52 protein-coding genes and 1 riboswitch (2 of these 53 only partly in view) are annotated in these 57,671 nt (G+C 39.6%); of the genes, 44 read left to right on the forward strand and 8 right to left on the reverse strand.

Annotation, left to right across the window (positions count from 1 at the left end):
* From FGL72_RS01940 to FGL72_RS02000, 13 genes are all read left to right on the forward strand, one after another.
* Positions 1-967: the 3' portion of an aspartate aminotransferase gene (locus FGL72_RS01940; RefSeq protein ID WP_146992460.1), read on the forward strand. The gene continues 95 nt to the left of window position 1, outside the view; the window shows 967 of its 1,062 coding nt (coding positions 96-1,062); its start codon lies off the left edge, out of view; it ends in the stop codon at positions 965-967.
* 10 nt (positions 968-977) lie between these two features.
* Positions 978-2,414 carry a cryptochrome/photolyase family protein gene (locus FGL72_RS01945; RefSeq protein ID WP_146992462.1) on the forward strand — a complete coding sequence of 479 codons (1,437 nt, stop codon included), beginning with the start codon at positions 978-980 and terminating at the stop codon, positions 2,412-2,414.
* A gap of 86 nt (positions 2,415-2,500) precedes the next feature.
* Positions 2,501-3,838: a threonine/serine exporter family protein gene (locus tag FGL72_RS01950; protein WP_004903296.1), complete on the forward strand. Its 1,338-nt coding sequence runs from the start codon at positions 2,501-2,503 to the stop codon at positions 3,836-3,838.
* Positions 3,839-4,098: 260 nt separating this feature from the next.
* Complete coding sequence (locus tag FGL72_RS01955; protein ID WP_146992464.1) at positions 4,099-5,190, forward strand: GntR family transcriptional regulator; 1,092 nt, start codon at positions 4,099-4,101, stop codon at positions 5,188-5,190.
* Between the two features lie 256 nt (positions 5,191-5,446).
* On the forward strand, positions 5,447-6,871 hold the full coding sequence (gene araA / locus FGL72_RS01960; protein ID WP_146992466.1) for an L-arabinose isomerase: 1,425 nt from the start codon (positions 5,447-5,449) through the stop codon (positions 6,869-6,871).
* A gap of 11 nt (positions 6,872-6,882) precedes the next feature.
* Entirely contained in the window at positions 6,883-8,262 is a 1,380-nt protein-coding gene (locus tag FGL72_RS01965; protein ID WP_146992957.1) for a sugar porter family MFS transporter, read from the forward strand.
* A 96-nt stretch (positions 8,263-8,358) separates the two neighbouring features.
* Positions 8,359-9,981, forward strand: coding sequence for a xylulokinase (locus FGL72_RS01970; RefSeq protein ID WP_146992469.1), 1,623 nt, complete (start codon positions 8,359-8,361; stop codon positions 9,979-9,981).
* A 4-nt stretch (positions 9,982-9,985) separates the two neighbouring features.
* On the forward strand, positions 9,986-10,708 hold the full coding sequence (locus FGL72_RS01975) for an L-ribulose-5-phosphate 4-epimerase (RefSeq protein ID WP_146992471.1): 723 nt from the start codon (positions 9,986-9,988) through the stop codon (positions 10,706-10,708).
* A 166-nt stretch (positions 10,709-10,874) separates the two neighbouring features.
* Positions 10,875-11,828, forward strand: a complete 954-nt coding sequence (locus FGL72_RS01980) for a ketopantoate reductase family protein (protein ID WP_146992960.1) — start codon at positions 10,875-10,877, stop codon at positions 11,826-11,828.
* A gap of 69 nt (positions 11,829-11,897) precedes the next feature.
* The gene (msrA, locus tag FGL72_RS01985; RefSeq protein ID WP_004903281.1) at positions 11,898-12,422 is read left to right on the forward strand and encodes a peptide-methionine (S)-S-oxide reductase MsrA; all 525 of its coding nucleotides are present in this window, start codon (positions 11,898-11,900) and stop codon (positions 12,420-12,422) included.
* Between the two features lie 165 nt (positions 12,423-12,587).
* Entirely contained in the window at positions 12,588-13,556 is a 969-nt protein-coding gene (gene rnz, locus FGL72_RS01990) for a ribonuclease Z (RefSeq protein ID WP_146992474.1), read from the forward strand.
* 11 nt (positions 13,557-13,567) lie between these two features.
* Entirely contained in the window at positions 13,568-15,532 is a 1,965-nt protein-coding gene (gene recJ, locus FGL72_RS01995) for a single-stranded-DNA-specific exonuclease RecJ (protein ID WP_146992476.1), read from the forward strand.
* A gap of 85 nt (positions 15,533-15,617) precedes the next feature.
* A complete protein-coding gene (locus tag FGL72_RS02000; RefSeq protein ID WP_004903276.1) occupies positions 15,618-16,151 on the forward strand; it encodes an adenine phosphoribosyltransferase in 534 nt (177 codons plus the stop codon).
* 33 nt (positions 16,152-16,184) lie between these two features.
* On the opposite strand, the gene FGL72_RS02005 is transcribed toward FGL72_RS02000, so the two are convergent.
* Both FGL72_RS02005 and FGL72_RS02010 read right to left on the reverse strand, forming a co-directional pair.
* Positions 16,185-16,901 carry a hypothetical protein gene (locus tag FGL72_RS02005; RefSeq protein ID WP_004907880.1) on the reverse strand — a complete coding sequence of 239 codons (717 nt, stop codon included), beginning with the start codon at positions 16,899-16,901 and terminating at the stop codon, positions 16,185-16,187.
* Positions 16,902-16,909: 8 nt separating this feature from the next.
* Complete coding sequence (locus FGL72_RS02010; protein ID WP_146992478.1) at positions 16,910-17,494, reverse strand: DsbA family protein; 585 nt, start codon at positions 17,492-17,494, stop codon at positions 16,910-16,912.
* A 247-nt stretch (positions 17,495-17,741) separates the two neighbouring features.
* On the opposite strand from FGL72_RS02010, the gene FGL72_RS02015 reads away from it, so the two are divergent.
* From FGL72_RS02015 to argF, 8 genes are all read left to right on the forward strand, one after another.
* A complete protein-coding gene (locus FGL72_RS02015; RefSeq protein WP_004903269.1) occupies positions 17,742-18,320 on the forward strand; it encodes a GTP pyrophosphokinase in 579 nt (192 codons plus the stop codon).
* Positions 18,317-19,114 (forward strand): NAD kinase, encoded by a 798-nt coding sequence (locus FGL72_RS02020; RefSeq protein WP_004905897.1) that lies wholly within the window; start codon positions 18,317-18,319, stop codon positions 19,112-19,114. The genes FGL72_RS02015 and FGL72_RS02020 overlap by 4 nt, the downstream gene beginning before the upstream one ends.
* A 72-nt stretch (positions 19,115-19,186) precedes the next feature.
* Entirely contained in the window at positions 19,187-20,089 is a 903-nt protein-coding gene (locus FGL72_RS02025) for an RluA family pseudouridine synthase (protein WP_146992480.1), read from the forward strand.
* A 38-nt stretch (positions 20,090-20,127) separates the two neighbouring features.
* On the forward strand, positions 20,128-21,492 hold the full coding sequence (mgtE, locus tag FGL72_RS02030) for a magnesium transporter (protein ID WP_004903261.1): 1,365 nt from the start codon (positions 20,128-20,130) through the stop codon (positions 21,490-21,492).
* Positions 21,493-21,553: 61 nt separating this feature from the next.
* Positions 21,554-22,534 (forward strand): LCP family protein, encoded by a 981-nt coding sequence (locus tag FGL72_RS02035; protein ID WP_004903258.1) that lies wholly within the window; start codon positions 21,554-21,556, stop codon positions 22,532-22,534.
* A 153-nt stretch (positions 22,535-22,687) separates the two neighbouring features.
* Positions 22,688-23,920 (forward strand): argininosuccinate synthase, encoded by a 1,233-nt coding sequence (locus tag FGL72_RS02040; RefSeq protein ID WP_146992482.1) that lies wholly within the window; start codon positions 22,688-22,690, stop codon positions 23,918-23,920.
* Between the two features lie 79 nt (positions 23,921-23,999).
* A complete protein-coding gene (gene argH / locus FGL72_RS02045) occupies positions 24,000-25,388 on the forward strand; it encodes an argininosuccinate lyase (protein WP_004905893.1) in 1,389 nt (462 codons plus the stop codon).
* Entirely contained in the window at positions 25,385-26,401 is a 1,017-nt protein-coding gene (gene argF, locus FGL72_RS02050; RefSeq protein WP_004907871.1) for an ornithine carbamoyltransferase, read from the forward strand. Before argH ends, argF begins: the two co-directional genes overlap by 4 nt.
* 30 nt (positions 26,402-26,431) lie before the next feature.
* On the opposite strand, the gene FGL72_RS02055 is transcribed toward argF, so the two are convergent.
* From FGL72_RS02055 to FGL72_RS02080, 6 genes are all read right to left on the reverse strand, one after another.
* Positions 26,432-27,775 (reverse strand): MFS transporter, encoded by a 1,344-nt coding sequence (locus tag FGL72_RS02055; protein WP_146992485.1) that lies wholly within the window; start codon positions 27,773-27,775, stop codon positions 26,432-26,434.
* A gap of 148 nt (positions 27,776-27,923) precedes the next feature.
* Positions 27,924-29,621: an NFACT RNA binding domain-containing protein gene (locus FGL72_RS02060; RefSeq protein ID WP_146992487.1), complete on the reverse strand. Its 1,698-nt coding sequence runs from the start codon at positions 29,619-29,621 to the stop codon at positions 27,924-27,926.
* A 112-nt stretch (positions 29,622-29,733) separates the two neighbouring features.
* Positions 29,734-30,369, reverse strand: a complete 636-nt coding sequence (locus FGL72_RS02065; protein WP_004901095.1) for a copper homeostasis protein CutC — start codon at positions 30,367-30,369, stop codon at positions 29,734-29,736.
* 120 nt (positions 30,370-30,489) lie between these two features.
* On the reverse strand, positions 30,490-30,660 hold the full coding sequence (rpmF, locus tag FGL72_RS02070; RefSeq protein WP_004901089.1) for a 50S ribosomal protein L32: 171 nt from the start codon (positions 30,658-30,660) through the stop codon (positions 30,490-30,492).
* 97 nt (positions 30,661-30,757) lie between these two features.
* Positions 30,758-31,573 (reverse strand): nicotinamide riboside transporter PnuC, encoded by an 816-nt coding sequence (gene pnuC, locus FGL72_RS02075; protein ID WP_004905317.1) that lies wholly within the window; start codon positions 31,571-31,573, stop codon positions 30,758-30,760.
* Positions 31,574-31,666: 93 nt separating this feature from the next.
* Entirely contained in the window at positions 31,667-32,203 is a 537-nt protein-coding gene (locus tag FGL72_RS02080; RefSeq protein ID WP_146992489.1) for a nucleoside 2-deoxyribosyltransferase, read from the reverse strand.
* Between the two features lie 241 nt (positions 32,204-32,444).
* On the opposite strand from FGL72_RS02080, the gene FGL72_RS02085 reads away from it, so the two are divergent.
* From FGL72_RS02085 to FGL72_RS02195, 23 genes are all read left to right on the forward strand, one after another.
* Entirely contained in the window at positions 32,445-33,122 is a 678-nt protein-coding gene (locus FGL72_RS02085; protein ID WP_004905315.1) for a VTT domain-containing protein, read from the forward strand.
* A gap of 37 nt (positions 33,123-33,159) precedes the next feature.
* A complete protein-coding gene (locus tag FGL72_RS02090) occupies positions 33,160-33,708 on the forward strand; it encodes a hypothetical protein (RefSeq protein WP_004905314.1) in 549 nt (182 codons plus the stop codon).
* Positions 33,705-35,081 carry a nicotinate phosphoribosyltransferase gene (locus FGL72_RS02095; RefSeq protein ID WP_012305312.1) on the forward strand — a complete coding sequence of 459 codons (1,377 nt, stop codon included), beginning with the start codon at positions 33,705-33,707 and terminating at the stop codon, positions 35,079-35,081. The genes FGL72_RS02090 and FGL72_RS02095 overlap by 4 nt, the downstream gene beginning before the upstream one ends.
* 9 nt (positions 35,082-35,090) lie before the next feature.
* Complete coding sequence (locus tag FGL72_RS02100) at positions 35,091-35,426, forward strand: hypothetical protein (protein WP_004901075.1); 336 nt, start codon at positions 35,091-35,093, stop codon at positions 35,424-35,426.
* 58 nt (positions 35,427-35,484) lie between these two features.
* A riboswitch (Lysine riboswitch) is annotated at positions 35,485-35,659 on the forward strand.
* A 114-nt stretch (positions 35,660-35,773) separates the two neighbouring features.
* On the forward strand, positions 35,774-37,075 hold the full coding sequence (gene lysA, locus FGL72_RS02105; RefSeq protein ID WP_004901071.1) for a diaminopimelate decarboxylase: 1,302 nt from the start codon (positions 35,774-35,776) through the stop codon (positions 37,073-37,075).
* Between the two features lie 18 nt (positions 37,076-37,093).
* Positions 37,094-37,798 (forward strand): 2,3,4,5-tetrahydropyridine-2,6-dicarboxylate N-acetyltransferase, encoded by a 705-nt coding sequence (gene dapD / locus FGL72_RS02110; protein ID WP_004905310.1) that lies wholly within the window; start codon positions 37,094-37,096, stop codon positions 37,796-37,798.
* Positions 37,798-38,961, forward strand: a complete 1,164-nt coding sequence (locus tag FGL72_RS02115; RefSeq protein ID WP_146992491.1) for an N-acetyldiaminopimelate deacetylase — start codon at positions 37,798-37,800, stop codon at positions 38,959-38,961. Before dapD ends, FGL72_RS02115 begins: the two co-directional genes overlap by 1 nt.
* 1 nt (position 38,962) lies before the next feature.
* A complete protein-coding gene (gene dapA, locus FGL72_RS02120) occupies positions 38,963-39,838 on the forward strand; it encodes a 4-hydroxy-tetrahydrodipicolinate synthase (RefSeq protein ID WP_146992493.1) in 876 nt (291 codons plus the stop codon).
* Positions 39,838-40,563 carry a 4-hydroxy-tetrahydrodipicolinate reductase gene (gene dapB, locus FGL72_RS02125; protein ID WP_146992495.1) on the forward strand — a complete coding sequence of 242 codons (726 nt, stop codon included), beginning with the start codon at positions 39,838-39,840 and terminating at the stop codon, positions 40,561-40,563. The genes dapA and dapB overlap by 1 nt, the downstream gene beginning before the upstream one ends.
* A gap of 62 nt (positions 40,564-40,625) precedes the next feature.
* The gene (gene recX / locus FGL72_RS02130; protein ID WP_146992498.1) at positions 40,626-41,426 is read left to right on the forward strand and encodes a recombination regulator RecX; all 801 of its coding nucleotides are present in this window, start codon (positions 40,626-40,628) and stop codon (positions 41,424-41,426) included.
* Positions 41,427-41,428: 2 nt separating this feature from the next.
* A complete protein-coding gene (locus FGL72_RS02135) occupies positions 41,429-41,701 on the forward strand; it encodes a hypothetical protein (RefSeq protein WP_146992499.1) in 273 nt (90 codons plus the stop codon).
* Between the two features lie 68 nt (positions 41,702-41,769).
* On the forward strand, positions 41,770-42,339 hold the full coding sequence (gene ntdP / locus FGL72_RS02140) for a nucleoside tri-diphosphate phosphatase (RefSeq protein WP_004901051.1): 570 nt from the start codon (positions 41,770-41,772) through the stop codon (positions 42,337-42,339).
* A gap of 82 nt (positions 42,340-42,421) precedes the next feature.
* Positions 42,422-45,937 (forward strand): PD-(D/E)XK nuclease family protein, encoded by a 3,516-nt coding sequence (locus tag FGL72_RS02145; protein WP_146992501.1) that lies wholly within the window; start codon positions 42,422-42,424, stop codon positions 45,935-45,937.
* A gap of 2 nt (positions 45,938-45,939) precedes the next feature.
* Positions 45,940-49,650 carry a helicase-exonuclease AddAB subunit AddA gene (addA, locus tag FGL72_RS02150; protein ID WP_048801540.1) on the forward strand — a complete coding sequence of 1,237 codons (3,711 nt, stop codon included), beginning with the start codon at positions 45,940-45,942 and terminating at the stop codon, positions 49,648-49,650.
* Between the two features lie 37 nt (positions 49,651-49,687).
* Positions 49,688-50,377: a rhomboid family intramembrane serine protease gene (locus tag FGL72_RS02155; RefSeq protein ID WP_004901043.1), complete on the forward strand. Its 690-nt coding sequence runs from the start codon at positions 49,688-49,690 to the stop codon at positions 50,375-50,377.
* Positions 50,374-50,586: a YqgQ family protein gene (locus FGL72_RS02160; protein ID WP_004901042.1), complete on the forward strand. Its 213-nt coding sequence runs from the start codon at positions 50,374-50,376 to the stop codon at positions 50,584-50,586. The genes FGL72_RS02155 and FGL72_RS02160 overlap by 4 nt, the downstream gene beginning before the upstream one ends.
* A 159-nt stretch (positions 50,587-50,745) precedes the next feature.
* The gene (locus tag FGL72_RS02165) at positions 50,746-51,705 is read left to right on the forward strand and encodes an ROK family glucokinase (RefSeq protein WP_004901040.1); all 960 of its coding nucleotides are present in this window, start codon (positions 50,746-50,748) and stop codon (positions 51,703-51,705) included.
* Positions 51,706-51,859: 154 nt separating this feature from the next.
* A complete protein-coding gene (gene map / locus FGL72_RS02170) occupies positions 51,860-52,648 on the forward strand; it encodes a type I methionyl aminopeptidase (RefSeq protein ID WP_004901039.1) in 789 nt (262 codons plus the stop codon).
* 15 nt (positions 52,649-52,663) lie between these two features.
* Positions 52,664-53,299, forward strand: coding sequence for a sugar transferase (locus FGL72_RS02175; protein ID WP_004901037.1), 636 nt, complete (start codon positions 52,664-52,666; stop codon positions 53,297-53,299).
* Between the two features lie 60 nt (positions 53,300-53,359).
* Positions 53,360-54,142 (forward strand): DUF4422 domain-containing protein, encoded by a 783-nt coding sequence (locus FGL72_RS02180; RefSeq protein WP_004901034.1) that lies wholly within the window; start codon positions 53,360-53,362, stop codon positions 54,140-54,142.
* A 22-nt stretch (positions 54,143-54,164) separates the two neighbouring features.
* Positions 54,165-55,739, forward strand: coding sequence for a teichoic acid glycosyl transferase (locus tag FGL72_RS02185; RefSeq protein ID WP_085698731.1), 1,575 nt, complete (start codon positions 54,165-54,167; stop codon positions 55,737-55,739).
* A gap of 151 nt (positions 55,740-55,890) precedes the next feature.
* Positions 55,891-57,081, forward strand: coding sequence for a UDP-galactopyranose mutase (gene glf / locus FGL72_RS02190; protein WP_004901024.1), 1,191 nt, complete (start codon positions 55,891-55,893; stop codon positions 57,079-57,081).
* A 47-nt stretch (positions 57,082-57,128) separates the two neighbouring features.
* On the forward strand, positions 57,129-57,671 hold the 5' portion of the coding sequence (locus FGL72_RS02195) for a glycosyltransferase family 2 protein (protein ID WP_004901022.1). 402 nt of this gene lie beyond the right edge of the window; 543 of the gene's 945 nt are visible here — the first part of the coding sequence; its start codon is at positions 57,129-57,131; its stop codon lies beyond the right edge, outside the window.

Below are 57,671 nucleotides of genomic sequence, written 5' to 3' on the forward strand. Positions count from 1 at the left end.
AATTAGGCAACAAGAGTTAGTGGGTATCGAAAAATTAGTTCATTTGTTACCAGTTGAAACGTCGGCATTCAAAGCGGTCTATGTTGGCTACAGTGTGCCCAAGCTGAGTAAGGAATTTGACCTACTGTTATTTGGTGCTAATAATCAAATCATCAACGTAGAATTAAAAAGCGATGCCCATTACGCTGTTGAAAAAGTCAGAAAACAACTGGTTAATCATAAATATTACCTGATGAATATGTCAGATAATCTATCCCTGTATACCTACAATTCTGATGCCAATCGGGTGTATACGTTGCAAGATGATGACACATTAGAGAGTGTGTCAACCACCGACAAAGAAGCATTGTCAAGCACAAAGTTTTATCAAGATATCATTGCTTGTCAGCCTATAACATTGCCAAGTATTGACCAAGCGTTTAACCCAGATCAATATTTAGTCTCGCCTTTAGCGCAGTTGACCACATTTTTAAGTGGGCAATATCATTTACCGCATCACCAGCAGCTGATTCAATCAAATATATTGGCGGTTAAACATTCAGGTATATTTGTCATGAATATTGCTTCTAGTACTGGGAAAAACTTGATGCTATATGACACGGTAAAGCTATTACAGACATCGTACCGTGTGTTAATTGTTCAAATCGGGTCATTGAATAGTGGACAAAGTTATTTGAGGAGAATCTATGGTTGGCAAATTTTACCTGAACGACAATTTTTCAAGAAAATTAAAAATAATCGTTTAGCCCATTTTGATGTGATTTTTATTGATGACGCGCAACGCCTTTCCGTCAAACACGCTAATCTTTTGGTGAAACATCAAGTTAATCAGCATTTACGTGTTTATTTGCTCGGGGATGTTAACCAAAAGGAACGTCAAAAATCACAGCGTGGTACATTTTTTGAAAGCATTAATCAACAACTGGTGGCCAATCAGGTCATCGAATTACAAGTATTAAACAAGTGAGGAGAGACAATTGAACAAAGTGAGTATAGTTTGGATCCGTCGCGATTTTAGAATCCAAGATAATTTAGCGCTTGCTGCGGCAACGGAGAACAGTGACAGCGTATTATTAGTATTCATCGTTGATCCAGAACAAATTGAAACTACGGCATCATTGAATCAAAGTGCTTTCTTTGCGAGTGCTAAAGCATTCCAAGCTAATTTAGAAAAAGAAAATATTCATTTACTGATTTTAAAAGGGACACCAGAATCACAATTTGAAAAATTAACAGCAGCTTTGCCAGAAATTTCTGATTTGTATTTTAACTTTGATGAGCGTGGCTATGGCAGGCAACGTGATCAACAAGTTGCACATCATTGTCAGACGACCTTAGGCCTCAAAACGCACGCCTACATTGATTATAATTTGCACAGTGCCAATGAAATAAAAAAAGCAGATGGCGCAGGTTATCAAATATTCACACCTTACTTTAAGCGCTGGATAACCTTACCAAAACCAACGCCAGTTAAAGTGAGTGTGACTAGCCTGCAAGAAAAACAAATGGCCAATATTGAACCACTACATTTGCATCAAGAGGGCTTATTAACAAGCTTAATTAACGAAAAACATGACAAACAATTAGTTGGACAAGTTGGTGAGGCAAAAGCGCTACAAACTTTGAAAGATTTTATTCAGTCACATCTGGCTGAGTATGATACGCAACGCGATTTGCCATTTTTGGATGCAACGAGTCACTTATCTCGTTACCTGAGGACAGGGGAAATAGCGATTAGAACGATTTATCAAGCTGTCATCAATGAGCCAGAGAGTGAAGGGCAGCAGACCTTCATTAAGGAACTGGCATGGCGTGATTATTATAATATGATTTATGCTATGAATCCGCAGCAAAACACACAGTCATTACGACCTGAATTTCAGAAAATTGCTTGGCGAAATAACCATAATGATTTTTTGTTATGGCAAACAGGGCAGACTGGTTTTCCAATTGTTGATGCAGCTATGCGACAACTTAACCAAACGGGCTGGATGCATAATCGGTTACGCATGATTGTTGCATCATTTTTGACGAAAGATCTACTGATTGATTGGCGTTGGGGTGAGCAATATTTCCATGATCAATTACTTGATTATGACCCTGCCAGCAACATTGGTGGTTGGCAATGGGCAGCCTCGACCGGGACAGATAGCGTACCGTATTTCCGAATCTTTAACCCAACACGACAATCACAAAAATTTGATCCAGATGGACAATTTATTAAACAATTTGTGCCAGAACTATCGCAAATCACCAATGATAAAATTCACGAGCCACAGTTGTTAACCGATTTAGAACAAAAAGAATTTCAAGTCACACTGGATAAAGATTATCCAAAACCTATGGTGACACATAAGCAGGCGAGATTACGTGCTATTGAAGCTTATGAGCAGAGTAAAGACACTGTAAAATAAGTATTTTTGTGACGGTTATTTTGTGATTTAGGGTTTTATTGCGTGATACAATGAAAGTAATATAGGCTAAGGAGATTGGGTTGATCATGAGTCGTATGTTACTAAACAGACCAAATAATATGTTATTGGATTGGCATTTGCTACTAGATGATACCAGCAAAAATAGGCTAATTAAGGATGCCGCATTAAATGAAAAAGCGCTTGTTGTTGGACGTGTTGGCCTGATTTTACTTTCTTGTGGTACTGGTGCTTGGCGTGTCAGAGAAGCTATGAACAGTATTGCAACCAATCTTGGCATTATCTGCGTTGCCGATGTTGGTTTTACTAGTATTAACTTGAGTTGCTTTGATAGCGCTCGAGAGGCCTACTCGCAAACTTATGTTTTATCGGGAACAGGTGTCAATACTGATAAATTAAGTACAATAGATAAATTTGTTAAGCGTTTTGGGCAACAATTAGAAACACTAACGGTTGCTGGCGTTCACGATCAATTAGAAACAATCAATAAAAAGACAGCTAATTATAACCCCGTCATCAATGGCTTGGCTGCTGCATTGGCTTGTTCATGTTTTATTTTTTTACTTGGTGGTGGCATCCCCGAAATGATTGGTAGTTTCATTGGCGCTGGTGTTGGTAATTTGGTTAAAAGTTTGATGACCAGAAAGCATTACTCCACGTTGATAAGTTTGGGAATTGCGGTAGCAGTCGCTGGTTTAGCGTATGTTGGAACGTTTCATCTCATGCGTATATTTATTGATTTACCGTTATCACATGAATCTGGTTATATTGGTGCGATGTTGTTTGTGATACCTGGTTTTCCTTTTATCACTAGTATGCTTGATATTTCTAAGTTAGACATGCGTTCTGGAATAGAACGTTTGAGCTACGCAACGATGATTACAGTGGTGAGTGCACTTGTGGGTTGGGTGATTGCCGCTTCAGCGAAATTCTATCCCGCCGATTTTGTGGTATTGCCACTAACGACAAATCAGATTATTATTTTACAGCTTATAGCTAGTTTTGGTGGCGTATTTGGTTTTTCAGTGATGTTCAATAGTCCAATTAACATTGCAATCACTGCTAGTTTGATTGGTGCTGTAGCCAATACAACGCGGTTAAGCCTGATTAGTTTGTATCACGTACAGCCAAGTTGGGCAGCCTTTATTGGGGCATTAATGGCGGGTGTCTTAGCTTCAATTGTCAATCATTATAAAGGTTACCCGCGAATTACCTTAACTGTGCCAGCAATTGTTATCATGGTACCTGGCTTGTACATTTATAAAGCAATCTACTATATTGGCTTTAATCAATTGGCGACAGGGCTACTATGGTTAAACAAGGCAATTTTGATTATATTATTTTTGCCGCTAGGATTGTTTGTTGCAAGAAGTTTATTAGATTATAAATGGCAACACTTTAATTGAGTTAAACAGCGAAAAATCACTAGAAAGCGCCCGATAAGTTGGCGCTTTTTTAGTGATTTGATTGCCTAGTGGCTGCACTTAAATAGCACTAAAATGTTAAAAATAGCAGTACAAATTTGAAGTGTGATATTATTGAGAGAGTTTAAGTGTACATGCTTTGCACACGGCAACACAATAAAAGGGAGTGGAGCAAAATTATCAGGTGATGTGTTCTCGTCAATGCGGGGCAGCATTTTTAGAGTTTGTTCGTTAAGTAGGCTATGCCAAGTAAATATGAAACTGTAAAAAAATATATATTAGATCAAATCGTCACGGGTGAGTTGCAAAAAGACCAAAAATTGCCGACTGAAAGTGAAATGATGGCAACGTTTTCTGTCAGTCGCTACACAATTCGACGCGCTATATCTGATTTAGAGAATGAAAATTATGTATACCGTATACAGGGTGGTGGATCCTTTGTGACTGATTGGCAAACACAGAGAACCCCGGATAAAATGCCCAGAGTTATCGGCATTTTGTCAACTCATGTTGCTTCTTATATTTTCCCTGCAATTATTGATGGTGCTGATCAAGTCATTAGTGATAGTGGTTTTTCACTCAGTTTGGCCAATACTCATAATCAACCTGCTAGGGAACGTACTGCGCTAATTAATTTAATGAGTCAAAATCTAGCGGGCTTAATCGTTGAACCGACTCAGAGCGCGATACCAACCCCAAATATTGATTTATATCAAAAATTACAGAAAATGGCAATTCCAATTGTTTTTATCAATGCTGGCTATCAAAATGTTGCCGATGTTTCTGTCATCAGTGATGATAGTGAGGCGATTTATCGGGCGACCAACTATCTGATTAGTAAGGGCCATCATCGCATTGTTGGTGTATTTCAAGTTGATGATCAGCAAGGTGTCAATCGATTAGATGGTTATATGAAAGCCTATCAAGCACACTCGGCATTATTAACTGACTGTATGCCGATGATGTATAAATCTGATGATGTTACCCAAGCATTACATCAAATTAATGAACTTGTTGTGCAATCACCGACAAAAAGACCAACCGCAATTATTGCGTACAATGATCAATTAGCTATTCGTATCATTGCAATGATTCATAATTTAGGCTTACGTGTGCCTGAAGATATTTCTGTGATGGGATTTGATGATTTCCAATTGTCACAGTATTTATCACCGCGGTTAACAACGATGACCCACGAAAAACAGAAAATGGGACAAGATGCAGCAAAGCTGTTGATTCAAAAAATTAATCATCACAAGGTTGCCTCAATTATCTACCGCCCAGAATTAATTGAACGTGATTCTGTCAAAGACTTAAGTGTTCACGATGATTAATTGTAAATAACTGTGTATTATGTTAAAAAAATAAATATAAGCTCATAAAAAAATAAAGTTTGGTGCCTTTCTGTGCATTAAGCTTTATTTTTTTATCTATTTATTTATCAGATGAAAATATATATGTTTGACTTATACGGACAAATATCTTATATTAACACTGTAAGCGTTTTCATTAATTGCTAAATTCTAGATAAATGGTGTTTTGATGAAAATAATTATTGAAACCACGCAAGAATAAGAGAGGATTTTCGAAATGTCAAATGTTAAAGAATACAAGTTTTGGTTTGTCACTGGCTCACAATTTTTATACGGACCAGAAGTACTGGAACAAGTCGCCGCAGATTCAAAGAAACTGGTTGCCGCGTTGAATGATTCTGGAAAATTACCTTATCCAGTTGAATTTAAAACAGTTGGTGTCACTGCTGAAAATATTATTGAAACAATGAAAGCAGCTAATTACGATGATTCTGTCGCCGGTATTATCACTTGGGCACATACTTTTTCACCTGCCAAGAATTGGATTAGAGGGACGCAACTACTTAACAAGCCATTACTACATTTAGCCACCCAAATGTTAGATAAAATCCCTTACGATACAATTGACTTTGATTATATGAATCTCAATCAATCTGCACATGGTGATCGTGAATATGCATTCATTAATGCACGACTTCGGTTGAACAATAAAATTATTTTTGGCCACTGGGGTGACCCAGCAATCCAAGAACAAATTGGCAAGTGGATGTCAGTGGCTGTGGCATACAATGAGAGTTTTAAAATTAAAATTGTTACATTCGCAGATAAGATGCGTAATGTTGCTGTGACTGACGGTGACAAAATTGAAGCCCAAATTAAACTGGGCTGGACTGTTGATTATTGGGGGGTTGGCGATTTAGTCGCTTATGTTGATGCAATAGATAGTCATACAATTGATGACCTTTATACAGCGTTACAGGATAAATATGACTTTGTCAGAGGTGACAATGACGCGGCAAAATATGAACATCATGTAAAATATCAGCTGCGTGAATACTTGGCCATTAAGCAATTTATGGATGAAAAGGGCTATTCAGGCTTTACAACAAACTTTGAAGATCTTGTCGGCCTAGAGCAATTACCAGGCTTAGCAGTGCAATTATTGATGGCTGATGGCTACGGTTTTGCCGGAGAAGGGGACTGGAAGACGGCAGCGTTGACACGACTACTTAAGATTGTTGGACATAATCAAGCAACAGCATTTATGGAAGATTACACATTGGATTTGCGTAAAGGTCACGAAGCAATCCTTGGTTCACACATGTTGGAGGTTGATCCGACAATTGCTTCCGACAAGCCACGTATTGAAGTACATCCGCTAGATATTGGTGGCAAAGCAGACCCAGCAAGATTGGTATTCACGGGTAGAACCGGAGATGCAGTTGATGTCACATTAGCTGACTATGGCGATGAATTTAAATTAATTAGTTATGATGTTACAGGAAATAAGCCGGAGGCAGAAACACCATATTTGCCAGTAGCAAAGCAACTATGGACGCCAAAAGCTGGTTTGAAAGCTGGCGCAGAGGGGTGGTTAACAGTTGGCGGTGGCCACCATACCACATTAAGTTTTGCTGTTGATTCAGAACAACTCCGTGATTTGGCAAACATGTTTGGTTTAACGTATGTAAATATTCAGTAACGGTGACTATGATGACAAATCAATCAACAAAAAAAATTTCAAGTACGTATATCTATTTCTTTGGTGCATTTGGTGGGATTCTCTTCGGCTATGACATCGGTGTCATGACAGGCGCGTTACCATTTTTACAACGAGACTGGCATTTGACAGACGCTGGTGTCATTGGTTGGATCACTTCTGCTCTCATGCTAGGTGCTATCGCTGGTGGTGCTTTAGCTGGACAATTATCAGATAAGCTCGGGCGTCGACGTATGATCTTAGCGTCATCATTTGTATTTGCGATTGGTGCCCTTATGGCTGGCTTATCACCTCACAACGGTGTTGCTTGGTTGTTAATCGCACGTGTATTGCTAGGTATAGCTGTTGGTGCCGCTTCCGCATTGGTACCTTCTTATATGTCAGAAATGGCACCAGCCAAAACAAGAGGCCGGTTATCTGGATTGAATCAATTAATGATTGTCTCAGGGATGCTACTATCTTACATTGTCGATTTCCTACTGCAAGAATTGCCACATGGGATGGCGTGGCGTTTAATGCTTGGGTTGGCTGCTGTGCCGGCAATAATTCTCTTTCTTGGCGTGTTGAAGTTGCCAGAATCACCACGTTTCTTAGTAAAAATAAATGATTTAGCTGCAGCAAGACATGTTTTGACCTTTATTAGGCGAGACAATGAAATTGAACCTGAATTAGTTGAGATACAAAGAACAGTGTCAATGGAATCGAGCGCACAGAAAAACGTCACCTTAGCGACACTTTTCTCGAGTAAGAATCGCTATCTTGTAACCGCTGGTATTGGTGTTGCAGCTTTCCAGCAGTTCATGGGTGCTAATGCCATTTTCTACTACATTCCATTAATTGTTGAAAAAGCAAGTGGGCAAGCAGCATCTAGCGCATTATTATGGCCAATCGTACAAGGTGTGATTTTAGTGCTAGGCGCTATTCTATACATGGTTATTGCTGATAAATTTAAGCGACGGACTTTGTTGATGATTGGTGGTACAGTGATGGCGCTATCATTTCTTATGCCAGCAGTACTAAATGCTTTGGTAGGCGAACATCATTTACCACCAATGCTGATTGTTGTTTTCTTATCAATATTTGTGGCTTTCTACTCTTTCACTTGGGCACCATTAACTTGGGTATTGGTTGGCGAAGTCTTTCCCTTAGCTATTCGTGGCCGAGCAAGTGGCCTAGCTTCTTCGTTTAATTGGCTTGGTTCATTTGCGGTTGGTTTGTTATTCCCAATCATGACGGCAATGATGCCTCAGGCATCCGTCTTTGCTATCTTTGGTGTCATCTCAATTATTGCGGTATTGTTCATTAAATTTGCGGTACCAGAAACGCATGGTAGAACATTAGAAGAAATTGAAGCACAAGGTACAAACCATTAAAAAAACATGTGTTTATCTGAAACAAAATAATGCGCTAATCAGATAAAGACTATCTGGTTAGCGTTTTCAAATGAAAAAGTTTAGGAGAATAACAGCATGACAGCACAACAAATACAAGAAAAAGCCATTGCAACCGGACAGGTGGCATTAGGCGTGGAATTTGGATCGACAACAATTAAAGCAGTATTGACTACTAACAGCGGACTAACGATTGCTTCAGGCAGTTATGATTGGACAAACAATTTTCAAAATGGTCTCTGGACGTATAGCCTGGATGATGTTTGGCTAGGTTTACAGAGTGCCTATCGACAACTGAAAGCACAAGTTGAATCAAAATATGGCTTGAAACTTAAAAAAATCAAAACAATGGGTTTTTCAGCTATGATGCACGGCTACTTAGCATTCGATAATCAAGACACACTACTAGTTCCATTTCGTACATGGCGCAATGCGACAACTGGTCGGGCATCACGCGAATTGACCAAGTTATTTGGCTTTAACGTGCCACAACGATGGAGCATTGCACATTTGTATCAAGCTATCTTAGATCAGGAGACGCATGTTAAAAATATTAGTTATTTCACAACACTTGCAGGATATGTTCATTGGCAATTAACCGGTGAAAAAGTTTTAGGTGTTGGCGATGCCTCAGGGATGTTTCCTATCGATGCAGACACTGGTAATTATAATCAAAATATGATTGATCAATTTTCTCATTTGAAAGCGGTCCAACAATATCAGTGGCAGATACAGGATATATTACCAGAACCGCGACATGCTGGTGATATGGCGGGTCATTTAACAGCAGCAGGCGCTAAAAAGTTAGACCCAACAGGCGATTTAATGGCAGGTGTCATTGTAGCACCACCAGAAGGCGATGCCGGGACGGGTATGGTAGCGACCAATAGTACGCAAGTACGAACAGGTAACATTTCAGTGGGAACATCTATTTTTTCAATGATTGTTTTAGAAAAAAGTTTAAAGCATGTTTATAGTAATATCGATATCGTCACTACGCCAACTGGCTTACCTGTTGCCATGGTTCACGCCAATAATTCTGCCTCTGATTTAAATGCTTGGTCCAAACTGTTTGCGGAATTTGCAGGGATGATTGGTCAGAATTTATCAAACGCGGCCTTGTATCAAACCCTGTTCAATGCTGCTTTGAATGATGCTGATGCTGATGTTGGTGGTTTAACTGGTTATGGCTACTATTCCGGTGAAAACATTACTGCAGTACCGGAAGGACGACCGCTATTAGTCAGACAACCAGACTCACATTTTACGGTTGGCAATCTTATGCGTTTACATATCTTTAGTGCATTCGGTGCGATTAAAATTGGCATGCGGATTTTAGCAGATGAAAACGTACTAACCGATAATATTGTGGCTCAAGGCGGTGTGTTTAAAACACCAATTGTGGCTCAAAAATTGTTAGCAGCAGCACTCAACACAAACATTACTGTGATGGCCAATGCTGGTGAAGGTGGGCCGTGGGGAATGGCTATTTTGGCACTTTATGCAGCCAATAAATTAGACGGTCAGACACTAGATGATTATTTATCAAAAAATATATTCGCTGAAACTAAAGCACAAACACTCGCGCCAGAACCACGTGATGTTGCAGGATTTGAAGAATTTATGACACGTTATATTGATGGCCTACAAATTGAGTTAACCGCCATTAAAGCATTGCCCAGTAATCAAATAAAGGAGTAAGCAGATGTTAGAAGCATTAAAGCAGCAAGTATATGAAGCAAATATGGCATTACCGCAGAATAATTTAGTGACATTAACTTGGGGCAATGTGTCTCAAATTGACAGAGAAAAAGGGTTGTTTGTCATTAAACCAAGTGGCGTGGATTATGATGCATTACGGCCAGAGGACATGGTCGTTGTTAATTTGGCAGGTGAAGTTGTCGAAGGAGAAATGAACCCATCGAGTGATACACCGACGCATGCTTTCCTATATCGGCATTGGCAACAATTAGGTGGCATTGTGCATACGCATTCTAAGTGGGCAGTTGCTTTTGCACAGGCAGGGATACCCATTCCTGCAGCAGGCACAACCCATGCTGATACTTTTTATGGTGATGTGCCTGTAGCAGATAGATTGACGAAAGAAGAAGTCGACGGTGATTATGAATTAAATACAGGCTACTCAATTGCGCGTGTTTTTGACCGCGAAAAAATTGATCCAATGGCATTACCAGGTGTTTTGACAAACGATCATGGACCCTTTACTTGGGGTGTAGATGCGCAAGATGCTGTTCATAATGCTATCGTACTCGATGTTGTGGCAGAAATGGATTATCACACGATGCAGCTCAACCCTTCGCAAGATTTACATGTGCCACAGTATCTTCTCGATCGCCATTATTTTAGGAAGCATGGTAAAGGTGCCTATTACGGCCAAAAGAACAGCAATAAGGTGTCATCAAAATAAGCAATTTAGGATACGAGATGTTAGGAGCGACCATAGTTACACATTACGGTGACGCATGACGACTATCTCTTCTGATTTACAGTATGGTAAAATCAAGGTAAAGCATTTTATACAATTGATACTTATAGTAAACGGAGGCACACAAGGTAGTCGTGTGAATAATAATATGAAAATAGCTATTGCAGGATTTGGTGCACTTGGGGCACGATTAGGTGTCATGCTCCAGGCTAGTGGCCATGAGGTTACCGGGATTGATGGTTGGCCGGCACATATTGCTGCTATTAATACAAAAGGTTTAACAGTCGTTAAAGATAATGATGCACCACAAAAGTATTTTGTACCAGTTATGCCGGCAAGTGAAGTGACAGGTACATTTGATTTAATTATTTTACTCACTAAAACACCACAACTAGACCGCATGTTAACAGATATTCAGCCTATTATAACGGATACTACAAAATTATTGGTATTATCAAACGGTTTGGGTAATATTGAAGTGATGGCAAAGCACGTGTCGCGCCATCAAATTTTGGCTGGCGTCACATTATGGACATCGTCACTAATAAAGCCAGGTGAAATACATGTTACTGGTAGTGGCTCTATTAAATTACAAGCAATTGGCGATGCTGATGTCCAAAGTATAGCGGATGCTTTGAATCAGGCTGGCTTAAACGCCGAAATTACCCCAGATGTGATGACAGCAATTTGGCATAAGGCAGGTATCAACGCGGTACTCAATCCTTTATCCGTGTTGTTAAATGCAAATATTGCTGAATTTGGCACAGCTGGCAATGCCATGGATCTAGCGTTGAATATTCTAGATGAGATGAAGCAAGTTGGTGCGTCACAAGGCATTAAAGTTGACGTTAGTGGTATTATGACGGACTTGAGTCAGTTACTTAAACCAGAAAATGCAGGTAATCATTTTCCGTCAATGTACCAAGATATTCAAAATGGTAAACATACTGAAATTGATTTCTTGAATGGTTACTTTGCCAAGATAGGACACGAATCTAGCATTCCGACCCCTTTCAATGCCTTAGTGACACGGTTAATTCATGCTAAGGAAGATATTGAACGTGTTAAATTAGCAAAACAGCAAGAAAACTTTGAAATTTGATTTCGATTATAGTATCATGAAGAGAAAATAATTTTTCTCTTTTTTATCATCTACAAGGAAGTAATGAATATGACAGATAATATTGAAACAGCAATTTTTGCGGGTGGATGTTTCTGGTGCATGGTCCAGCCATTTGATTCATTACCAGGCATTGAAAAAGTGCGCTCTGGATATACCGGTGGTCATACTGAAAATCCAACATATGAAGATGTTTTGTCGCATACCACTGGTCATACTGAAGCCGTAAAAATTTGGTTTGATCCAGCAATCATGAGTTATGAAGAATTGGTCTCAATTTATTGGGAACAAACAGATCCAACCGATGCCATGGGACAATTTCAAGACCGTGGTGATAATTATCGACCAGTGATTTATGTTGCTGACGAACAACAACGCCAGATCGCTGAAAAGTCCAAGGCAGCTTTGGCAGCCTCAGGTCGCTTTGATGAGCCGATTGTGACAACAATTGAATCAGCAAAACCTTTTTATGAGGCGGAAGAATATCACCAAGATTTCTATAAAAAAGATCCGAACCGAGAGGCGCTAGCGATGAGACAACGCGCTGCATTTCAAGCGGATAAATGGGGCAAGTAATCGACAGCCAAAGGCTGTTTTTTATTTTGTATTCTGATTGTGACGTTAAAAATTGGCGAGATATGGTAAAATGGATAAGTTATGGATGGTCTGTGATCGTCTAATTGATTAGGAGAATAAGTTTGATTATCCGGTCATTTACCGGGTCAAGCTGTCACAATAAAAATGCAACTTGAATTTTTAGGTACAGGTTCTGGGCAACCATCAAAATTTAGAAATGTTACCAGTATTGCTTTGCGTTTATTAGATGAGCGTAACGCAGTCTGGTTATTTGATGTTGGTGAAGCCACGCAACATCAAATTTTAAAAACCACCTTGCGTCCGCGCAAAGTTGAAAAAATCTTTATTTCTCATTTGCACGGAGACCATATTTTTGGGTTGCCGGGGTTCTTGAGTTCGCGTTCATTTCAGGGTGCAGATAAAAATGAACCATTAACCATCTACGGTCCAAAAGGTGTGAAAGAGTTTGTGCAAACAGTCCTCCGTGTCTCTGAAACACGTCTATCTTATCCGTTGGTTTTTGTCGAATTAACGGCAGGTGTTGTTTTTGATGATAAAACATTTCGTGTCATTGCGGCTAAAATGAAACATCGCATTGAAAGCTGGGGGTTTAGAGTCGAAGAAAAAGATCATCCTGGTGAACTTTTGGTCAATAAATTACGTGCAGAAAACATACCATCTGGTCCGATATTTGGACAACTTAAGGCAGGAAAACGTGTTAGTTTACCTGATGGTCGTATTTTAGATGGTCATGATTATGTTGGTCCAGCACAAAGGGGACGTGTTGTCACATTTATATTAGACACCCGCCCAAATGATAATATCGAGCTTCTAGCGCGACACGCAGATGTCTTAGTTCATGAAAGTACATATGGTGCCGGTGAAGATGAAGCAAAAATGGCTCGGGCACATGCCCATTCGACGAGTATTAACGCAGCTAATAATGCACGTCGAGCACAGGCCAATCAGTTGATATTAACACATCTATCAGCTCGATATATTGGTCCATTGCTTAAGAATTTGGTTTCAGATGTGCGCCATGTTTTCCCAAACACGATTGTTGCAAGAGACCTAGATGTGATAGATGTGCCACTCAAAAAAGAGATGTCGGTTTCAGACCCACACAAAGTATAAAGAAGGTTACAATGAGTCAGAGTAATTGGCGCTTGATGCCACAACCACCAGAAAAGGCGGTTAGACAACTTACGTCACAATTAAATATTAATCAATTAACGGCTACGATTGTTGCGCAAAAAGGCTATACGACGCCAGAGGCTGCCTTTGGTTATCTGCAGCCGACCATTACGCAGTTACATGATCCCATGTTGCTACATGACATGGATAAAGCATTTGAACGCTTAACGGAAGCAGCTTTTGGTGGCGAAAAGATTGTTGTTTATGGTGATTATGACTTAGATGGTGTCACGAGCACGGCTGTCATGGTTGAAGCTTTAGAAGTATTGGGTGCCGATGTAACGGTCTACATTCCAAATCGTTTTACTGATGGTTACGGACCTAATTTTGCAGCATATCAACGTTTAATTGCAGAGGGTGCTCAGGTAATTGTGACAGTTGATAACGGTGTAAGTGGTCATGAGGCTGTTGCTATGGCAATGCGTGCCGGTGTCGATGTTATCATAACAGATCATCATGAATTAGCCCCAACATTGCCGGAAGCTTACGCAATTGTGCATCCAAGACATCCTGACGGACATTATCCATTTGCTGACTTATCTGGCGTTGGTGTTGCTTTCAAGCTGGCGCAAGCGTTGTTGACTGATGCGCAGCCAGTGACAGAAAAGAGTGAGTTACCAACAGAGTTATTAGACTTAGTGGCATTGGGTGAAATTGCCGATATGGTATCGCTAACCGATGAAAATCGTACACTTGTTTCTTGGGGGTTAAAACAAATCAGTGATAGCCCACGTCCAGGCATTGCTGCTTTGTTAAAAAATGCTGGCCAGGTAGCGAATCAGCCAATTAATTCGGAAACAGTATCTTTTAAAATTGCACCACGCTTGAATGCGGTCGGTCGGTTAGGCGACGCAAAACTTGCCTTAGATTTATTAGTATCACAAGATGACGACACAGCTGTTAATTTGGCCACCCAAGTCGAAGCCATTAACGCACAAAGACAAGAAATTGTTGAAGAAGTGTTTGGCGCCGCTAAGCAAATTGCATTATCAGATAAGTACCACGACGATCAAGTTTTGGTTATTGCTGGTGAAAATTGGCATCAAGGTATCTTGGGTATTGTTGCCAGCCGGTTGGTTGAGTTAATGCACAAGCCAGTCATTGTTCTAAGCCAAGTTGATGGGGTTTATAAAGGTTCTGGTCGATCGTATGGCAATTTTGATTTGTACACTTTAATGGGACAATATCGCGATCTCTATGAGACATTTGGTGGTCATGCTAGTGCACTTGGATTAGCAATTACACCAGCTCATTTGACATCATTACAAAATCAAATCAAACAGCTTCAGCCACTTAACATTGCTGAAAAAGAAGTAAATGTTAATATGATGTTAAGTGCTGAAACAATGACCACAGCGTCTTATGATGCATTGACACTTTTAGAACCCTTTGGAACCGATAACCCGCAACCGGTCTTTGGTGTGCAAGAACCAAAGATTGCCAAAGCAGCAACTATGGGCACAACAAACCAGCATATTAAATTAACACTGGCTAATCATGTTGAAGCTGTTGGCTTTAATCATCCTGAATGGGCAAGTGTTGTTGCCCATCCGCAAAATATTTCGTTTGCGGCGACGTTAGGCATGAATTATTTTCGCGGTCAAAAAAAATTGCAATTATTGTTAGCTGATATGACTATGCCACAAGTCACGGATAACAATACTCACAAAAAATTCTTTGCCGATGTTTACAAGTTCATCTACGCTAATCAAGACTTGAATTTTGCACAAAACTTGGATAAAATAGCAAAGCAGCTACAAATTACTAAAACTGACCTGAATATCATGGTGCAAGTATTTATCGAACTTGGATTTGTCCATGTTGTGGACGGTGGTTTTGTAAAAGTAGTCCCAAATGCGCCGCAAAAGGCATTAACGATGTCAACCACTTATCTTAAATTTTTGGCTAACCGTTAATGATAAAATAGAAAGTATGAGTATGGCCTAAAGAGGTATCGTACGAGTGTTTAACAGTTCATTAACACATACTCAGAGAGAAAAAATGACAGTAGATTTGTATAATTATGTAGCAACCGTTGAAAATTTTCCAGAACCAGGTGTTAATTTTCGCGATATTTCACCGTTGATGGGGGATGGCGTTGCCTATAAGCAAGCAGTAGATGCCATTGCTGATTTTGCAAAAGATTTAAACGTCGACTTAATTGCTGGGCCTGAATCGCGTGGCTTCATTGTTGGTTCACCACTAGCTTATGCTTTAAATATCGGCTTTGTGCCAGCGCGTAAAGGTGGTAAATTACCACGAGCAGCCGTGAGTGCAGCGTATTCTTTAGAATATGGTGGTGAAAATGTTTTGGAAATTCATCAAGATGCGATTAAACCAGGACAACGTGTCCTAATCGTTGATGATTTGCTAGCAACGGGTGGCACAATTAACGCTACTCGCGAAATTATTGAAAAATTAGGTGGCATTGTTGCAGGGGTTGCCTTTATTATTGAGCTAACAGATTTGCATGGTCGTGAAAAAATTATGCAAAATGGGCGTGAAGTACCATTTCTAACACTCATGACATATTAAAAAATAGGGTAAGAACACTTAAGTGTTCTTACCCTATTTAACTAGGAAAATACGGTCATCAATAGTATCAAAAGAGTGATGGTTTGCATTGAGTTCGGGTACTTTTGTTAACTGAGCTGTTTGCCAAAATGCCATAGAATTGGTATGTTTAAATGGTTCACCAATGAGAATGAAGTCACCAGTAAAATGAGTTGCTCGAAGATAATTTAAGATTTTTACATCTGTTTGTGCTGTGTCGGGCGCCCAGCTCATAATAACGACATCGTATGATATGTTCTGTAAGGCTATTTCAGCATCTAGTGGTATAATTTGAGTCCAAGGATCGGCTATTTCGATATCTTGTTCTTGCCATTGAAAGGTGTCTGTGGCTGTAACCAGCTCATTGCCCAGTGCCCGTAGGCCATAGGTAATGAGACCGTTGCCTGCCATGATTTCCAGTACGCGGCGGCCAGCAATAAAATGATTGAGGTCAGCCAACCACTTCAGATTAGGCAAATACCATACGCCAAACTGCGTAATCAACCATTGCCTAAAATTAGATAATAAATCATCTAATGGCATTAAGCTAGGATTTTTCAATATTTGTTTTTCTGTAAAACTGAGCTTTGGTAGTTGCTTTTGCGGTAGTTTGTGAACTGCCAAACGCTGTAATACGTCTTTGGCAGCTTGAATTTTGAATTGTGCTAATCGGTCATCGGAGAGGCTTTTTTCGTAATCACTTAATGCCTCGAAAAAGGTTGTGTCCATCATCGTTTAATTTAAATTGATAAGTGTTGACGTAAAATGTCTGGTGCTAATGACTTGGCACAATGTGGCGCGAAAGTCGCAATTAGGTTGTCAATTGATAAGTTAGTTAATAGTTGTGTATCGATTGCTGTCGGGTCATCGATGGCAATACAAGGATCAGCTTTGGATAGCATTTGTTTTGCCAAATCCTGATCTTCTAATACGGCCTGAAATGTTTCTGTGGCCTCGCGGTTAACCAAAAAATCATCAACATTTAGACGTGCTGTTTCCGCTATATCAGTGACTAATGCCAGTGAATAAGCTTGACTTGTTAGGGCATGCTGTAAATTAATTAAAAAACGGCGCGCTTTTTTGTTGCCTTCAACTTGAGCTGCCTTATAGTCCATAGCAATATGACAACTTTTTTGATCGTTATTGTCCGTAGTGCTGTCGCGCAAGTAACTTGGCGTTAGCTTTGCCACAAGGTGATGATCTAAGAGTGGAATAAAGCGCAGATGAACACGCTCAGATAAGTCGTAGCTGAGTTGTAATAGCCGTTCCTCAGTTTTTAAACAATCCGTGGAAAGCGGATTAGAAAAATGATAAATGTCAAGCATGATAGACCTCCGAGATAGCCGATTATAAATATAGGGTTCCTTATCCAAAACCATATTTTACCTGTAAATGATTGTCTTGTCGACTGATAAGCTCAAAACCAAACAAGATGTGTGTTAAAATGGAGTTTGTAAACTAAACGAACAATCATGCTGCGCTATATTGCATACAGATATAGCGCAGCATAACTATGTGAATAAAGATGGGGCGGATGAGCAAGTAAGCATCCGTTTAGAAAGAGGTGTCGTCATGGAATGGGAACGTTTTTTTGTTCCGTATCAACAGGCGGTAACAGAGCTGAAAGTTAAGTTACGTGGTTTACGTGACCAGTACGAAAAAGAGGGGAAAAACTCTCCGATTGAATTCGTGACAGGTCGAGTAAAATCAAAGTCATCCATTGAAGAAAAAATAGTACGGCGTCATCTAGAGGAATCGCGTTTAGCATTAGATTTGCAAGACATTGCTGGGGTACGTATTATGACGAAGTACGTAGAGGATGTTTACACTGTTGTTGAATTGTTACGTGATCGCACAGATTTCCAGATTCTTGAGGAGCGTGATTATGTCATGAATGCCAAGCCTTCTGGATATCGTTCGTACCATATTGTAATTGAATACCCCGTACAAATGTATGGCGGGGAAAAGAAAGTATTAGCTGAGATACAAGTACGTACAATCGCTATGAATGTTTGGGCTACGATTGAGCATGATTTACGTTACAAGCATGGCGATGAGTTACCAGCTGAAATGGCAGAACAACTGACTATTTTGGCAGAAGAAAACTTCGAATGGGATCAAAGAGTCAGTGAGATTCGGGCGACAGAATGAAGATAGCAATTTTTAATAATGATGCTAAAAATTCACAGATGATTACGCAATCGTTAGTTGCTTCACTTGAGAAAAATGGGCTAACCATTGATAATCAGCATCCAGATATTGTCATTACTGTTGGGGGTGATGGCACGTTGCTGGGTGCTTTTCAGCATTACGTCGATCAGATTGATACAATCCGTTTTGTTGGCTTACATACAGGCCATCTGGGATTTTATACCGATTGGTTGAGCACCGAGCTTGCCAATCTGGTGAGCAGCTTAACGCATGACAATGGTCAGCGTGTAAGCTATCCCTTGTTAGACATGACGGTTGTTCATGAAAGCGGTGAGCAGTATCATTTTTTGGCGCTTAATGAAGCCGCAATTAAGCAACCGGTCGGTACATTAGTTGCTGATATATACTTAGGTGGTCAATTATTCGAACGCTTTAGGGGTGATGGCATTGCCGTTGCTACGCCGACCGGCTCAACAGCTTACAATAAAGCTAATGGTGGCGCTGTATTACATCCAAAATTATCAGCAATCCAAATGTCAGAGATTGCTTCGATTAATAATCGTGTGTTTAGGACATTGGGGTCGCCATTAGTCGTTCCCAAAGGTGAAGAAATTATCGTCAAGCCAAAAAGTAATCATTTTTTGGTGATGTATGATCAATCTGAAATCAAAGGCCGACATATTAATGAGCTGCGTTTTCGTGTCGCTGATAAACAAGTGCATTTTGCGGCATATCGACATGTCGATTTTTGGCAACGTGTCCATCGGGCGTTTATTAATGATATTGAGTCATAACAATATTTTATATTTATTGAGAGGAATATATGCACAAAACGGCTTTGTTTTGCTGCATTTACATAGTTAGTCATGCAATTTACTTGGACATATTCAGGCACAGAACAACGAAAGGTGAGAACATTTTTACAAGCGCATGGGGTCTCACATCGTATGTTTAGCCAAATGAAGCATAATGGTGGTGCCATTTTAAAAAATGGGCAACAGGTTTATACCTCGGATTATTTAGATCATGGGGATCAAGTGACGATAGTCATGCCAACTGAAAAAGGAAACGATTTAGTTGTGCCTGATTATCGACCACTCGATATTATTTTTGAAAATGAGCATTGGTTAGTTGTTGATAAACCATATGGGGTAACAACTGTACCTGGCCACGCTGACCGTCTACATACACTGGTTAATCAAGTGAAAGGTCACTTGGAAGAGATTAATGCCGAAGATTTAGTGCCTCACGTGGTGACAAGACTAGATAGAGATACATCTGGTATTGTGCTATTGGCTAAACATCGCTTTGCGCACGCTGTTTTGGATCAACAATTACAGGATCACACAGTAGAAAAATTTTACTTAGCTTATCCCAGTGGTATTCTTACTGAAGATCATGGTGACATTAATGCTCCGATTGGGCGTGTAGAAGGCGATTTTATTAAACGAGAAGTTCGTGATGATGGCAAACCTTCACGTACCGAATATTGGATCGAGCGCCGTTATGATGAAAATGGCGAGCAGCCAATGACGCGTGTGAAAGTGCAATTACATACGGGGCGCACACATCAAATCCGTGTCCATTTTAAAAACATTGGCCACCCATTGGTTGGCGATGATTTATACGGCGGACCATTGTGGCATGGCTTAAAAAGACAAGCATTACATGCTTATCACATGCGTTTTTACGACCCATTCATTGAGGATTACCGTGAATTTAATACAAAGTTACCAGAGGATTTAAAAGGGTTGCGTGATTTGATTTAAACGATAATAAGCATAATAGCAGGAGGTGTACGGTTAATATGGCTGAGCAAATTGAAGAATTAAACCAGACAATTCAGCACCTTTCAGACTTGATTCAGTCTGGACAAGACAATACATTTATCGATAGTTTTGAAGCACTACATGAGTATGAAATGGCACAAGCGTATGCTGGTTTGCCAGAACAATTTCGTAGTGTTGCCTGGCGGTTACTTTCTGATGATATCCTAGCCAGCGTTTTTGACAATCTGGATGTTGATGAGGTTGACATCGTTGCGTTACTGAAAGAAATGCCACCAAGACGCGGTGCTCGTATTTTGCAAGAAATGTACGCCGATAATGCGGCCGACGTGTTACAAGAAATGCCACCGCGGCTAGTTGCAACCTATCTTAGTCTGATGCCAAAATCAGAAGCCGATGAAGTGCGCCAACTCATTAATTATGATGAGCAAACTGCCGGTTCGTTAATGTCGACAGAATATTTAGCTGTTGAAGAAAATTTACATGTTGACGATGTGATGCATTTGGTTAAAAAGCAAGCACTGGAAGCGGAATCAATTAGTTATGTTTACGTGCTCGATAAGCAAGAACATTTGATGGGTGTTATTTCTTTACGAGATTTGCTGACCCATGCTGATGATTTACCAGTGATTAATATTACCAATGAGCGTATCATTAGTGTTAAAGCTGGTGATGATCAGGCAGATGTTGCACAAATTGTGGCTAATTATAACTTCCTTTCTATTCCTGTTACCGATGATAATAATCGTTTGTTAGGTGTTATTACAGTTGATGATATTGTTGATGTTATTGACGAAGAGGCCGTCGAAGATTACTCTGGTTTGGCGGCCGTTAACGTCAGTCAAATTAACGATACGCCTTGGCACTCTGCTGTTAAGCGTATTCCTTGGCTAATTGCATTATTGTTATTAGGTATGACAACCGCAACTTTAATTAGCTCTTACGATGGCTTAGTGAGGCGTGCTTCAATCTTAGCTGCTTTTATTTCTTTAATTACTGGAACAGCTGGAAATGCTGGGACACAAGCCTTAGCCTTAGCGGTGCGTCGTATTGCCGTGGGAAGTGATAAAAATGGCTTAAGAGATTTCTTTAGCGAAGTTATTGCTGGTATTTTGGTGGGTATCGCTACTGGTTTGTCAGTGTTTATAGTGGTCGCGCTATGGAAACAAAATGTTGTCTTAGGCTTTGCTGTAGGATTAGCAATGACAATTGCTATTATTGTTGCCAATCTAGCAGGTTATCTCATTCCTGTTGTAATTGATAAAATTGGCTTTGACCCAGCAGTGGCGAGTGGGCCTTTTATCACCACATTATCCGATTTAACCTCTGTGCTAATTTACTTTAATGTCGCACAACTGTTTATTACACATTTCATTGGTGGTTAGGGTTACAATGATTACCTTTTGCTAATTTTTTGAGAAGTCGTTTAATTAAGGAGTAAGTGTCATGACACGTGAATCATTACATCGACAGGGTAAACAAAATGGCCGCAAAAAAAGCCATACAGTTCGTCGTATCATTTTAATTATTGTTGGCCTATTGTTGCTGTCTGGTGTTGCTGTAGGTGCGGTAACCTATTATAAAATGAATCGCACAATTAGTAAGATGCAGAAACCTTCTGCAACAACGAAAAAAGCTGATCAAGTCACTGCAAGCAAAGCGCCAGTATCATACTTATTGCTGGGTACTGATACTGGTGAGCTAGGCCGTGATTATAAAGGCCGCACAGATACTATGATGGTTATGACAGTTAATCCATCGAAACAAACGACGACAATGACATCAATTGCGCGTGATACCTTAGTCACTGTCAATGGCCAACAAATGAAAATTAATGCGGCTTATGCCTATGGTAATGCTGATTCAGCGTTATCTGCTGTTGAAAATTTATTGAACATTAAAATCAATGGTGGCTATTTTCTGGTTAATATGGCAGGCATGATTAAAATGGTTGATGCCGTTGGCGGTGTTGATGTGATATCACCATTAACATTTACAACTGAAGGGGATGATACGCAAGCTGACTCTAAAAAGCAATATTCGTTTGTTGCTGGTCAAAGCTACCACATGGACGGCAACGAGGCGCTGGCTTTTTCAAGGATGCGACACGAAGATCCAGATGGTGATTATGGTCGTCAAAGAAGACAACAATTAATCATTCAAGCAGTCCTCAAGCATGCGGCAAGTGTTGGATCACTGTTTAATGATACATTGTTAAACATGTTATCTAATAATATTCAAACTGATGTATCTAGCAGTTCTATGAGAAATTTGGCGTTTAACTATCGTTCAGCATTATCTCATGTTAAGCAAGATCAGCTGCATGGTACAACACAAAGCATGGGGGATTTAGGTGCGGTTGAGGTTATGACGCCAACTGAAATTGATCGTGTCCACCGTGCCATAACTGAACAAATGACGAAATAAAAAAGCAGATTAAGGTTATCTGCTTTTTTATTGCAAAAATATACATTTTTATCGCTGTTATTCAGCCTTAAAGTGTATATAATCAGTAAATGGTTGAATAAAAAAACGGTGGGCGGTATTATTAATGCATACATAAACACGGAGGTCACTAACATGACAGAAAAATTAGTATTAGCTTATTCAGGTGGTTTGGATACTTCAGTTGCTATTCCTTGGTTAAAAGAAAAAGGATACGATGTTATTGCAGTGGTCTTAAACGTCGGACAACATGGCAAAGATATGGTTGCTATCCAGGAAAAAGCACTTAAAGTTGGCGCTAGCCAGTCTATCGTTATTGACGCACAAGCTGAATTTGCAGACCAATATGTTGCACCAGTGATTAAAGCCAATATGTTATATGAGGGCGAATATCCAATGGTTTCAGCTCTCTCACGACCTTTAATTATTAAAAAATTAGTGGATATCGCACACGAAAATGAAGCAGTTGCTATTGCACATGGCTCAACAGGACACGGTAATGATCAGGTTCGGTTTGAAGCAGCAATTCATGCTTTGGACCCAGATATGAAAATTGAAGCACCTATTCGTGATTTTCAATGGTCTCGAGAAGAAGAAATTGAATATGCTCAGCAACATGATGTGCCTGTACCAATTAATTTAGAGTCACCATACTCAATAGATGAAAACCTATGGGGACGTGCTAATGAAGCGGGTATTTTGGAAAATCCTTGGCATCAGGCACCCGAGGATGCTTATGCTTTAACGACAGCAATTGAAAATACACCTGATATACCAGAATTTGTTGACGTCACATTTACTGCTGGCATTCCAACATCATTAGATGGTAATGAAATGCCATTAGCCGATTTAATTATTAAACTCAATATCATGGCAGGCACGCATGGCATTGGACGTATTGATCATATTGAAAATCGTTTGGTTGGGATTAAATCACGTGAGATCTATGAAGCACCGGCAGCAGCTGTTTTGATGACAGCACATAAAGATCTCGAAGATTTGACATTGGAACGCGATGTGGCTCACTTTAAGCCAATGGTGGAACAACAACTTGCTAATTTAGTTTATGAAGCTAAATGGGTATCACCGCTATTTGATAGTCTTATGGCTTTCGTTGATGAGACACAGAAAAATGTAAACGGTGTGGTGAAGATGAAGTTATTCAAGGGAAGTGCCATTGCTGTTGCACGTCAATCAGAGCATAATTCACTTTATGATGAGGATTTAGCAACATATACCAGTGCCTCATCCTTCGATCAAGCCGCGGCAGTTGGTTTCATCAAATTATGGACATTGAGTAACACGGTGTACGAACAAGTGAATCATGTTCACAGTCAAAAGCCCAGTCAATTGAAGCTTAAAAATTAAAAAAGATGGCGAAAGCCATCGTACATAAATAGGGAAAGGATTATATTGTTTATTGGCAAAACAATATTGTTAAAATGTTATGACAACAACAAAACTATGGGGTGGCCGCTTCACTGCTAAGGCTGCAGAATGGGTCGATGAGTTTGGTGCATCAATTCATTTTGATGAGCAAATGGCAGCCGAAGATATCGAGGGTTCAATTGCCCATGCTAAAATGCTTGGTAAGCAACAAATTATTTCAGAATCTGAGTCAGCAGAAATTGTTGCTGGATTGGTGGCCTTAAAAAAAGAGTTAGATGATGGCATGCTAGCATTTGATGTTAAAAATGAAGACATTCATATGAATATAGAAGTGCTGTTAACAAAAAAAATTGGGGCGGTAGCAGGTAAATTACACACAGCACGTTCACGGAATGATCAAGTTGCAACAGATTTTCATTTGTGGGTGAAACATCGCTTGCCACATGTGTTGGATGCGTTAACTGAATTACAAGAAACTCTGTTACAGCTAGCAACACAACATGCTGGAACAATTATGTCAGGCTATACACATTTACAACATGCGCAACCAATTACTTATGGTCATTATCTTTTAGCGTATTGTGAGATGTTTCAACGTGATTATGATCGTTTTGAGTTTAACCAAAAGCATACCGATATGTTGCCACTTGGGGCAGCAGCTTTAGCTGGCACAACGTTCCCAATCGATCGTGAGTTTGTTGCAGAGCAGTTAGGTTTTAATGATATCTACCATAACTCATTAGATGCCGTGTCTGATCGTGATTTTGCATTAGAATTTTTATCTAATGCGGCCATGCTGATGATGCACTTATCTCGTATGGCAGAAGAATTGATTTTATGGTCAACGTATGAATTCAATTATATCGAATTGTCTGATGATTTTTCGACAGGATCATCGATTATGCCACAAAAAAAGAACGCAGACTTTGCAGAATTAGTGCGTGGTAAAACAGGGCGCACGTATGGTGCATTAATGGCACTTTTGACAACGATGAAAGCACTTCCTTTAGCATACAATAAAGACATGCAGGAAGATAAAGAACAAGTCTTTGATGTGATGGATACTGTGCTGGCTGCGATTAAAATTTTTACGGGTATGTTGAGTGAAATAACAGTGCATAAAGAACGCATGTTAGCAAGTACGCAAGATGATTTTTCTAATGCGACCGAACTAGCTGATTATTTAGCAACAAAGGGTGTTCCTTTTCGTGAAGCACACGCGATTGTCGGGCAATTAGTGTTGACTGGTATTCAAACCCATACGCCTCTTCAGAACATGGCTTTAGCTGATTTACAGGCAGCGGCACCGCAGATTGAAGCTGATATTTATCTTGTATTGCAATCAGAAACAGCTGTCAATCGTCGTACTTCAATTGGTGGTACTGCTGTAGCGAACGTACAAAAAGAAATTGCACGTCAGTATAAAAATTTGGAGGCGCGTCAATGAGTTCACATTTTCAAGGGAAATCTTTTTTAAAAGAAATTGATTTTACCAAAATTGAGTTAGAAACCTTAATTGATTTAGCAGCACATTTTAAGTATCTCAAGCAACAGCATATTCCTCACCAATATTTACAAGGAAAAAATATTGCGTTGTTATTTGAGAAAACCTCAACACGGACACGTTCTAGTTTTACAGTGGCGGCAAATGATTTAGGGGCACATGCTGAATTTTTAGGACAACATGATATTCAATTGGGTAAAAAAGAATCATTAGTAGATACGGCTAAAGTATTTGGTCGGATGTATGATGGTATCGAGTATCGTGGCTTTTCTCAAAAAACTGTAGAAGATTTAGCGACGTATTCAGGGGTGCCGGTTTGGAATGGCTTAACCGATGCATGGCACCCCACACAGATGTTGGCCGATTTTCTAACAATTAAAGAGAAATTAGGTTCACTTGATGGTGTGACACTAGCATACATGGGCGACGGTCGCAATAACGTTGCACATTCACTATTAGTTACGGGTGCTATTTTGGGTGTTAATATTCATATTGTAGCACCTAAGTCTTTACAACCAAATCGTGATGTACAAGACATAGCACAGCAGAAAGCAGCCGAATCTGGTGCAACATTGATGATAACCGATGATATCACAGCGGGTGTTGCTGGCGCTGATGTTTTGTATACGGATGTCTGGGCCTCAATGGGCGAAGAATCAACTTTTGCAGAGCGCATTAAGTGCTTATTACCCTATCAAATTAATCAGGCATTGGTATCGGCAACAGGGAATCCTAACGTCATTGTATTACATGATTTGCCAGCTTTTCATGATTTAAATACAACAGTTGCCCAGCAAATATATAAAAAATACGGTTTAACCGAAATGGAAATTACTGACGAAATATTTAATGCACCCTTTGCTTATCAATTTGATCAGGCAGAAAATCGTTTGCATACGATTAAGGCTGTGATGGCAGCAACATTAGGTCATATGTTTTTACCGATAGGATACTAAAAAGTTCGCAATGCGAACTTTTTTAGTATCCTAATTCTTTTTTTGGCGAACATGCAAGAAGACAAATAAAACAAGGGCACAGCTGATAAATATTGCTAAATAACCAATACCTGTCTGCGCGCCAGTGAGTACTCCTTGGTGTGGTTGTTGGCGCATGGCTTGTCCCAAAATTTGGGCCACAATAGCAGTCGCTGCAGCGCCAACAAGTTGTTGCATCGTGTTTAATACCGCATTCCCATCAGCTGTTTCGTGGTTCTTAAGTGCACCTAACGTTAAAGTCATGAAGTTAGCATAAGCTAGACCAGCGCCTACCATCATCAAAACGTGTAGACCAAGTAGGGACCAGAAATTAAGTAAGGGTAAGAATACAACAAAGCAAATGAGTGCGGTTGTTGAAAAGCACAAGCCAACAAAAACTGGCCAAAAACGACCGATACGATCTAACAAAGCACCAGCTATTGGTGCAAGCAGTGCGCCGATTAAAGCACCTGGAAACATAAACATACCAGCAACAGTCGCATTATGTTGCTGATATAACTGCAAATAATTTGGCAAGATAAACGACAAACCGAGTAAGATAGCTTGATAGACTAGCATGCCATACATATAGGCATCGAAATACACATTACGAAAAAGCGTGAGATTAATCATTTTTTGTTTTTTGTTCACATGATAAAACATAAAGAGTGCTAGTAATCCGATAAAGTATAACGGTAGTGATTTCTGTTCAATGGCTAACAATCCAGTTGCCAAGCCGATTGAAAGGCAGACAAATGATCGGAAGGGAAAAGGCTCAGTTAGACGAACAGGCTCTTTAGGAATACTAAACATGCCAATAATGAGCGAGATAACTAACAAGATAACAAGTGACCAAAAAATAGCCCGCCACCCAAAGCTGTTCAACAAAATGCCACCATAAGTTGGGCCAATGGCAGGTGCTAACGAAGTAATCATGCTGCCAATACCCATCATCATGCCGCGTGTTCTCATTGGTGAGTGGGTCAGTATAATATGAAACATCAGTGGTAAAGCAATGCCGGTGCCAATGCCTTGTAAGACACGTCCAGCTAATAACCAAGTTAGTGTTGGTGAAAAAGCATCACAAATAATACCGATCAGAAACAAAATATTTGCCGTCATAAATAATGTACGTATTGAAAAATTACGAATTAAAAATGCTGAAATGGGTATAATAACAGCAATTGCCAATAGGTAACCCGTAGTAATCCACTGCACAGCATTTGTCGTGACACTAAATTCAGTCATTAACTGTGGAAAAGTAACATTCATAGCTGTCTCAATCAAGACACCACTGAAACTTAATATGCCAGAAGCAATCACTGCCGGCATAACATGCCAATTGTTTGTTCTCATGAATTAGCTCCTTAAAAAATAAAAAGAGGTGTGACATTATCTAAAAAGATAATGTCACGCCTCTTTTGTCGGCATGTGTTTTAACACATGCTATCTGTACGAAACAACAGTTTTAAATTTACCAGACAAATAGGTGATTTGTCAAGGGTTAAGATTTTATTTTTAAGCGTGCTATAAGGTCGGGTTCGGGTGTCACATAAAGTGTTTGTTGACCTTCAAAAATAACGAATCCGGGTTTGGCACCATTGGGTTTACGTAGTTTTCCAGCTGGTAAATAATCTACGGGAACATTTGCCGATTGCCTTGCCTTACTGTAGTAGGCGGCCAATTTAGCAGCCTCTAGTAATGTTGTTTCGGAGGGTTGAGGTGAGTGGATAATAACATGTGAACCAGGTATTTTCTGAACGTGAAGCCAAATGTCACGGCGGTCGGCTTGTTTCAAAGATAACCGCTCATTTTGCAAATTGTTTTTGCCAACTTCGATTAGTGTGCCATCGGAACTTTCAAAACGGTCGGGCTTAGAAATTTTCGGCTTTTGCTTACTTTTTTTTGTAGTGCGAATGTAGCCACCATTCATCAATTCAATGCGTATGTCAGCAACATCCTTAGGTGAGGCGACCTCTAATTGTGCAACAATGTTGTTAAAATAATCAATTTCTGCTGTTGTTAATGCCAATTGGGTATTGACATAGTTTACAGCAGTTCTTAACTTACGATACTTATTAAAATATTTTTCAGCATTCTTTAGTCCATTTAATTTTGGATCAAGCGGAATATTTAATAACTTATTGTTGTCATAATAATTTTCAATCGCGACAGATGTCATACCCTTTGTCACTAAATGTGGATAGGTAATGAGTAAATCACCCATAACTTTCAGTGCATCAGCATTTTCAGCATCAGTTAAGGTCGCTAATAATTTTTTCTTTTTAGTATTATTTTTTTTCAGTTCGTTTTTAACGACGCGTACAAGTGAGCCGGCTTGTTGATTGACACGTTCGCGTTCAGCCTTACCAACGTAATAGGCATCTAGCATGATCCCAAGACTATCAAAATGTTGCTTGGTCGCAAAGTCTTGTAGCCAATCAATGGCTGCATAACTCAGATTCCCCTTATCAGAGTGAAACAGAGTTGGCTTTGGTTGATCAAAAGCTGCTAGCCAATTTTTTGCATACTGAATCCGATCGCCAGTTGTATCGATGGCTCGCGTTAAAGCTTTTGCTGAGTCCTGACTGAAGCCTTGATAAGTTGCTTGGATAAAGGCTGGCCATGCTTCAACCGGTTGGTCAAGAATCATTGTCGCTAAATCAGTTAAATCATTAGTGAAAGGGTTAAGCTTATGCTGTTCAGGCGGTAGAATGTAACGAGCACCGGGCATTAACGAGCGGACACGATTTTGGTCAGCGGGGACGTGTTTGATTAATTCTAAAATACGGGCGTCGCTTTCACGTACCAAAAAAATATTAGAATGACGCCCCATCATTTCAATTGTTAGTCGAATTTCTTGCACATCACCTAATTCGTCACGCGCATTAACGTAAAAATTAATCATACGATCATTAGCAACTTGTTCAATCTTTTGCAGCTTGGCGCCTTCAAGATAACGCCTTAGAAACATCACAAAGTTCGGTGCTGTTTGCGGATTTTCATAAGGAATATAGGTGATTTGTGCGCGAGCATAAGTCGGGTGGGCGCTTAGCAACAAAGGATAGTTTTGGCCATTTTGTCGCACGACTAAAACAATCTCGTTAGCATAGGGTTGGTGAACTTTTGTAATACGGCCACCAACAAGTTTTTCATTAAATTCATGCACAAGGGCATGTGTAAACAGACCATCCAGTGGCATTTCTTGTTCCTCACTTTTTGAATGTTGTTGATTCCAATACTAGTCATTTAAAAATGGTCACTTTATAATAATTAAAGCGACCATTCAATCAATATTTATTGTGATGTGACAGCTAAACTATTTTTGAGCCATGTACTTCTGTAACGCCTAATGTGTTGGCAATACGTTGCGCATTTGCGACAGTTACGCCACCACCAGGGAGAATAGTTAAATCCGGTGGTGAAGTATTGACTAAAGTTTGCAACTCGGATAGAAGATCGGTAATTGGTGTTTCTAACATCCCACCATGTGTTAGAATACGTTTGACATGATGATCAGACAGCCATTGCATCACGTTTTGTTGGCTTTCTTGGGCAATATGGTCAAATGCCATGTGCATAATGACTTCTAAATGTAACTCATGAGCATGATTAATGAGTAACATCATGGCATCAAAGTCTAGTTGATGGTTACGGACGACACCAAATGTCACATATTGACCACCGAGGTCTGCAATTTGCTGAAGACTATCTTGCATTTGTTGCAGTTCTGCATCATCGTAAGCAAAATCACCACCTCGTGGGCGAACCATAATGACGACAGGAACGTCTTCGACAGCCATCAAGGTGTCAATGATTGTACGCGTATCAGGTGTTAAACCACCGAGTTCTAAGTGGCTACTGAGTTCAATTCGATTAGCGCCTTTGCGGCGCGCTTGTTTGGCAGCTTCAACAGAGTCAACAGCCGCTTCTCTAATTGTAATTGTCATGTCACTATTCTACCACAAAAGTGACATGATGATGTTAAATGAGATAAAAAATCATTGTAATTTGTTATGTAAAGGAAATAAAAAGCCTACTTCTTAAATTAGAAGTAGGCTTTTATGTGATTACTTTTCAATCACTTGCTTGCCGTTATAAACACCAGAAGGTGATACACGGTGAGCTACGCGGTATTCACCAGTTGTCTTGTCCAAAACAATGTTAGGAACATTCAAACCGATGTGTCCGCGGCGGTTACGCTTATGAGACTTAGAGTTCTTGTTTGATGGGGTAGCCATAATGGCACCTCCTTTCGTTTCAATTTATCAACTAGTCAAGTTTATCTAAAATTGAGCCATTTGTCAATAGGTTTTTAAAAAATTGTGTCAAGGTTTTTTACTTGACACTGTTTTTTGCAAGCTGTGCGGTGATATCTTTGTGGTGGAACCAAGAAGATTGTAATAAGGCCAATATATCATTAGCAAAATACATTAAATAGGTTACCAGAATGACAATAGCTGAAGCACCTAAGGCACCACCAGCAGCAACCGTTAATCCCCACAAGATAATTTGCATGATACCTTGTAATAACCAAGCAAACCAACTCTCAGAAAAACGAAAGGTGGTTAGCACGGCACCAATTAAACCAGTACCAAGCACAAGTGAGTCAGATATTGGTCTAGGTGTATGCAAAATTTTTGTTTCAAAAAGATAAGCCGCAACGAAAGCAATAATTGCAACGACAGTTAGCATTGTGTACCAGAAAACTTTACCGTGTTTTTCACCACGTATATCAGTTTCATGAATGAAGCGGACATGCTGATTCGTATTTTTTACCCACCCTGGCATAATGAGCACGGGGATGTCAAGTAGAATCACGTAAGTGAGCTGTAGCATAGCATCAGCTGGATTACGGTGTAGCCAAGCCACATAAATATAGATAGCTGCAGATAACAGACCAAAAAGGCCATTCATAGGTTTGGCTTCTTTGAGACCAAGGACAGTAATCCAACCAAATGCTGCAGCAAAAAAAGTGGCGAATGTCATTGACGTGATAACCGCGCCCATGGCAAAACTAGTGTAGGCAATAATCAGTAACCCGACACCCAATAACGTGTAAGATAGGCGAGTCCAACCTTTGAACTGCTGGCCATACCAGATTGGATTTAGAAGTTGCCAATGTGAAATGTGATTTGTTTGATTAATGTTCATGATAATTATCGGAATTAAGGCACTCTGATTGGTTGCTGTTTTTTAAACGGAGCTTTGAGAGAGCGGCCCGATACCTTTCTTAAATTTTGTGCTTTAAATTAACTTACCCATATACTTGTTTGGTGTAATATCAAAGAAATCATAATCAGCCAATGCATCAGTAGAGGTGACATGAGCATCTGTACCAAATGATAGCATTAAGTTAATTGGATGCTCATCAATATTACCAGCAAAAACAGAGACCACTGGTGTATGAGAAGCAACTGAGTAGCCAAGCTCCATAGCTGTTCCAGTATCTGCATCTTCAGCTTCAAAGACGGCAACGGTCAAGTCTGAATTGTCAATGGCTTTAATATCAGCCTTATAGGTCATGGCGCCCCATTCAAAATCTGGGGTGTTATTAGATGTGCCTAATGCTACGCCGCCATACTGATGCAATAATGGCACATGGATATGGGCAATCGTTGGGTTAGCGCTTAACTTTGTAAAAGCTTCTTTAAGTAATTGTTCTTGGTGATCTGAAAACCAACCGGCAGCTAAATAAATATTTTTTGCCCCTGGTAATTTTTTACTATTATCAACGCGACGACTAATTTCTTCTAATTCTTTGATGAGCTTTGCTTCATTCATGTGTTTTCTCCTTCTTGTTATGAGTAACGTATTTAACTTTACATCAGATTATTTTCAAGATGTTGTAATATCAGCTAAATAGACAAAACTTGTCCAAAATCTATCTTACCTTATTCGGGAAAGATTTAAAATAATGTTGCACGATTTAGGTTTACTATCCAATATGTGATACACTTGAATTACTATAAAATGAGGAGTAACGTGTTTCTCTTGCATTAGAATTAAGGAACACAATAAACACATGTTTTTAATTGATTTCATCCTCCATATTGATGCACACATTGCCTCGCTTGTGACACAATTTGGACCATGGACCTACTTGATTTTATTTGCTATTATTTTTATTGAGACTGGTGTGGTCATTATGCCATTCCTGCCTGGTGATTCGTTGCTTTTTGCTGCCGGTGCCGTTGCAGCAACTTCTGCAGGTATTGCTGCTGGTTTAAATCATTGGGTCTTTATGGTATTATTCTTTATTGCTGCTGTTGCCGGTGATTCACTTAATTTTTGGATTGGTCGAACAGGTGGCTATCGCTTAGTTAAGCATCCAATTATTGGCCGCTTTATTAAGGAAAATCATATTCGAGAAGCTGAAGGCTTTTTCGAAAAGCATGGGGCAATGGCCATTATTATTGGGCGTTATATGCCAATTGTTCGTACATTTGTGCCATTTGTTGCCGGTATTAGTCAGTTTCCCTTTGTGCATTTCTTAAGAAACACAGTGATTGCTGCTTTTTCATGGAGTTTTATTGCGACTGGGGCGGGCTATATGTTTGGTAATATTCCCTTTGTTAAACGTCACTTCTCTGTTATTATTATCGGTATTGCCTTGGTGACTTTACTACCAACCATTATTGGGGTTATTAGATCACTAGTCATTAACCATCGTACAAAAAAAATTGATCAATCAAAAAAGTAAAGCTGCCTGAGGGTAGCTTTTTTAGTATAATAAGAGCATGAATAATATAGAAAAATTACAACAATTAACACATATAACAACAGCAGAAATCGCAGACGCACTTGATGTTGACGTGGCAACTGTGACAGCTTGGCAACAAGAAGAAAGTATGCCAACCGTCGGCGAATTTGAAGCACTAGTTGGCATTTTTTCAAGCCAGTTAGATGCGCAAGGTATTGTCACACAATCAGAAAAACATCCTATTCATATTCGCTTATCACTAGACTATCTGATGAATCTTGGGATAACAATGTCTGACTGGATTACACTTAAATGGGCATTTGAGGGACAATGGTCCGGCTTTAATCTAGCAGTAGGCTTCTTTGATAAAGGTCATTTGGTGCGCGTTGTGACGTCGCCAGAAGAATTTGTGTCTGCTTTTGCAGGGTATTTAATTTTACAGACTGAGGGTGAATTTGAACCCTACATTGATGAATTTGACGATGACAAACTATATGACTGGCGTCTGATTAAAGTAGCTGGTGATCGTTTTGAAGATGTTACGCAAATGTTAATATCGACTGACTTACCGGAGATAACCTTATGACAGAAAATCTCATTTTGGCCACTGATGCTTATAAATTAACACATCATCTACAATACCCAACTGACATCACGAAACTATACTCTTATGGCGAGGCACGTGTTGGCGGGCGTTTTGATACAGTGAGTTGGTTTGGTTTGTCAATGATTCTACATGATTACTTTAGACAGCCAATTACGGATGAAATGATTGATGAAGCTGAGAGAGTAGCAAAACAGACGTTTAATACGACCGCTTATTTTAACCGTGACGTTTGGGAAAAAGTAAAAACGTTGGGCTATTTTCCTGTGAAAATTAAAGCATTACCTGAAGGTATGACAGTGCCAGTAGGTAATGCCTTGTTTACAATTGAGTCGACACAGGATTGGTTTGCAACAAGTTTAAATGCTTTGGAAGTTGTATTAATGCACGTTTGGTATCCAACGACTATCGCAACAAATTCTTTATACATAAAAAAAAGTTTGCAACCCTTGTTTGAAAAAACAGGCACACTAACAAATTTACCAGTTGCTGTTAACGATTTTGGATTACGTGGCGCAACATCTTTGATGTCTGGAAAACGTGGCGGGGCAGCCCATTTATTACATTTTCAAGGTTCAGATAATATGGCTGCTTCAAGTTATTTTGAGGCAGTTTACGGTGTTTCAGGTCGCGCGGCATCGGTCTGGGCAACCGAACATTCAGTAGCCACAGCTTACGGTCCGGGAGAAGGTGAAATAGATTATGTTAATGCACAACTTGATCGGGCACCTGATGATGCGATTTTATCAATTGTGATTGATTCATATGATGCGCTAAATTTCGTGACCCATGTTATCGGATCAGCGACGATTAAACAACGAATACGTAGCCGTCAAGGTCGCATTGTGTTACGACCAGATTCTGGTGATCCTGAAATTATTGATTTGCAGGTCTTGAATTTGCTTGCTGATATCTTTGGAACAACCTTAAATGATAAAGGCTATCGTATTTTGAATGACAATGTTGGTATTATTCAAGGCGATGGTATGAAAGCAGATACAATTGTGTCATTATATGAAACCATAATAGCTGCAGGTTGGTCAGCTGACAATCTCATTGTTGGGTCAGGTGGTGGGCTTTTGCAAGAAGGATTCACACGTGACACGGAAAGATTTGCAATCAAAGCCGCTTACGCAGAAACAGCTGATGGGCGTCACATTAACATTCAAAAAAATCCTAAAACAGACATGACCAAAGCGTCCAAAGCTGGTTTATTGAAAGTCATTCTAGATGGTAATACGATTAAAACAGTAGCGCAAGATGTAGCTGGCGATGATTTGTTAGCGACTGTTTATGAAGATGGGAAACTCTCGGCGATTGATGGTCCAAGTATTATTCACCGTGCTAGTTTATGAGGTCAGTTAATGAATTATCAATTTAAAAAAGCAGCAGATATCAATCAAAATGTCACAACGCAGCATTTAGACGAAAAGGCTGCAGCACAAGCCTATCGGGATTTAGAGTCAAGAGAAAGACAACCAAAAACAGAGGTAGATACTACGCTAGTCGGTCATGGCATTCAGGCTTTAGCAACAGAATCAGCTATTGGCAAAGATGAACGTCAAGCGAAAGTATTAGCGCTTTTTAATAATGGTATGACGAGCTATATTGATTTAGCCTTTGAAATGAATTTAGCTGAATCAACAATTCGACAGTATGGGCGTGAATTAGGTTTAAAATTTATTGATACTGAATATTAGATTAAAAATTTGACATTTTTTAAACTGTCAGTTATGATTAAACCATAATAAAAATATAATTTCACATAGAGGTCGCGATAGACATAAGTCGCTTATCTGAGCTGTTGTAGCAGCCATGACGTTAAGCAAAAGGGGATATCGCCGAAATAGATAAAAACTACTACTTTGTCTGTTGGGCTAACAATTAATAATTGTTAGACTGTCGTTACATGTAACGGTGAGCTATGGAAACTGTCAAAATTGCTAAGCAAAAGCCTTTTGTCCGTGACCATGTCTCGAACAAAGGGCTTTTTATGTTGATAATGATGGCATATGATACTAAATCTATATGTCGTTTAGGAGGGCACATGAATTATCCAACAAATGAACAAAATCACCTCACCATTGACCATGTTGATGCGGTTGACCTTGCTAGTACTTACGGTACACCACTTTATGTTTATGACGTGACTAAAATTAGGCAAACAATGCGAGCATTTAAAGCCATTTTTGAAAAAGAAAATGTCCCATACATCGTTAGTTATGCTTCAAAAGCATTTGCGACAAAGGCAATTTATCAAGTGGCACAGCAAGAAGGCATTCACGCAGATGTTGTTTCAGGTGGGGAACTTTATACTGCTATTCAAGCTGGTTTTAACCCAAAGCACTTAAGCTTTAATGGCAATAATAAAAGTTGGGATGAACTGATGATGGCTGTTCAACAGGGTATTGGGACAGTTATTGTGGATAATTTTTTGGAGTTGCAATTATTGTCTGAAATCGCTGAAAAATGTCAAGTAGTACAAGATATTTTGTTGCGTATTTCACCAGGAATATCGGCCCACACCCATGAATTTATTAGCACCGGTCAGCAAGATTCAAAATTTGGCTTTGATTTACTAACCGGTCAAGCGAAGGCAGCGTATGATATTGCTAGTCAAGATAGCCATTTTCACCTACGAGGTCTACATGCGCATATTGGGTCGCAAATTTTTGATGTCACTGGCTTTGAAAAAAATGCTGCCTTATTAGCAGATACAGCACAAAGTTGGGGATGGCAGCCGGATATTATTAATGTCGGGGGCGGTTTTGGTATTCGTTATACTGATGACGATGAACCACTACCAGAAAGTGACTATGTAAGTGCTATTATTCGTACCTTAAAAGGAAAAGCAGCCGAGTACGATTGGAAAATGCCAGAAATTTGGATTGAACCAGGACGTTCAGTGGTAGGTCCAGCAGGACAAACGCTTTACACTGTTGGCGCGCGAAAAGACATTCCTGATATGCGACACTATATAGCAGTCGATGGTGGTATGGGAGATAATATTAGGCCTGCGTTATACGAGGCTAATTATGAAGCGGTTTTAGCCAATCAACCAAATATTCCAGCACAAGAAGTGGTACGTGTTGCTGGAAAATATTGTGAATCTGGCGATGTTCTTGTTTGGCAACAAAAATTGCCCAAGACGCAAGCAGGTGATATTTTATCCGTCTTAGCAACAGGTGCTTATGGGTATGCAATGGCTTCAAACTATAATCGCAACCCACGTCCAGCAGTTGTTTTTGTGGAAAATGGACAGCATCAGCTTGTCGTTGCACGCGAAACATATGAACATATTGCGGCCCTGGATCGTGACTACACGCTATCAGCAAATATGACACATTAAAATTGGGAGAAAAATAATATGACAACAGCAAATGATGCACAACAATTAATTAATTTTATTGCTAATGCGAAGAAAGTAACGCCCGTCAAAGTGACTTATAAGGGTGTATTAACTGGCGAAATTCCAGCCACTGTGCAACAGTTTGGTGGTGTATCTTTTGGACAATTAATTGGGGATTGGTCAGAAATTCAACCGTTAATTGCAGCATTGCCGGCCGAAAATGTGTTTGTCGAAAATGATGCACGAAATTCAGCTGTACCACTACTTGATAAAAAGGCTGTCAATGCACGTATTGAACCAGGAGCAATTATTCGAGAGCAGGTAACAATAGGTGACAATGCGGTGATTATGCTAGGTGCTGTGATTAACATTGGTGCTGAAATCGGTTCAGGAACAATGATTGATATGGGTGCCGTTTTGGGCGGAAGGGCAATTGTTGGCGAACAATCACATATTGGTGCTGGCGCTGTATTAGCAGGCGTAATCGAACCAGCTTCAGCCCAACCAGTTCGTATTGGAGATCATGTTTTAGTTGGGGCGAATGCGGTAGTCATTGAAGGTGTACAGGTTGGAGACGGTGCTGTGGTCGCAGCAGGGGCAATCGTGACAAAAGATGTGCCAGCTAATACCGTTGTCGCAGGCGTACCAGCCAAAATTATTAAGCAAATTGATTCAAAAACGCAACAAAAGACTGCTTTAATCGATGCCTTACGAGGTCTCTAATGTCTGAAATAAATTTTGAAACACTACAAACATTTCGTCGTGAATTACATCAAATACCTGAGACGGCACTTGAAGAATTTAAGACACATGATTATTTGTTAACCAAACTTAAGTCTTGGCAACAAGATTATATGACAATTAAGACAGTTGAAGCTTTGCCAACAGCCATTTTAGTCTATTTTCAAGGCACTAATCCAGTACGGACAATTGGTTATCGGACAGATATTGATGCCTTGCCTATACAAGAGGCAACGGGGTTAGACTTTGCATCACAGCATCCTGGCAAAATGCATGCCTGTGGGCATGATGTCCATATGACAATGGCCCTGGGATTGGCACAATATTTTAGTCAGCATCAACCAAAAGACAATCTTATCATTTTCTTTCAACCTGCTGAAGAGGCTGAAAGCGGTGGTAAAGTTGCCTACGATATGGGATTATTTGAAGGTAAATGGCGACCAGGTGAGTTTTATGGGATTCATGACCAACCAAGTTTGCCAGCCGGCACGTTAAGCACGTTGGCTGGTACGTTGTTTGCTGGCACAGCAGAATTAAAAGTTGATGTGATTGGTACAGGTGGGCATGCGGCGTATCCTCATTTAGCTAAAGATCCGATTGTTATTGCTGCCGAATTAATTATCCAACTTCAAACTGTTGTGTCGCGATCTGTTAACCCAATTGCTGGTGGGGTTGTGAGTGTTGGCGTCATTAACGGTGGGTTTGCAAATAATGTCATACCAGACCAAGTGCATTTTGAAGGGACAGTCCGTAGTATGACGCGTACAGGGTTAGAAACAATGCTGACCCGTATTAGGAAAATTGCTGAGGGACTGGCAATTGCCAATGAGGTTACCATTAATGTATCGTTAGAAAGTGGCAGTTATTTACCAGTAGAAAATGACCCCATATTAGCGACCCAAGTAATTAATTTTATGCAAAAACAGTCAGATATTAATTTTGAATTAGCACAACCAGCTATGACAGGTGAGGACTTCGGTTATTTGTTACAGCATATTCCAGGAGTCATGCTGTGGCTTGGTGTAAACGACAGCCATCCATTACACAGTGCACAATTAACAATCGATGAATCAGCACTTTTACCAGGTTACAACGCCTTGAAATCCTTCTTATTGTGGCGTATGGCAACATCCGAGGAGAAATAAAATGTATGAGCATATCAATTTGATTACGGCAATTATTACCCCATTTAACGCAGAAAATGAAATCGATTATCCGGCCCTAGATCGTGTGATTGATCATCTTTTGGAGACAGGAACACAAGGTTTAGTCATTGCAGGGACGACAGGTGAATCACCAACGTTGTCACATGAAGAGAAATTAGCGTTAACACAACATATTGCAGCGTATGTCCCAGTTGATACATTATTAATTGCTAATGCGGGTACCAATAATACAGTCGAATCGGTACGTAACGCACGTGAACTCAGCGAAATAACAAATGTTGATGCTATTTTAGCCGTGACGCCGTATTACAACAAGCCGAATCAACGCGGCATGATTGCACACTTTACAGCTATTGCTGATGCATCAAATCGGCCAGTGATGCTATATAATATTCCAGGCAGATCAGCTGTTGGCCTCACCGTAGATAGTGTTGTAACCTTAGCACAACATCCTAATATTAACGCGATTAAAGAAACAACTTCGGTGGCATTTATTGCTGCGGAAATCGAACAAACGCAAAATGATGATTTTGCTGTTTATACCGGAGAAGATGCACAAACACTTGCAGCTTTTGTACACGGTGGCGCTGGGACTATATCAGTGGCGTCCCATTTATATGGGCGTGAAATGTCTGCACTATTTACCGCTTTAGCTGTTGGTGATTGGCAGGAAGCAGGTGTGTTACAGCGCTATTTAACACCAAAGATGAACGCCCTATTTGCTTTTCCATCTCCAGCACCAGTGAAGGCAAAATTACATGATTTAGATATGGTTGAAAATTTGACACGTCAACCCATTTTGCCATTAAATGTAGCGGAAAAAAAGGCATTAGATAAACTGTTGGAGGATATGTAATGGTGGATATTATTTTGGCCGGTGGTTTTGGTAAGCTTGGTCAGGCCATTCAATTAGGATTAAAAAACACAGATTATCGTATTGTCGGCATACTAAGTGGGCATCAACATGAAAGTACCTACCCAGTATGGACAACACGAGAGGCAATCGATGTCAAAGCTGATATTTTTTTGGATGTCAGCACACCAAAAACAGTTTTTGATAATGCAAAGTGGGCGATTTCACATGATATGTTGCTTGTTGTTGGTGCAACTGGGCTTAGTGATTTCGAGGTTGATACGCTCAGACAAACAGCAACACGTGGCGTTTTGATTGTGCCTAATTTTAGCTTGTCAGCAGTGCTATTAATGGCATTTGCACAACAAGCGGCAAAGTATTTTCCAGACGTTGAAATTGTAGAGACACACAATCCTAAAAAAGTTGATGCGCCATCAGGTACAGCGATTCAAACAGCAAAACTCATCAGTGAGGCACGTTCAACAACTGGTGCAAAAACGACTGAAGGGCCAGCTAGAGGTATGCGAGTTGAAGACATCCCAGTGCATGCTTTACGTTTACCTGGTTATATTGCGCAACAAAGCGTTTTATTTGGTGGGACTGATGAGCAATTGACCTTAACACAAAGTACCACAAGTCGGACGGCTTTTGTCCCGGGGGTTTTACGAGCACTGGTCGGTGTACAAGAATTAGAGGGATTAGCAATTGGTCTTGACAAAGTGTTATAGCGCATATAGCGCTTTTTTTTGTAAATTAGCACTAGGTAGCATTTTTGCGTACAATAGATGGTATGAAGACGATTACAAAAATTGCAACACAAAAAAGAGCTGGACGTTACAGTATTGAACTGGATAATCAGTTTGCTTTTGGTGTGGCTGAAAGTGTGCTCATTAAATATGGACTTGCTAAGGGGCGCACGCTTGATGAAGATTTAATTACACAAATTAAGTATGATGATGCCATTGCAAAGGCTTTGACGATTGCTTTAAATTATTTAGGTCATGCATTACGCACAACGAAACAAATAAAACAAAAAATGCGTGATAAAGCAGTGGATGAGGATATTCAAGCGCAAGTCATAGCACAATTAACGCAATTAGGTTATGTCGATGACCAAAATTATGCAAACCACTATGTTGCAACAAAAAAACTTATTACGCCTAAGGGACCACACGTTATTCGTCTTGCTTTGCAACAAGCAGGCGTAGCGGAGAATATGATTGAGCAGGCGTTAGCAACCTATACTTTTGATGAACAATGCAGCATTGCTACAAAAATAGCTGAGAAATTAGCACAAGGATATCAACGTGAATCGACACGGCTAAGACAGCAAAAAATTGTTCAGGGGTTGGTTAACAAAGGGTTTTCTTTTGAGACAGCTCAGTTGGTCGTTGATAGTATGAGCACAGATAATAACGCTGAGGATGAGCAGAATAATGCTAAACGACAAGCCGAAAAGCTGTGGCACCGATATCGTCACGATGAGTCACAGCAACGTTTTTATAAAGTTAAGCGACAATTATATGCAAAGGGTTTTACGAGCGAATTAATTGACGCAGCTCTGTTATCATTAGAGCAAGAGGAAGTTTGATTATGGGATTTTATGACCAAAAAGTATTAGCAGATAAACAGAAAAGTGCACAAGCACAGCTTGATAATATTGATTTTAAGTTAAAAAAAATAAAGGGTCGATCCGTACAAGATTTATATGATCAACATGAAATCAGGACATTAACGACACAACGAGAGAGATTAAAAATTATTTTACAACAACTCGAACGACAATTGCGGCACTCTAAAAGCGCGAACAAGCATGCAGCAACTCAGCACCTTGTACGAACAAATACACACCAGCATGATTTGTAGTCTATCAATTATTCGTGAGATTTGATACAATAAAATAGCATTCGGTGTTTAGAAGAGTAGGTACGATCATGAGTTTTGATAAGTCAAATCGCGGACCGCGCGAGGGTGATTTCATCACGATCAAAAGTTACAAACATGATGGCTCGTTGCATCGCACTTGGCGTGATACCATGGTACTAAAAACCAGTGAAAACGCTATTATTGGTCTAAATGATCATACGTTAGTAACCGAAGATGATGGGCGACGTTGGGTCACGCGTGAGCCAGCAATTGTCTATTTTCATAAAAAGTATTGGTTCAATATTATTGCGATGATACGCGATAATGGCGTGTCCTATTACTGTAATCTAGCGTCACCATACGTGCTTGATAAAGAAGCATTAAAATATATTGACTATGATTTAGATATTAAAGTTTTTCCAGACGGTGAAAAGCATCTATTAGATGCTGATGAATATGCTGCCCACAGCAAAAAATGGCACTATCCACCAGAAATTGATAAAATTTTAAAAGCACATGTTAAGATATTGGTCGACTGGATTAATGAAGGCACGGGTCCATTTTCACAAGGTTATATTGATGTTTGGTATGCCAGGTATCAATATTTGATGCAACAACGTCTCAAAGATCGTCGTTGACAAAAAACACGCTTATATTTTGCGTGTTTTTTTGTTGTGATAAAATGGGGTCAAGAAGTATTACGTTAGAAAGAGGAAACGGATGTCGTTAACGGTTTATATGAATCATGGCCAAATTGATATGCGTCATGCACTTTTAAGTCATGCGCATGAAGCCCTAAATCAAGATAATAATTTAACGGTTTATTACATTGTGCCAAACCACGTTAAGTTTGATAGTGAAGTCGATGTATTAAGGCGCTTTGCTCGGTTAACCGGTCAGAACCCGGATACGTCGTTGTATGCTCAAAGTCGCTTGCAAGTTTATTCTCTATCACGATTAACATGGGCGCTATTAAAAGATATGGCCACAATGCAGCCTAATGTGATTCAAGGTACAGGCTTATTTATTATGGTATCAGATATTTTAAGAGACTATGCCGCACAATTACCTATTTTTGCCCGTATGCAATCTAAGGCAGGGTTTGTGACAACTTTGGTAGCTCAATTGGTTGAATTACGCGCTAGTCGTATTTCACCAGAAGATTTGTTAACCATTTTAAATCAGGAAAGTGATGATGACACGTTTTTACGTCAGACACTATCAGGCAAACTTCGTGATTTAGCAATAGTTGCTGATGCTTTAGATAAAAAAATGGGGCATACATATATTACGCAACAAGAGGTTTTATCTTTTTTTGCCACGCAATTGGCGACAACACAATTAAAAAATGTCGCTTTTTATTTTGATGGTTTTAATGGTTTTACAAGTCCAGAAACGCAAGTCATGATTGAACTTATGGCACGTTATCCGGTAACAGTTGCTTTATTAGGGGATGTTGAAAAGTTAGGGTCACAACAACCAGGAGACTTGTTTTATAAACCAATGACAACCGCACAGCGACTGGCACAGTTTACTAAAATTGCTAATCAGCAGGTCGTGTGGCAAGTGCCAACACAAGCACGTTGTTTGGACGATTCAATCATCTCAGTGATGTCTGCTTGGGAAAAGTTGGGAGAATATCGTCAATTCAATTCAGAAAATAAAAAGACCGACTTAGCGGCTTTTGTAGCCGAAAATACAATGGTTGAAATTCAGGAGGTTGCACGCCGGATTCGGCAATTACTAGTGGCGCAGCCCGATTTACGTTTGCGCGATATTTTGATTTTGGCGCGTGACTTAACGCCGTACACAGGCCATATACCAGAAGTCATGCAGCAATTTGATTTGCCTTATTTTTTAGATACAGATCAAAAAATGACTAATCATCCATTGGTCGAATTATTGCTGAATCTATTACGGCCGGCTAAGGAACGTTTTCAATATCAACAAGTCATGGCTATCTTGAAAACAGGATTATTGCGACCCTATACTGATGGCAGTTTAGTGCCTGAAGGCGATTTTTTTGACATTGTGAGTTATTTGGATAACTATCTTTATGCGAACCAACCATTCGAGCGGACTTGGCGAGACTTGGATCATCCCTTTACACTGTTCACAGTGTCAGAAGACGAGGATGATGAGGATGCTCGTGTGGTTTTAGATGATAAGACTGTTAACCGTCGAATTGAAACGTTAAGACGCTTTGTGATTGACGCGTTTGATTCATTACAGCAACAATTAAATCAAGCACAGACTATGCGACAAGCTGCTACATTAATTATATTGTGGCTTGAAAAATATCATGTGACAGAAGCTATACTGTCTCAAAGGGATACTTTGTTAGCTGCAGGCGAGTTATCGCGATCACGCGAAGGGGAAGAAGTTTGGGAAATGATGACCCAAACTTTAGACGACATTGTTGCAATAGATGGTGACGAACGTTTCGAATTAGAAACATTCAAAGCTATTTTGGTTGCCGGTTTTGAAGGTGCAACATTTTCAGGTATTCCGAATAACCTTGATCAACTGACAATATCCGAAGCTGGTATTGTTCAAAGTAATGATTATCAGTATTTGTTTTTCATTGGTGGGACAAGAAATAATCTTCCTGCACAACTTAAATCTCGTGCGCTGATTAATGATGCTGAACGCTTGATTGTTCAGCCAGCATTGCAAGAAAATAGCACCCCAAAGTATTTACAAAATACGGCACAACAACAAATGGCTGAGGAAAACCTACTGTTTTATGGTGCGTTAACCGCGGCTACTAAAAATATCGTTCTTTCTTATCCCGCACTAGATGCCGGTGGACAAATTTCAGATATGTCGCCGTTTTTTAAGCGATTAGTTGATGCATTTAATATCACTGTGAACAAAGTAACTGCTACGCCTGCGACAAGTCAAGCATTATTAAAGTATTATGTGGGCTCAGTTCGGTCTACTTTGGGCGAATTGGTCAAAATAGCAGCATCACAACAGCAAACCTCAGCCTATCAAGCGCTCAGAAATACGATTAATCAGTCTGAACCAGAACGATTAGAACGGGTGTTGTCAGCACCAAATTATAAAAATCAAACAGAAACATTGAAACCAGAGTTTGTTCAAGCTTTATTTGGTGAAACACTAAATATGTCAATATCACAGTTAGAAAGTTATTATAACAATCCATTGGCTTATTTTTTGCAATATGGCTTAGCGTTAAAGGAACGATTAACGAATCGTTTGAATGTGGCACAAACGGGCACACTGTATCATGCTGTTTTTGAAGGGGTTGTGCAGCAACTTATCATACAGCAACTCAGTTTGCGTGACATTTCTCAAAAAGCGTTACAGCAATTAGTGGCTGATAATATGGCTGAGATAACTGCACAACCAGCTTACCAAATGCTTCAAGAAACAGGAAAAATGCGTGCCACACAGCATTATTTAGCTAAAGTGAGCGAGATACTTGCAGTCAATATGCAGCGTGCGGCAAGAGTAAATCACGCTCAACCAAAAGCTGTAGAACGTTTATTTGGTTTTCCTAATCGTCAATCATTGCCAGCGCTAGTTGTCTCAACACCACAGGCAACAGTTCATTTACGTGGTAAAATTGATCGTCTAGATAGCCAAGATCCTTCACAAGTATATGGGACAATTATTGACTATAAGTCAAATGGTAAACATTTTGATTGGGGCCAGGCTTATGATGGGCGACAAATGCAACTATTAACCTATTGGCAAGCAGCACAATTATCCGCAGAGCAATTGGGCATCGAAGCAATTGGGGGTGCTTTTTTCGCTAAAATTGCCCCAGAAAAATTGACGATAAAAGATTTCAAAGGTGATGTACGTGCCATGCTGAGAGGTGAGATTAAGCCTGAGCAATTTAAATATCGTGGTTTATTTATATCTGAGCCAGCATATATTGATAGCTTAGAGACGCTAGCTGAAGGTGAAGGGTCACAATTTTATCAATTGAAAAAGAAGGCAAATGGTGAGTTATATGCTAATAGTGATGTGATTTCGCCCGAAGATTTTGAATTATTACTGAAGCGTAATCTTGACAATATTCAGCGTGCAAGTGCAGCTATTTTATCTGGTGATTTTCCTTTGTCACCAGCTGAAGGGAGCCTACAATTTACACCATTTACTGATGTTTTGCGTTTTGATCGTGCTTTGGGGGATCAGTATAAAAACAACACGCCTAAAAACAAATCAGATATTTTGAAGCTTTTGAAAGCAGATGAGGAATAAAGATGGCAACACGATTTACGATTAATCAGCAGCGTGCAGTTGAAGAAACAGGTCATAATATTTTAGTTGCTGCATCAGCAGGCTCAGGGAAAACAACCGTCCTGATTGAACGTTTAATTCAAAAAATTTTATCGGGTATTAGCGTTGAAAACTTTCTGATTGTTACTTTTACAAATGCTGCTGCTAAGGAAATGCGAGAGCGATTGGAAATTGCCATAGAAAAGCGCCTTCGTGATGCCAATGATGGCATGAAACGCTTTTTGCAAGAACAATTATTATTGCTGCCTGCTGCAAATATTTCGACCATTGATGCTTATGCGTTACGTCTGATTGAAAACTATTATCATGTGATTGGTTTAGACCCCCAATTTCGTTTGTTATCAGATACAGCTGAACGAGATATGATGCGTCAAGATGTTTTAGATACAGTTTTTGAAGCATTCTATGATGAAACGCACCCACAACATGAAAACTTCATTGCCTTAGTCAATAATTTTGGTAATCCAAATCAAGATGATGCGTTACGTCAAGCTGTGCTGAAGTTATCAGACTTTGCTGAAGCTCGGCCTGATGGTCAACAATGGTTAAAAGAACTAGATAAGAACGATCTAGCCACAGCAAACGGGCTGACGCAATCACAAACCTATCGCCTAACAATTTTGCCGATGATGATTGCACGTCTTGAACAACTCCTAGAAATAGCACAAGCAACACAGACTAATCTATCAGGTGTTCCTGAACTCAAAAAAACGCAACAAGCTTTTGACGAGATTATCGCTTATCTCGTGAACGTTCAACAGGCGTTAGTTGACGACGATTGGGACACACTGAGAGGTAAATTAAGCCAGTTACCTAAGGTGAGCTTAGAGACGAAAAGAAGTAAAGGCATAAAAGATGAACCAGAATTGTTGGCCTTATTAGCGCAAGCGACAACAGTTAAAAATAATATTTTAGGGGCTAAATCTGATTTAAAAAACGTGATTGATACTTTTTTTAAGTTTGATCAAAATGATTGGCAATATGTAGAAAAGCAAGCAACTGAGTTAGTTAATACACTTGTGACATTAACTCAAGCCTGTCAGTCTGCCTTTACGACAGCGAAAAGAGACGCACAATTAGTTGATTTTCCTGATTTAGGCGCTTTAGCATTAGAGATTTTGAATGATGATATGACCAGAAAAACTGTGAGTGGCCAGTTTCAAGAGATTCTGGTTGACGAGTACCAGGATATCAATCAATTACAAGAAACTTTGCTAACAAAGGTATCTAATGGTCATAATATGTACATGGTTGGTGACGTTAAACAAAGCATTTATGGTTTTCGACAAGCTGAACCAACATTATTTGCACGTAAATATCGACAGTTTGCGCTACCAGATAATCCTGACAGTAGAATTGAGCTAGCGGATAATTTCCGGTCGCAGAATAACGTGACACGGGTAACCAATTTAATTTTTACACAATTAATGGACGAAAAGTTGGGGGATATTGCTTATACAGGAGAAGCTAAACTTGTACCTAAGGCAAACTATCCAACAGATGTCACACCTGTTTTTAATATGACAATCATAAAGCAACCTAACGTCACAACCTCTGAAGATGAAGATGAGAGCCAAGAATTTGAGAAACGGCAGGCACAGTACGCACAGCTGGCAAACCAAATTTTATCTCTACGAGATACAACGATTTTTGATCGCAAGGCAGAACCGGCAGGCATGCGACCCGTACAGTATGGGGACATTGCTATATTAACAAGATCAAAAACTGGTTACATTGATTTAGTCGCTACTTTGCGTCAAGCGGGGATACCCACACAAGTTGATTCAGTCGGCAATTATTTTCAGACAATGGAAGTTTATTTGATGCTAGATGTATTACGTGTTATTGATAATCCACATCAGGATATTCCATTGGCAGCAATATTAAGATCACCAATGTTTGGCTATTCGGAAAATGACTTAGCGGCAGTGCGTTTAGCGGATAAGAAGCATGATTATTGGTCAGCTTTGACGGTTTTTGCGCAGGCAGATCAACGAAGTCAAACCGTAATCGATTTGATTAAAAAGTGGCACCAATTAGCAATCCAAAATGATTTGGTCGCTTTAATTTGGGCAATATTTGATGATACTTCTTGGTTAGATTATGTCGCTGGTATGCCAGGCGGTGGACAACGGCAAGCTAATTTGCATGCGTTATATGATTATGCCAGAACGTATCAAGAAAATACACACGCTGGTTTGTTTCGTTTTATTCGCTATATTGAACAGCTCCAAGAAAATGATGGGCAATTAGGCGAAGCACCGCAAGAAGCAAATGAGCAAGCAGTACGCATTATGACGATTCATGCCTCAAAGGGCTTAGAGTTTCCGATAGTCTTTTTACCTGAATTTGATAAATCTTTCAACACACAAGATTTGTCGGGTAAAATGTTAATTCAAAAAAACGCGGGAATTGGTTTGGAATATTTGCAGCCAGAGGCTTTAGTAGCCATGCCGACATTAAAAAAATTAACTGTTCAGCAAGCCCTAAAAAGGCAAAGTTGGTCTGAAGAAATGCGATTATTGTATGTTGCGTTGACACGTGCGGAACAGCAAATATATGTTGTAGGCACAGTTAAGCTTGACGAAAATGAAGAAAATCAGCGACTAATAGCGCTCTGGCAACGTGCAAAAGAAACATCAGGACAGTTTTTAGCAGAAGACCTACGCTTGTCAGCAAAATCATATTTCGATTGGCTACTGATTAGTTTGGCACGAACAAAAAATGATGATCTTGAATCGTGGTTAGGCGATGGTCATTTGCCACACGTTTTGGGACCGGAAACGACGTTAGATAGTCAGATTTCAGTGCGATTTATTAATGAGTCTGATGTGGTAATTCCTGAACCCCAAGGTAATGAAACCAAAGAAATTACAAGAGCATCAACCTATCAGGCTGAAGATTTTGCCCGAGCAAAAGCGATATTAGATTATCAGTATCCTTTCCAACAAGCTACTCGTACAGCAGCTTATCAATCTGTCAGTGAAATGAAACGACTGTTTGAGGACCCAGATCGTGCCGATTTGAAAACGTTAAATGTTTTAGAAAATGGCCAATTACAACCGGCAAATGAATTAGTCAGCGATAAACTGGTATTACCAACATTTATGACTGATGGATCACAAAAACCGTCAAGTGCAGCAGTTGGTACAGCAACACATTTGATGCTTCAATTGTTAGATTTTAAACAGATACAAACACACCAGTCACTGACAGCATTGCGTGATGATTTAGTTACACAAGGCCGCGTGACAGCATCAGTAGCAGCATTAATCGATATAGACCAGATTCTTAATTTTTTACAAACACCATTTGCGCAAAGATTGCGTTTACATGCCGATTCGTTATGGAGAGAGGCAACTTTTGCCATGATTATGCCGGCTAACCAAATATATGAGCATGTTCACGATCAAGCTTCTGTTTTAGTTCATGGCATCATTGACGGTTATTTTATTGATGAAAAGACAAAATCAATTACGTTGTTTGACTATAAAACCGATTTTGTCAGACATGGGCGCGTTGAAGAAGATATTTCAAAAATGATGGTCCGTTATCGGGGACAACTAACATTGTACAAACAAGCTTTAATGCAAGAATTTCCTGATTATACTTTTTATGAGCCACAGTTAATTATCTTAAATGTGGGTCGGGTGATACCAATAACGACCAAATGAGGTGGTGTTTATGCTGGAGTAGTGTAGAATAAAAAGCATGATAGAAGCTTTAAAGCAACAAGTTAAGCACATGCCGGTAACGATGGGTTTATTCACAGTAACCACGGTGGTATTTATTTTCGAGCTTATCGCTAGTCATGGTCAGACCGATAATGCGCGTTTTTTGGTAGCTGTTGGTGCGAAATGGGGACCCGATATAGCTCACAATCAAGCTTACTGGCGATTACTAACGCCAGTGTTTTTGCATGCGGGCATCATGCATATTGTGACAAATATGCTGACACTATGGTTTGTTGGGCCGATTGCTGAACGTGCTTTTGGCAGCTGGCGGTTTTTGATGCTTTATGCATTTGGCGGTATTGTTGGTAATATTTTTTCATATTTATTATCACCTTTAGCTATCTCTGTTGGTGCATCATCAGCGCTTTTTGCGATGTTTGCTGGACTCATCTTATATGGTGTGCGCTATCGTGATAATCCAACTATTCGCGCACAAGGCGCAACGTTTTTACTGTTTGTTGTGTTAAATCTATTTAGTGGGCTATTAGCACCGACAATTGACCTTTGGGGCCACATAGGTGGCTTAATTGGTGGCATGATGTCAACTGTGATGCTAGGATTTGTTGGCAAATCCGGTCAGTATGCTCTCAGCATGCGATTGACAATGTGTGCCGTAACAATGTTGTTGCTTATTTTGACAATTTACGCAGGAGGTAGCGTTTCATGAGAACTTTTTATGATGTCTTACAATATTTGAAATCTTTTGGTATTTATATTCATGTGGGTAAGCGATTATGGGATATTGAGGTAGCAGCCCTTGAAGTAGATAATCTTTATCGTGCTGATGTGTTAACGCCAAAAGATTATGCGGTCATGAAGTTAATTTTAGAGCGTGAGCATCGCTTAGAAGAAAGCATGGCACCCGAGTTAAATTAAAATGGTAATTGTTTCCTGAAAACTATGAAAACGCTTGCATTTTCTGATGCTTTTCTGTTAGAATAAGTGGGTAATAATTTCTTAGGAGGAATGTGTCTGGCGTCGATTCACGCATATGTGATATTTGCCAAGAACGATGACCTCACACTTTAAACAATTATGGCTAAAGATAAGCTCATTGGTGTTGATTTAGGTGGTACAACAATTAAGTTTGCTATTTTGACTGATGCAGGGGAAATACAACAAAAGTGGTCAATCAAGACTAATACTTTTGATGAAGGTTCACATATTGTACCTGATATCATCGAATCAATTAATCATCATCTTGATTTGTATCAATTAGATCCAGAACGAATCATTGGTATTGGCATGGGAACGCCTGGGACAGTTAATCGCGATACAGGAACTGTGACGGGTGCGTTCAATTTAAATTGGAAAACAGAACAACCAGTAAAAGCTAATATCGAGACAGGCACAGGTTTCAAGTTAACATTAGACAACGATGCGAATGCAGCAGCGCTCGGTGAAGCTTGGAAGGGTGCTGGCAATAATGATGATGAAGTATCGTTCATCACATTAGGGACAGGCGTTGGTGGCGGTCTGGTATCAAATGGCCAGTTAATCCATGGCACGGCCGGTGCTGGTGGTGAAGTTGGGCATGTTGTTGTTGAACCCAATGGTTACTTGTGCACTTGCGGGAATCATGGTTGTCTAGAACAATATGCTTCAGCAACGGGTGTTGTACGCTTGGCACAAGATTCTGCTGAAGAATATGTCGGTTCGTCTAAGCTCAAACAAATGATTTCAGACGGTGATGAAGTGACTTCAAAAATTGTCTTTGACTTAGCAAAAGATGGTGATTTTTTGGCTAATGAAGTTGTAAATAAGGTAGCTTATTATCTTGGTTATGCTACTGCGGCAATTTCAAATATTTTAAATCCTTCTGCTATTATTATTGGCGGTGGTGTTGCTGCTGCGGGCGAATTTTTGCGTGCACGAATTGAAAAAGAATGGACAAAGTTTGCCTTTCCAACTGTTCGTGTATCAACGCGTGTCAAGTTAGCTGAATTAGGTAATGATGCTGGTGTAATTGGCGCGGCATCATTAGCGCGTGTATAATGAACAACAGCATTACTAGGCAGCCGTATGGTTGCTTTTTTTATAGACTCTTTAACAATTAATACTTTGTTGATCGAAAAAAGGTATAATAGATGGTGATTGTTATTTAAAATTCAAAGTTAAAACAGTTTAATATACAGAAAGAAGAACACAAATGATTACTTTAAAGTCGCCAAGAGAAATTGAGGCAATGCGCCAATCTGGTGCGATTATTGCCGGTATGCATCATATGTTACGTGATTTAATTAAACCAGGCATTGATACTTGGGAAATTGAAACAAAGTCACGTGAATATATTGAGGGGCATGGCGGTGTAGCTTTGCAAATTGGTTTTGAAGGTTTCAAATACGCGACCACGATTAGTGTCAACAATGAAGTAGCCCATGGGCTACCACGTAAAGGCTTGCATTTGAAAGATGGCGACATTGTTAAAGTTGACACAGTTGTTGGACTTAACGGTGCAGTTTCTGATTCAGCCTGGTCCTATGCTGTTGGTCATGTGTCACCAGAAGTCGAAAAGTTGATGGCAGTGACTAAAAAGGCGATGTACTTAGGTATTGACCAAGCCATTATAGGAAATCGCATTGGTGATATTGGGAACGCCATACAACAATATACTGAAGTTGAGCATCATTATGGTGATGTACGGCAGTATATTGGTCATGGTGTGGGACCAACAATGCATGAAGATCCACAGGTACCACATTATGGCAAACCAGGCCATGGCGTACGTTTGCGCGAAGGGATGGTCATCACTATTGAACCCATGATTAATTTAGGTAGTTGGGAAGTCGATACTGATGAAACAGAAGAAGATGGTTGGACAGTGAGAACTAGCGATGGTTCTTGGTCCGCACAGTATGAACACACGTTGGCAATTACAAAGGCTGGCCCAAAAATTTTAACAAGTCAAGATCCTGATTTTGATGCGAAATACTTGTAAAGGTGAGTTAGAAATTTGAAAATTAAGCCAAAACACAAATCATATTTAATTGCTAAACGTCTCATTGATGTGGTTTTTGCGTTACTTGGATTAATAATATTATCACCTATATTTTTAATTGTATTCGTGATATTGAAGATTGATAGTCCAGCATCACCCGCTTTTTTTAAACAAGAACGTGTGGGTCGGTATGGTAAGCCGTTTGCGATATATAAGTTTCGCTCAATGGTTCCCAATGCTGAAGCTATTTTAAAAGCTGATCCTGAATTATATCAGAAGTACGTCGATAATGGTTACAAATTACCAAAAAAAGAAGATCCTAGAATTACTTCGTTAGGTGCTTTTTTACGACGCTCAAGTATTGATGAGTTGCCACAGTTTTGGAATATGTTACGTGGCGATATGAGTTTAGTTGGGCCACGTCCAATTGTAACTGAAGAGTTAAAAGAATATGGCGACCAAGTCGATTTGTTTTTATCAGTCAGGCCTGGTGCACTTGGTTTATGGCAGGCCAGTGGTCGCTCTTTGATTGAATACCCAGAACGTACGAAAATAGAATTAGAGTATGTTGCCAATGCAGGTTTTTGGTATGATATTGGCATAGTTTTTAGAAATGTGATTGCGATTTTTAAATCCGAAGGGGCTTATTGAGCACGCATTTTTATTTTTGTCTCGTAGTGCATCCTAGAATAGATTATGTGGTGAGAGTTAATGACTGAGAGCATCCAAATTTTAGTAGCAGCGCATAAAAATGTGGCGTTAACAGATTTAGCAGCAATATACACGCCGATTCAAGTCGGTGCAGCGTTATCAGCAGAAATGTTTAACGATTTTATACAAGATAATACGGGTCGTAATATTTCTGAAAAAAATCCGTACTTTAATGAATTAACAGCACTTTATTGGGCACGATACAATAGTCAGGCAGATGTTATTGGACTCGTCCACTATCGTCGCTTTTTTTCGTTTTCAAGTAAAAAGCAGCTTAACAACGTATTATCTCAGGAAACCTTATCAGACTTGTTAAAAAACACACCGGTGATAGTCCCTAAGAAAAGGCACTATTGGATAGAAAGTAGTGAATCGCATTATCGACATGCGCATCATAACTTAGGTTTGGATGTTTTACGCGATGTTATTGCGACAAGGTATCCTGATTATTTGACAACCTATGACAAAAATATGCAACGTACATCCGCTCACATGTTCAATATGTTTATTATGAAACGACCAGAATTTGATGCTTATATTGACTGGTTATTTGATATTTTATTTGCGGTAGAGTCAACGATACAACCACAGGTCATCTCTTGGTCGCCTTATGAACAAAGAGTCTATGGCTTTTTGAGTGAAAGATTATTGGATGTTTGGTTAGATTTTAATCAGGTAGATTATCAAGAAGTCCCAGTGACTTTTATGGAAAAACAGAACTGGTTACTGAAGGGCACGAAATTCATTGCGCGCAAAGTAGGCTTTGGTCGTGCTGAATTGTAAAAAATTGTTTTTGGGGGAATAAATGAAAAATCGTATACGTTATTCTGAGAAATTTTGGGTGCCTATAATTATTTTGGCAGTGGTGACTTTGCTGACGGTAGGCTCCTCACCGTTATTCCGAACAAATCCATGGGATGATAGTAATGCTATGTTAACTATGGGCAGATCTATGCTGCATGGTGTTGTACCGTATCGTGATGTCATTGACCAACGTGGACCAGTCCTATATGCGGTGTTTGCTTTAGGCGCTTTATTCAAAGAAACTAACTTTTTTGGGGTGTTTATTGTTCAATGCTTGAACTTGCTATGTACTTACATCATTAGTTATCGTATAGCAAAAGATATGACGAGTGAGATGATAGCGCCACAGTGGGCGGCATTGTTTGGGCCACTAGCTCTAATTTCAACGAGCGCCTTTGGGCTAAGTGGTGCACCAGAAGAATTTGCTTTCACCTCAGTTTTGTATTTACTGTATATTATTAATCATTATCATAGACACGTGTCTACTATTCCTGTGACTGTGTATTACTTTTTAGGGTTAAACCTCAGCCTGGTTTTTTGGAATAAATATTCCCTAATTGGCGCATTTTGTGCGTTTTTTATATGGGTCGCTATTGAATTATTACGTCAATATGATTTTAGAAGACTCTTGCGAGTAGTTATTGCTTCTCTTGCCGGTTTCCTGACGATTAGCATGCTTGTTGTAGTTTACTTTCTTTACCACCATGCATTAGATGATTTAATTAATATCTATTTTGTTCAAAATTTAACGTCATACGGGAAAACAGATCAAATAATTTTGATGCAATTGTGGCGTTTATTACTTCTTGTTGCCACAGAAGTAGGGTTACACCCATTTGTCAGTGCATTCATTATTTTTGGTTGGTTAAAAGCCATTTATAACCGTGAAAATATGATTCTTGAAATTGTATTATTCCTAAGTAGTCTCTTTTTTGTGGCAATGCAACATTGGGTCATTGATTATTATAATATTGTATGGTTACCTTTCTTAGCTATTGCTTTACTGCGTATAGCATCAATTAGATTACCTGAATCACTCATGAGACCGACTGTCCAAGCCCAAATACCTTTGCTCATGACAGCGCTACTTCTTATTTTGCCTATGGTTAATAATAGATCCGCATTGGGCAGGTTGGTAATCAGCAATGAAGAAACTGCCATCGACGGACAAAGTTATGTGGCACAACCACAATTTGCCACAGCTATGAGAAAAAATACCGATAGTAGGCAACAACCGACAATGATTATGATTAACTCATTGGATAAGGGATTTTACTTGTCCGCGCAGGCCTTACCAACAACCCGCTTTTGGCATAGATTAAATATGAGCTATCAACAACTGCCTCAAATGTACGATGCTTTTGCCAACACGATGCGTCAGAAACAAGTTCAATTTGTTATTATAAAATTAAATACCCCACCAGAAAATGATGCCACGTTATTAAAGCAACAAATTAATCGTGCTATTGATAGTCATTTGCAGCAACCCTTGTTTAATAATTACCGCATAGACGAAACGGCCAGAAATGGCAATAATGATTCTTACGTGCTGATGCGTTTAAAAAACTTAGAGTAAACATGTGTAAAATCAATCTATGATATAATATATTAAGTATTCTCATGATTGAGAATACTTTTTTATCTGTTTGCAATGACATGTTGATTAATTAATTAAATAAACTATAAAACAAGCGCACTGCTTTTTGCTTGCACTGTACGGAGATATAATGACAAATAAATTTAACACAAAAAATTATGATTACCTAATTGTTGGTGCTGGGCCGTTTGGAATGATTTTTGCTTATGAAGCAGCTAAACGTGGGAAAAAGTCACTAGTGATTGAAAAGCGACCATATATCGCCGGAAACATGCACACACATACAGAACATGGTATCACCGTGCATGATTTTGGTGCGCATATTTTCCACACTGACAATAAGGAAGTTTGGGATTATATTCGTCGGTTTGCTTCATTTAATGGTTATCAAAATCAAGTTGTTGCGAATTACAAAGGCACACTGTATAATTTGCCATTCAATATGAACACTTTTTACCAGATGTGGGGAACGAAGACACCCGACGAGGCTAAAGCTAAAATTGAGGCACAAAAGCAAGTCGCTCTTAAAGACCTTGGGGATAAACAGCCTAGCAACTTAGAAGAACAAGCCATTTCTTTGATTGGGACAGATATCTATGAAAAGCTGATCAAGGGATACACTGAAAAGCAGTGGGGTAGACCGGCAACAGAATTGCCAGCTTTCATAATTAAGCGTTTGCCAGTGCGTTTTATTTATGACAACAATTATTTTAATCACCGCTATCAAGGTATTCCGGTCGGCGGGTATACACAAATCTTTGAGCAAATGCTATCTGAGGCTGATGGCTTAGTAGATGTTTTGACAGACACTGATTTTTTTGACCATAAAGAAGAATTATTAGCTGAATTTCCACGTGTTTTGTATACTGGGATGATTGATCAATTCTTTGATTATAAATTTGGTGAGCTGGAATACCGCTCATTGCGATTTGAACATGAATTAATTGATTCTGAAAATTATCAAGGCAATGCGGTAATTAACTATACTGATGCCCAAACTCCCTACACACGTGTAATGGAGTGGAAGCACTTTGATGGCCTTGCGGATGAAGGCAAAACAATTATTACACGTGAATATCCACAAGAATGGAATCGTTCAAAGGAGGCTTATTATCCAGTGAACAACGATAAAAATACACAAATATATAAGCAATATGCCAAAGAGGCACGTCAAAATCACCCAGAAATTATTTTTGGTGGTCGACTCGGTAAGTATCGTTACTTTGATATGGATCAAGTATTTAACGACGCTTTAAACACAGTCCGTGAAGAGTTTAATGTGCCAGAATCGTTTAACTTTGCGCATGATGTTACTAAATAATATGCCTTTTTAGGCGTACATAGGATAAATTAGCAGGTTTGTATACAATGCAAGAAGTAAAAAATAGTCAACCAATATTTTCAATAGTGGTGCCTGTTCATAACGAAGAAGAGACGATTCAAATATTTTATGATGCAGTCCAGTCTTTGAAACAATCGTTACCAGTGACACTACACTATCACTTTGTTGATGATGGCTCAACAGATCAGACACTGTCCATATTACGAACGTTATCAAATCAAGATAGCAACGTTCATTTTTTGAGTTTCTCAAGAAATTTTGGTAAAGAAGCTGCATTGTATGCAGGATTACAACAAGCAGATGGTGATTTTGTTGCAGTGATGGATGTTGATTTACAAGATCCACCAGAATTGTTACCAGATATGTTGTCACCTGTGATGGCTGGTGAGTACGATGCTGTCGGGACTAGACGAGCTGATCGCAAAGGGGAAGCACGGTTGCGGTCGTGGTTTTCAGAACAGTTCTATGTTTGGATGAATAAGATTAGCCAAACGCAACTCGTGGACGGTGCGCGTGACTATCGTGTGATGACACGGCAAATGGTTGATGCCGTTTTGGACTTGAGCGAA

Source organism: Leuconostoc citreum (genome assembly GCF_007954785.1).
GTDB lineage: Bacteria > Bacillota > Bacilli > Lactobacillales > Lactobacillaceae > Leuconostoc > Leuconostoc citreum.

Coding starts and splice junctions, on each gene's coding strand:
- FGL72_RS01950 (WP_004903296.1), top strand. CDS start 2,501: ATGAGTCGTATGTTACTAAACAGACCAAATAATATGTTATTGGATTGG.
- FGL72_RS01955 (WP_146992464.1), top strand. CDS start 4,099: ATGCCAAGTAAATATGAAACTGTAAAAAAATATATATTAGATCAAATC.
- araA (WP_146992466.1), top strand. CDS start 5,447: ATGTCAAATGTTAAAGAATACAAGTTTTGGTTTGTCACTGGCTCACAA.
- FGL72_RS01965 (WP_146992957.1), top strand. CDS start 6,883: ATGACAAATCAATCAACAAAAAAAATTTCAAGTACGTATATCTATTTC.
- FGL72_RS01970 (WP_146992469.1), top strand. CDS start 8,359: ATGACAGCACAACAAATACAAGAAAAAGCCATTGCAACCGGACAGGTG.
- FGL72_RS01975 (WP_146992471.1), top strand. CDS start 9,986: ATGTTAGAAGCATTAAAGCAGCAAGTATATGAAGCAAATATGGCATTA.
- FGL72_RS01980 (WP_146992960.1), top strand. CDS start 10,875: ATGAAAATAGCTATTGCAGGATTTGGTGCACTTGGGGCACGATTAGGT.
- msrA (WP_004903281.1), top strand. CDS start 11,898: ATGACAGATAATATTGAAACAGCAATTTTTGCGGGTGGATGTTTCTGG.
- rnz (WP_146992474.1), top strand. CDS start 12,588: ATGCAACTTGAATTTTTAGGTACAGGTTCTGGGCAACCATCAAAATTT.
- recJ (WP_146992476.1), top strand. CDS start 13,568: ATGAGTCAGAGTAATTGGCGCTTGATGCCACAACCACCAGAAAAGGCG.
- FGL72_RS02000 (WP_004903276.1), top strand. CDS start 15,618: ATGACAGTAGATTTGTATAATTATGTAGCAACCGTTGAAAATTTTCCA.
- FGL72_RS02005 (WP_004907880.1), bottom strand. CDS start 16,901: ATGATGGACACAACCTTTTTCGAGGCATTAAGTGATTACGAAAAAAGC.
- FGL72_RS02010 (WP_146992478.1), bottom strand. CDS start 17,494: ATGCTTGACATTTATCATTTTTCTAATCCGCTTTCCACGGATTGTTTA.
- FGL72_RS02015 (WP_004903269.1), top strand. CDS start 17,742: ATGGAATGGGAACGTTTTTTTGTTCCGTATCAACAGGCGGTAACAGAG.
- FGL72_RS02020 (WP_004905897.1), top strand. CDS start 18,317: ATGAAGATAGCAATTTTTAATAATGATGCTAAAAATTCACAGATGATT.
- FGL72_RS02025 (WP_146992480.1), top strand. CDS start 19,187: ATGCAATTTACTTGGACATATTCAGGCACAGAACAACGAAAGGTGAGA.
- mgtE (WP_004903261.1), top strand. CDS start 20,128: ATGGCTGAGCAAATTGAAGAATTAAACCAGACAATTCAGCACCTTTCA.
- FGL72_RS02035 (WP_004903258.1), top strand. CDS start 21,554: ATGACACGTGAATCATTACATCGACAGGGTAAACAAAATGGCCGCAAA.
- FGL72_RS02040 (WP_146992482.1), top strand. CDS start 22,688: ATGACAGAAAAATTAGTATTAGCTTATTCAGGTGGTTTGGATACTTCA.
- argH (WP_004905893.1), top strand. CDS start 24,000: ATGACAACAACAAAACTATGGGGTGGCCGCTTCACTGCTAAGGCTGCA.
- argF (WP_004907871.1), top strand. CDS start 25,385: ATGAGTTCACATTTTCAAGGGAAATCTTTTTTAAAAGAAATTGATTTT.
- FGL72_RS02055 (WP_146992485.1), bottom strand. CDS start 27,775: ATGAGAACAAACAATTGGCATGTTATGCCGGCAGTGATTGCTTCTGGC.
- FGL72_RS02060 (WP_146992487.1), bottom strand. CDS start 29,621: ATGCCACTGGATGGTCTGTTTACACATGCCCTTGTGCATGAATTTAAT.
- FGL72_RS02065 (WP_004901095.1), bottom strand. CDS start 30,369: ATGACAATTACAATTAGAGAAGCGGCTGTTGACTCTGTTGAAGCTGCC.
- rpmF (WP_004901089.1), bottom strand. CDS start 30,660: ATGGCTACCCCATCAAACAAGAACTCTAAGTCTCATAAGCGTAACCGC.
- pnuC (WP_004905317.1), bottom strand. CDS start 31,573: ATGAACATTAATCAAACAAATCACATTTCACATTGGCAACTTCTAAAT.
- FGL72_RS02080 (WP_146992489.1), bottom strand. CDS start 32,203: ATGAATGAAGCAAAGCTCATCAAAGAATTAGAAGAAATTAGTCGTCGC.
- FGL72_RS02085 (WP_004905315.1), top strand. CDS start 32,445: ATGTTTTTAATTGATTTCATCCTCCATATTGATGCACACATTGCCTCG.
- FGL72_RS02090 (WP_004905314.1), top strand. CDS start 33,160: ATGAATAATATAGAAAAATTACAACAATTAACACATATAACAACAGCA.
- FGL72_RS02095 (WP_012305312.1), top strand. CDS start 33,705: ATGACAGAAAATCTCATTTTGGCCACTGATGCTTATAAATTAACACAT.
- FGL72_RS02100 (WP_004901075.1), top strand. CDS start 35,091: ATGAATTATCAATTTAAAAAAGCAGCAGATATCAATCAAAATGTCACA.
- lysA (WP_004901071.1), top strand. CDS start 35,774: ATGAATTATCCAACAAATGAACAAAATCACCTCACCATTGACCATGTT.
- dapD (WP_004905310.1), top strand. CDS start 37,094: ATGACAACAGCAAATGATGCACAACAATTAATTAATTTTATTGCTAAT.
- FGL72_RS02115 (WP_146992491.1), top strand. CDS start 37,798: ATGTCTGAAATAAATTTTGAAACACTACAAACATTTCGTCGTGAATTA.
- dapA (WP_146992493.1), top strand. CDS start 38,963: ATGTATGAGCATATCAATTTGATTACGGCAATTATTACCCCATTTAAC.
- dapB (WP_146992495.1), top strand. CDS start 39,838: ATGGTGGATATTATTTTGGCCGGTGGTTTTGGTAAGCTTGGTCAGGCC.
- recX (WP_146992498.1), top strand. CDS start 40,626: ATGAAGACGATTACAAAAATTGCAACACAAAAAAGAGCTGGACGTTAC.
- FGL72_RS02135 (WP_146992499.1), top strand. CDS start 41,429: ATGGGATTTTATGACCAAAAAGTATTAGCAGATAAACAGAAAAGTGCA.
- ntdP (WP_004901051.1), top strand. CDS start 41,770: ATGAGTTTTGATAAGTCAAATCGCGGACCGCGCGAGGGTGATTTCATC.
- FGL72_RS02145 (WP_146992501.1), top strand. CDS start 42,422: ATGTCGTTAACGGTTTATATGAATCATGGCCAAATTGATATGCGTCAT.
- addA (WP_048801540.1), top strand. CDS start 45,940: ATGGCAACACGATTTACGATTAATCAGCAGCGTGCAGTTGAAGAAACA.
- FGL72_RS02155 (WP_004901043.1), top strand. CDS start 49,688: ATGATAGAAGCTTTAAAGCAACAAGTTAAGCACATGCCGGTAACGATG.
- FGL72_RS02160 (WP_004901042.1), top strand. CDS start 50,374: ATGAGAACTTTTTATGATGTCTTACAATATTTGAAATCTTTTGGTATT.
- FGL72_RS02165 (WP_004901040.1), top strand. CDS start 50,746: ATGGCTAAAGATAAGCTCATTGGTGTTGATTTAGGTGGTACAACAATT.
- map (WP_004901039.1), top strand. CDS start 51,860: ATGATTACTTTAAAGTCGCCAAGAGAAATTGAGGCAATGCGCCAATCT.
- FGL72_RS02180 (WP_004901034.1), top strand. CDS start 53,360: ATGACTGAGAGCATCCAAATTTTAGTAGCAGCGCATAAAAATGTGGCG.
- FGL72_RS02185 (WP_085698731.1), top strand. CDS start 54,165: ATGAAAAATCGTATACGTTATTCTGAGAAATTTTGGGTGCCTATAATT.
- glf (WP_004901024.1), top strand. CDS start 55,891: ATGACAAATAAATTTAACACAAAAAATTATGATTACCTAATTGTTGGT.